44 protein-coding genes (1 of these 44 running past the window's edge) are annotated in these 57671 nt (G+C 61.9%); 14 read left to right on the forward strand and 30 right to left on the reverse strand.

What is annotated here, in order from left to right; genetic code table 11:
• Positions 1 to 331 precede the first annotated feature (331 nt).
• The 3 genes from KBX14_RS08190 to KBX14_RS08200 all read right to left on the reverse strand — a co-directional run bounded on the left by KBX14_RS08190 (position 332) and on the right by KBX14_RS08200 (position 4343).
• Positions 332 to 2731, reverse strand: a complete 2400-nt coding sequence (locus KBX14_RS08190; protein WP_256042285.1) for a hypothetical protein — start codon at positions 2729 to 2731, stop codon at positions 332 to 334.
• Positions 2732 to 2740: 9 nt separating this feature from the next.
• Positions 2741 to 3538, reverse strand: a complete 798-nt coding sequence (locus KBX14_RS08195) for a hypothetical protein (RefSeq protein WP_070478155.1) — start codon at positions 3536 to 3538, stop codon at positions 2741 to 2743.
• A gap of 106 nt (positions 3539 to 3644) precedes the next feature.
• Positions 3645 to 4343, reverse strand: coding sequence for a hypothetical protein (locus KBX14_RS08200; RefSeq protein WP_256042286.1), 699 nt, complete (start codon positions 4341 to 4343; stop codon positions 3645 to 3647).
• Positions 4344 to 4392: 49 nt separating this feature from the next.
• Between KBX14_RS08200 and KBX14_RS08205 the strand changes: the two genes are divergently transcribed.
• Entirely contained in the window at positions 4393 to 4683 is a 291-nt protein-coding gene (locus KBX14_RS08205; protein WP_256042287.1) for a rhodanese-like domain-containing protein, read from the forward strand.
• Between the two features lie 42 nt (positions 4684 to 4725).
• The gene (locus KBX14_RS08210; RefSeq protein ID WP_070478157.1) at positions 4726 to 5151 is read left to right on the forward strand and encodes a MarR family winged helix-turn-helix transcriptional regulator; all 426 of its coding nucleotides are present in this window, start codon (positions 4726 to 4728) and stop codon (positions 5149 to 5151) included.
• 175 nt (positions 5152 to 5326) lie between these two features.
• Here KBX14_RS08210 and KBX14_RS08215 read toward each other — a convergent pair whose 3' ends face one another.
• From KBX14_RS08215 to KBX14_RS08295, 17 genes are all read right to left on the reverse strand, one after another.
• Positions 5327 to 6172 (reverse strand): class C sortase, encoded by an 846-nt coding sequence (locus KBX14_RS08215; RefSeq protein WP_256042288.1) that lies wholly within the window; start codon positions 6170 to 6172, stop codon positions 5327 to 5329.
• A complete protein-coding gene (locus tag KBX14_RS08220; protein WP_145945229.1) occupies positions 6169 to 7407 on the reverse strand; it encodes an LPXTG cell wall anchor domain-containing protein in 1239 nt (412 codons plus the stop codon). Before KBX14_RS08220 ends, KBX14_RS08215 begins: the two co-directional genes overlap by 4 nt.
• An 11-nt stretch (positions 7408 to 7418) precedes the next feature.
• On the reverse strand, positions 7419 to 8948 hold the full coding sequence (locus KBX14_RS08225) for a SpaH/EbpB family LPXTG-anchored major pilin (RefSeq protein ID WP_070361879.1): 1530 nt from the start codon (positions 8946 to 8948) through the stop codon (positions 7419 to 7421).
• A gap of 5 nt (positions 8949 to 8953) precedes the next feature.
• Positions 8954 to 14701: a CshA/CshB family fibrillar adhesin-related protein gene (locus tag KBX14_RS08230; RefSeq protein WP_256042289.1), complete on the reverse strand. Its 5748-nt coding sequence runs from the start codon at positions 14699 to 14701 to the stop codon at positions 8954 to 8956.
• 594 nt (positions 14702 to 15295) lie between these two features.
• Entirely contained in the window at positions 15296 to 16195 is a 900-nt protein-coding gene (gene ppk2, locus KBX14_RS08235) for a polyphosphate kinase 2 (protein WP_070361875.1), read from the reverse strand.
• A gap of 138 nt (positions 16196 to 16333) precedes the next feature.
• A complete protein-coding gene (locus KBX14_RS08240) occupies positions 16334 to 16462 on the reverse strand; it encodes a hypothetical protein (protein ID WP_255366114.1) in 129 nt (42 codons plus the stop codon).
• A gap of 53 nt (positions 16463 to 16515) precedes the next feature.
• Complete coding sequence (locus tag KBX14_RS08245; protein ID WP_168156160.1) at positions 16516 to 16656, reverse strand: hypothetical protein; 141 nt, start codon at positions 16654 to 16656, stop codon at positions 16516 to 16518.
• Between the two features lie 1621 nt (positions 16657 to 18277).
• On the reverse strand, positions 18278 to 18472 hold the full coding sequence (locus KBX14_RS08250) for a hypothetical protein (RefSeq protein ID WP_070361874.1): 195 nt from the start codon (positions 18470 to 18472) through the stop codon (positions 18278 to 18280).
• Complete coding sequence (locus tag KBX14_RS08255) at positions 18469 to 19137, reverse strand: hypothetical protein (RefSeq protein ID WP_143000799.1); 669 nt, start codon at positions 19135 to 19137, stop codon at positions 18469 to 18471. The genes KBX14_RS08250 and KBX14_RS08255 overlap by 4 nt, the downstream gene beginning before the upstream one ends.
• 309 nt (positions 19138 to 19446) lie before the next feature.
• Positions 19447 to 19956, reverse strand: coding sequence for a GNAT family N-acetyltransferase (locus tag KBX14_RS08260; protein WP_070361872.1), 510 nt, complete (start codon positions 19954 to 19956; stop codon positions 19447 to 19449).
• Positions 19946 to 20230, reverse strand: a complete 285-nt coding sequence (locus KBX14_RS08265; RefSeq protein ID WP_070361871.1) for a DUF1778 domain-containing protein — start codon at positions 20228 to 20230, stop codon at positions 19946 to 19948. The genes KBX14_RS08260 and KBX14_RS08265 overlap by 11 nt, the downstream gene beginning before the upstream one ends.
• Before the next feature lie 567 nt (positions 20231 to 20797).
• Complete coding sequence (locus KBX14_RS08270) at positions 20798 to 24439, reverse strand: LPXTG cell wall anchor domain-containing protein (protein ID WP_256042290.1); 3642 nt, start codon at positions 24437 to 24439, stop codon at positions 20798 to 20800.
• A gap of 23 nt (positions 24440 to 24462) precedes the next feature.
• Positions 24463 to 25395: a SpaA isopeptide-forming pilin-related protein gene (locus KBX14_RS08275; protein ID WP_256042291.1), complete on the reverse strand. Its 933-nt coding sequence runs from the start codon at positions 25393 to 25395 to the stop codon at positions 24463 to 24465.
• Positions 25395 to 26303 carry a class C sortase gene (locus tag KBX14_RS08280; protein WP_256042292.1) on the reverse strand — a complete coding sequence of 303 codons (909 nt, stop codon included), beginning with the start codon at positions 26301 to 26303 and terminating at the stop codon, positions 25395 to 25397. The genes KBX14_RS08275 and KBX14_RS08280 overlap by 1 nt, the downstream gene beginning before the upstream one ends.
• A 141-nt stretch (positions 26304 to 26444) precedes the next feature.
• On the reverse strand, positions 26445 to 28157 hold the full coding sequence (locus KBX14_RS08285) for a SpaH/EbpB family LPXTG-anchored major pilin (RefSeq protein ID WP_256042293.1): 1713 nt from the start codon (positions 28155 to 28157) through the stop codon (positions 26445 to 26447).
• A 687-nt stretch (positions 28158 to 28844) separates the two neighbouring features.
• Positions 28845 to 30485 carry a chaperonin GroEL gene (gene groL / locus KBX14_RS08290; RefSeq protein ID WP_256042294.1) on the reverse strand — a complete coding sequence of 547 codons (1641 nt, stop codon included), beginning with the start codon at positions 30483 to 30485 and terminating at the stop codon, positions 28845 to 28847.
• 102 nt (positions 30486 to 30587) lie between these two features.
• The gene (locus KBX14_RS08295; protein ID WP_071573100.1) at positions 30588 to 32588 is read right to left on the reverse strand and encodes an OPT family oligopeptide transporter; all 2001 of its coding nucleotides are present in this window, start codon (positions 32586 to 32588) and stop codon (positions 30588 to 30590) included.
• A gap of 78 nt (positions 32589 to 32666) precedes the next feature.
• Here KBX14_RS08295 and KBX14_RS08300 point away from each other — a divergent pair, with 78 nt between their 5' ends.
• Positions 32667 to 34010 (forward strand): dipeptidase, encoded by a 1344-nt coding sequence (locus KBX14_RS08300; protein ID WP_256042295.1) that lies wholly within the window; start codon positions 32667 to 32669, stop codon positions 34008 to 34010.
• Between the two features lie 198 nt (positions 34011 to 34208).
• Here the strand turns inward: KBX14_RS08300 and KBX14_RS08305 are convergent, their stop codons facing one another.
• Genes KBX14_RS08305 through KBX14_RS08315 form a run of 3 tightly spaced genes read right to left on the reverse strand, consistent with a single transcriptional unit; the run spans position 34209 to position 35849 of the window.
• On the reverse strand, positions 34209 to 34481 hold the full coding sequence (locus KBX14_RS08305) for a type II toxin-antitoxin system Phd/YefM family antitoxin (protein WP_070361863.1): 273 nt from the start codon (positions 34479 to 34481) through the stop codon (positions 34209 to 34211).
• A gap of 10 nt (positions 34482 to 34491) precedes the next feature.
• The gene (locus KBX14_RS08310; protein ID WP_256042296.1) at positions 34492 to 35319 is read right to left on the reverse strand and encodes a nucleotidyl transferase AbiEii/AbiGii toxin family protein; all 828 of its coding nucleotides are present in this window, start codon (positions 35317 to 35319) and stop codon (positions 34492 to 34494) included.
• Positions 35316 to 35849 carry a type IV toxin-antitoxin system AbiEi family antitoxin domain-containing protein gene (locus tag KBX14_RS08315; RefSeq protein ID WP_256042297.1) on the reverse strand — a complete coding sequence of 178 codons (534 nt, stop codon included), beginning with the start codon at positions 35847 to 35849 and terminating at the stop codon, positions 35316 to 35318. Before KBX14_RS08315 ends, KBX14_RS08310 begins: the two co-directional genes overlap by 4 nt.
• A 592-nt stretch (positions 35850 to 36441) precedes the next feature.
• Here KBX14_RS08315 and KBX14_RS08320 point away from each other — a divergent pair.
• Genes KBX14_RS08320 through KBX14_RS08345 form a run of 6 tightly spaced genes read left to right on the forward strand, consistent with a single transcriptional unit; the run spans position 36442 to position 42972 of the window.
• Positions 36442 to 39471: a Na+/H+ antiporter subunit A gene (locus KBX14_RS08320; RefSeq protein ID WP_256042312.1), complete on the forward strand. Its 3030-nt coding sequence runs from the start codon at positions 36442 to 36444 to the stop codon at positions 39469 to 39471.
• Complete coding sequence (locus tag KBX14_RS08325; protein ID WP_070361859.1) at positions 39471 to 39965, forward strand: Na(+)/H(+) antiporter subunit C; 495 nt, start codon at positions 39471 to 39473, stop codon at positions 39963 to 39965. Before KBX14_RS08320 ends, KBX14_RS08325 begins: the two co-directional genes overlap by 1 nt.
• Positions 39955 to 41739 carry a Na+/H+ antiporter subunit D gene (locus KBX14_RS08330; RefSeq protein WP_256042298.1) on the forward strand — a complete coding sequence of 595 codons (1785 nt, stop codon included), beginning with the start codon at positions 39955 to 39957 and terminating at the stop codon, positions 41737 to 41739. The genes KBX14_RS08325 and KBX14_RS08330 overlap by 11 nt, the downstream gene beginning before the upstream one ends.
• Entirely contained in the window at positions 41736 to 42257 is a 522-nt protein-coding gene (locus tag KBX14_RS08335; protein ID WP_070361857.1) for a Na+/H+ antiporter subunit E, read from the forward strand. The genes KBX14_RS08330 and KBX14_RS08335 overlap by 4 nt, the downstream gene beginning before the upstream one ends.
• Positions 42258 to 42260: 3 nt before the next feature.
• Positions 42261 to 42536 carry a monovalent cation/H+ antiporter complex subunit F gene (locus tag KBX14_RS08340; RefSeq protein WP_070361856.1) on the forward strand — a complete coding sequence of 92 codons (276 nt, stop codon included), beginning with the start codon at positions 42261 to 42263 and terminating at the stop codon, positions 42534 to 42536.
• A gap of 13 nt (positions 42537 to 42549) precedes the next feature.
• On the forward strand, positions 42550 to 42972 hold the full coding sequence (locus KBX14_RS08345) for a monovalent cation/H(+) antiporter subunit G (RefSeq protein WP_256008461.1): 423 nt from the start codon (positions 42550 to 42552) through the stop codon (positions 42970 to 42972).
• Between the two features lie 645 nt (positions 42973 to 43617).
• Here the strand turns inward: KBX14_RS08345 and KBX14_RS08350 are convergent.
• From KBX14_RS08350 to KBX14_RS08365, 4 genes are all read right to left on the reverse strand, one after another.
• On the reverse strand, positions 43618 to 44070 hold the full coding sequence (locus KBX14_RS08350) for a Panacea domain-containing protein (RefSeq protein WP_070361854.1): 453 nt from the start codon (positions 44068 to 44070) through the stop codon (positions 43618 to 43620).
• A gap of 253 nt (positions 44071 to 44323) precedes the next feature.
• On the reverse strand, positions 44324 to 45457 hold the full coding sequence (locus KBX14_RS08355; protein WP_070361853.1) for a glutamate--cysteine ligase: 1134 nt from the start codon (positions 45455 to 45457) through the stop codon (positions 44324 to 44326).
• 42 nt (positions 45458 to 45499) lie between these two features.
• Complete coding sequence (locus KBX14_RS08360; protein WP_256008459.1) at positions 45500 to 46237, reverse strand: LytR C-terminal domain-containing protein; 738 nt, start codon at positions 46235 to 46237, stop codon at positions 45500 to 45502.
• Positions 46238 to 46516: 279 nt separating this feature from the next.
• Positions 46517 to 46732: a DUF3263 domain-containing protein gene (locus KBX14_RS08365; RefSeq protein ID WP_070361851.1), complete on the reverse strand. Its 216-nt coding sequence runs from the start codon at positions 46730 to 46732 to the stop codon at positions 46517 to 46519.
• A 16-nt stretch (positions 46733 to 46748) separates the two neighbouring features.
• On the opposite strand from KBX14_RS08365, the gene KBX14_RS08370 reads away from it, so the two are divergent.
• Genes KBX14_RS08370 through cls form a run of 4 tightly spaced genes read left to right on the forward strand, consistent with a single transcriptional unit; the run spans position 46749 to position 50137 of the window.
• A complete protein-coding gene (locus KBX14_RS08370; protein ID WP_256008458.1) occupies positions 46749 to 47321 on the forward strand; it encodes a peptide deformylase in 573 nt (190 codons plus the stop codon).
• A gap of 36 nt (positions 47322 to 47357) precedes the next feature.
• The gene (locus KBX14_RS08375; RefSeq protein ID WP_256042299.1) at positions 47358 to 47849 is read left to right on the forward strand and encodes a hypothetical protein; all 492 of its coding nucleotides are present in this window, start codon (positions 47358 to 47360) and stop codon (positions 47847 to 47849) included.
• A 9-nt stretch (positions 47850 to 47858) separates the two neighbouring features.
• A complete protein-coding gene (locus KBX14_RS08380; RefSeq protein WP_256005564.1) occupies positions 47859 to 48650 on the forward strand; it encodes an exodeoxyribonuclease III in 792 nt (263 codons plus the stop codon).
• A 5-nt stretch (positions 48651 to 48655) separates the two neighbouring features.
• On the forward strand, positions 48656 to 50137 hold the full coding sequence (cls, locus tag KBX14_RS08385; RefSeq protein WP_370687092.1) for a cardiolipin synthase: 1482 nt from the start codon (positions 48656 to 48658) through the stop codon (positions 50135 to 50137).
• A 200-nt stretch (positions 50138 to 50337) separates the two neighbouring features.
• Here cls and KBX14_RS08390 read toward each other — a convergent pair whose 3' ends face one another.
• Together KBX14_RS08390 and KBX14_RS11335 are read right to left on the reverse strand one after the other, a co-directional pair.
• Positions 50338 to 52797, reverse strand: coding sequence for a hypothetical protein (locus KBX14_RS08390; protein WP_256042301.1), 2460 nt, complete (start codon positions 52795 to 52797; stop codon positions 50338 to 50340).
• A gap of 4 nt (positions 52798 to 52801) precedes the next feature.
• On the reverse strand, positions 52802 to 56191 hold the full coding sequence (locus tag KBX14_RS11335) for a Rib/alpha-like domain-containing protein (protein ID WP_256042302.1): 3390 nt from the start codon (positions 56189 to 56191) through the stop codon (positions 52802 to 52804).
• Between the two features lie 298 nt (positions 56192 to 56489).
• Between KBX14_RS11335 and KBX14_RS08400 the strand changes: the two genes are divergently transcribed.
• On the forward strand, positions 56490 to 57296 hold the full coding sequence (locus KBX14_RS08400; RefSeq protein ID WP_256042303.1) for an endonuclease domain-containing protein: 807 nt from the start codon (positions 56490 to 56492) through the stop codon (positions 57294 to 57296).
• A 101-nt stretch (positions 57297 to 57397) separates the two neighbouring features.
• Here the strand turns inward: KBX14_RS08400 and KBX14_RS08405 are convergent, their stop codons facing one another.
• On the reverse strand, positions 57398 to 57671 hold the 3' portion of the coding sequence (locus tag KBX14_RS08405) for an ABC transporter permease (RefSeq protein ID WP_070361845.1). The gene runs 455 nt beyond the window's last position; 274 of the gene's 729 nt are visible here — the last part of the coding sequence; its start codon lies off the right edge, out of view — the gene reads right to left on this strand; it ends in the stop codon at positions 57398 to 57400.

A 57671-nucleotide genomic window follows, 5' to 3' on the forward strand; every position in this document is an offset into this window, starting at 1 on the left:
CGGGTGCAAGGGTGACAGTCGGCAACGCCAGCACATCGCGTGCAGATGGCAGGCTTGCACGCCGACGTTTACGAGTCCTGCCGGGGTCGGGGTCGGTGTTGTAATCTGCCCAATCCTTCTCTGGTGGCTTGGGGATCAGCGGGGGAATATCGTGCGGGGACATGGGTGCGGACCTCCTTCGGGTTTTGGCCCACAACCAGCCTGCCACCTAGGGTGAGTGCGGGATTTTGGTGCGTCCCCAGCCACCCTCAGTGCCAAAGGACGCAATTCCATCTCGCTGAGGCAGCAAAACCCCAGGTCACGAAAAAGCGGGTGCGTCCTTTGGCACTGGCTAGAACTTGAGGTGGTCCTTCGCCCAGAACGCCGCGGCGCCAAGCAGCGCCAGCAGTGGCACCACGATCGCCGCGATGATGCCGGCCTTCGAGCTGCCCTCGCAGTTCTCGGAGGATCCACTTGAGGAGCCATCCTTCGCGCAGGTAGCAGGCGCCCCAACGCTTGGCTCGGGTGTGAGCTCACTTGTCGACGTCTCCACCTCCGGCTCCGAAGTCTGCTCAGTTGTCCGCGCGGCGGACTCGGTCGTGGACTGGGTGGTCGTAGTGGCCTCGGTGGTGGTTGCTTCGACGCTCACCGAGGTAGAAGGTTCCGTCGAGATAGTCGTCGGAGCGACCGATGTCGTTTCGGTTGTCCGCGGCGCGGACGGCTCCGGCTCCGGTGCCTCCGAGGTCGAAGGCTCCGCGGACGGCTCCGACGTGGTCGACGTAGTCGTCGGCGTGGTTACTTCGACGCTAACCGAGGTAGAAGGCTCAACCGAAGTGGTCGACGGAGCAACCGAAGTCGTTTCGGGTGTCCGCGTGGTGGACTCCACCGAAGGCTCCACTGAAACCGAAGCAGAAGCCGAGGCCGAGGCCGAAGGCTCCTCCGAGGTGGAGGTTGGCGTCTCCGAGGTGGTTGGGGTGGTGGACGAAGGGGACGTCGTCAAGCTGGTTGAGGAGCTCGGCGTCGGCTCCTTCGCCAGCAGCTCGTCGAGGTTCTCCTGCGCCTCGTTGACACGGAAGAAGGTGCGGTCGAGGTCGGCTTGCGCGTCGTTGATGAGCGGCGGGTAGTTCGTGCGTCGCATGATGTTCATGCGGGTCTCGGCGACCTTGTGGTCGAGTTTCGCGGCGTCGAGCGCGAGGCGCGCGGCCTGAACGCTGCGCGGCTTCACGGCGGGCTCGTACAGCGGCGCGTCGCATTGCGGCGGGGTGGCACCGCAGTTCGGGCAGCAGCGAGGCGACGACGTGGAGGTCTCCGCACTTGTCGACGTCGCCACCGTCGGCGTTGTCCGCGTCGCGGAAGTCGTCGACGTGGTTGGGGTTGCGGACACGGTCGGGGTTACCGAAGTGGTTGTCCGCGGCGCGGACGTGGTAGAAACCGGCGTGGTCGACGTGGTGGTGGTTACCGGCGCGGTTGTACTCGTCGTGCTTGAAGACGGCGAGCTGGACGTGGTCGATGTCTGCGTAGTCGAAGCCTTCGTGGTTGGCGTGGCAGACGTGGTTGGCGTCGTCGCCGACGTCTCTGGCTTCAGCTGTTCGCGCAGCTTATCGAGGTTGTCCTGCGCCTCCTTGAGTGCCCGCTCGGCGTTCTTGTAGCGGTTCTCCGCAAGGATCTTCGCCACCGTGTCGGAGGCGTTCTGCAGCTCGACACCCGCAGCGTTGAACTCGGCTGCGGCCTGGTCAACGATGTGCTGCCCTTCCGCCTCAGTGGAAGGCTTCGGCGGCGCAACGTATGACGGCAAGACGATACGGGTGGTAGTCGGAGCCTGGGATGACTTCGACGAAGGCTTCGTCGAAGGCTTTTCCGAGGAAGACGTGGCAGACGAGGAGGTCGACGAGGAAGTAGATGTCGTGGTCTCCGGCGTGATCGTCACCGTGATGGTGGGCGCCTCGGAGGTCGTCGGGGTCGGTACCGGCTGGGCGCTCGGGATGGTCGGCATGGGCAGTGGTGGCAGGTCCGGGAAGGATGGCTGGCTCGAAGACGAAGAAGACGAGGACGTAGTCGGCGTCGGCTTCGGACGCTCGGACGTCGTCGAAGTCGTCGTGGTCACCAGCGGGGGAACAGGCGACGGCGACGGGGTCGGCGTCGGCTTCTGGCGCAGGTTGTTGCGCAGGATGAGGATTTCGGCGTCGAGAGGCTGCGGGGTAAGTCCCGGCTTACGCGAGCGACCAGAGACCATGAGCAGGTCGTCGCAGCTGTGCGCGAGTGCCATCGCGTGGCCCATTTCGTGCGCGATGGTCATGATTCGGCTGGTCGCGCCAACTGTGGACGCGAACATTTGCGGGCTAATCCGCACGGTGAGCGACGGCCCACCACCGGTCACGCGGCCGAGCACCGGCAGGCTTGGATCAACGAGCACGCTGACGGCCTCGGGCGTCTTGTGGTCGATGAACTTGATATCCAGGTACCCGCCTCGGTCGCGCACGGCCTTGACCCACAGGTCGGCGGCGCGCTGGATGTCGGCGCGGTGGCCGGTCGTGTCGTACAGGTAGAGAGTGTTGTTGTGGATTCCTGTTTCGCCGGCGCCGGGGAACGTAAACCGCGAAATGTCCAGTTGCTGCCCCCGCTTGAACTGCGACTTCAACGCTTTGCATTCGCTGCCATTCGGCTGAACATCAACGTGCGCGTACGCAGGCGCTGTACCCCCTAGTACCAGGGAGAAAGTACAGACTGCAGCAAGGACATTTCGAGTTTTCACAAAGGTTTACTATATGAGGAATCGGCGTCCGTATGCAAAGACGGCTGCACCAATTATCGACGCCACCACCAACGCAAACAGCGCCCGCACCAGGGTGTTCGACCCGGTCTCAGCCGCGATACCGCGCTGCTCTGCCACCGGGGACTGTGCCGAGGCAGCCTGTGCCGGGGCAGCCTGCTGCTGCGCCTCAACAGGCGCCTGACCTGCAGCCTTGGAGGTTGCCAGGCCCTGGCGTGCCACCTCAGCAGCGTTTTCTGCCAGCAGCGCGTTGGAGTCCTTCACCTCGGCGTCGGTTGGAGGCTCGTTGATGCGGGCCAGGTCGGTGACGTAGGTCTTGCCGTCAGCGTTGAGGTAGTACGTCAGACCACCAATCGCGAGCACTGCCGGAAGCGCGATCAGGCCAGCTGCAGCCGGTGCCGGGTTGTTCGGGTCAACGTCTTCGGCGGTGAATGGGACGTCCTGGTGGTCGCCGGTCGGAGCTGGCTGCTCGACGGGGGTCGTCGCTTCGGTTGCGGGAGCTGCAGGGGCTGCGGTTTCGGCCGCAGGGGCGTCGATAAGCCCGGCGACAGCCGCCTTCGCCACGTCCACTGCGCGCTCGCGGTCAGCCGCCGAGAGCTGGTCAAACGCGATGTTGACCAGGTTGCGGTCCGGCACGTAGTGGGTGCCGTCCTGGGTGAGGAAGTACTCGGCACCGTTGATGTCGTGGGTCACGGCCGGCAGCGGAATGTCCTGCGCCTGGGCCATGGGAACGATGGCGGTTGCGAGCGCGCCGGTCATGACGGCGGCCAGTACGGTGTTGCGCTTCATTAGGGGCTCCTTTGCTCAACATGAAGTCTCAAGTCTTACTTCATGGTTTAGCCCCACTGTAGACGCACTTCACCCCAGTCACAAGTGTTTACACAAAAAACTTCAGTTACTTTGCGCCCGTATCGGTCGGCGGCGCATCCAGCACAGACGCGAATTGCCACCCAATCACCGCGTTGCGAACCGAGTCCGCCAAAATATTGCGCGGCTGAATACAGGAGATCGTGAGCAGGCGCCCCGGGCGTGGCCCATCACCCCAAATATCAACATCGCTGGCCATGACCTCTTTCACCGGGTCGTGCAGGTCAGTCGCGCGGTACGACAACCACTTCCCACCAGCTGCCTCGGAGTCGGCGGTGCGCAGGTACAGCATGTCCCCAACGCGGATGGTGTGGTGGTCGGAGGAGCCGTCGAAAAGCTGGTCAAAGACCCCGTGCACCCCTGCACCCGTGTGACCCGCGACGACCACCAGGTCCTCAGCATCCGGCCCCGGCAGCGAGTACGGCCTATCCGACGCGGTATAGACGCACGCCTTATCTAATGTGGCGGGGTCCAGCGCGTCGGCGCGCACGCGGCACGGGCCGTCCTCGAACTGCGCGCGGAGCCCCACCGAGGGGATAAACATCTCGAGCGGCTGCGACTGACCAAGCGCTGCAGGATCCTCTGCTGGAGGCTCGGGCGCAGGCGCAGGCTCCTCCTTGCCACACCTTGCTGGCAGCGAGACGAGCACCACGAGCAGCACTAACGCCACTATTCGGCGCAGCCAAAACACCCACTGAGGCGGTCGAGTTCGAGAAGGCGTGCGCATAGTGGAAATCGTAGCCGACGCACCCGACACTTCCGCTACAATCGCGCACATGCAATCCATCAACGTCAACAAAGTCCCCGAAAACGCCCAGCTTATCGACGTCCGCGAACCCGAAGAGTACGCCGAAGTCCACGCAGTAGGCGCCACCAACCTGCCACTGAGCGAACTGACCACCCTTACCGACAAAATCGACCCCGACCAGGACATCTACGTTATCTGCCGCTCCGGAGGACGCTCGTCGCGCGCATGCGACTACCTCGAGCAGGTGCACGGCTGGGAACCCATCAACGTGGAGGGCGGCACCATGGAGTGGATCGCCAACGGACTACCCACCGAGTAGCACGGTTTCATTCCTGGCCAGCAGCCCGATACTCTGGGACTTATGGCCACGATTGAACTCCCAGAGGCGCTGACTACTTCGCCATCGTTCCAGATCGAACGCGTGCGCAGGCACACCAAAGACGAGGTGGAGCGCACACTGGCGAAGCACGACTCCTCCATGCGCGAGTTCTGGGTACTCAGCTGCGTATCCGAGCAAGCACGCTCCCAATCACAGCTTTCCGAACTCCTCGCCATCGACGCCTCCGACATGGTCCGCCTCATCGACTGCCTGGAGAAGCACGCGTGGGTCAAACGCGAACGCGACCCGAAGGACCGCCGCCGCCAAATCGTGACTGCCACCAAGAAGGGCGGCAAGGCCCTGACCAAACTCGCTGAAGAAGTGGCCGCCGCCGAGGAACGCGCCCTCGACGCCGCCAACCACAAGCAGCTCAAGAACCTCCGGAAGCTGTCGCAGGCGATTTTGTAGTTTTTGCCTGGCCTGCTCGGGGTCACCTTCGGACCGCAGTGCCAAAAGACGCACCCCCCTAGGTGGCAGGCTCGAATGCTACTGCACCAAATTCCCGACTCCCAACGCACACCCGGGGCGTTTCCCCAGGTCACCAGCCCGTCGCCGCGGATCGTGGTGCCCAGCTAACTCCCAGCTACTCCTCGGCAGCGTCCCGCCGACGCTTCCACCGCCTGTACAGAATCAGTAGCAACACCACCAGCACGATCAGTGCTACGAGGATCATCCACCAGCTGATGCCCAGGCCGGTGACGCGTGGTTCGGGGGCGTCGGGGTCGAGGGGTACGCGAATAGCGTGGACGAGCAGCCTGTCGGTGTTGAGCCCGTAGGGGGTGCACGTGATCAGGGTGAGGCGGTCCTCCCCTGGTTGATAGCGTACGGCCTGGTACTGGTCCGGTTTCACGACTTCGCGGTCGACCATTTGGTAGCGCAGCCGTTGCCCCATCACATCAATGTAGATGTCTTGACCGGTTTTGAGGGTTGGGAGGGCGTCGAACATGGCGGCGTTGACCATGCCGGTGTGGGCAGTGATGACGGCGTTGGTGCCGTCGCCGCCGACGGGGAGGGTGGAGCCAAACATGTGGCCTGCGCCGTCGTAGAGGACGTGGGGTGCGGTGGTGTGGTAGACGGGCAGATCGACGCCGATGTCGGGGATGCGGATGCGCGCCATGATGCCCCCGGAGCCTGGCAGGTTGAGTTGTGCCATGTAGTCGGGCATGTCGGGGTCGTTTGGGGCGGGTGGGCGTGCGTGCGTGCCTGTAGCGAGGAGGCGTTGGTTGTAGTCGCGGGCGCGGGCGAGTTGGGCGTCGCGTTCTTCGGCGCTGAGGTTGGTGGTGTGTTCGCTGTAGGCGTCGGCTTGGCGGCGGAGTTGTTCGTTGGTGGCGAGTGTGGCCACGATTGGGTAGAGCAGCAGGAGCGCGCCGAGGATCAGCCCGATGAGCGAGATGAGGTTCCCGGCGCGTTTGCGGTTGGGTTGGCTCACTGTTCGTTCTCGTCTTCTTTTCGACGCGCCAGCAACCATCCCGCAACGATCAAGGCGAGGGCGAGCAGTGCGAGCCAGATGACGTTGGCGCCTGTGTAGGCGAGGACTTGGTCGACGCGGCCGCGCGGCCCGTCCTGCGAGGGCTGCCCCTCAGTTGTTGGTGTTGGTGTCTTCGGCGAGGTCCCCTGCGGGCCCGCAGGCGACGGTCCAGCCGGGCCCGATGAGCCTGCTTGCTCTGGCAACCCTGGCAGCAGCGGTATCAGCGGCAACAGGCCAAGCAGGCCCCACAGCCAGCGGCGATCCCCCTTAGAGGAGCCTTGCTGCGCGGGTGCCTCGATGAGCACGTAGGCGTGGGTGGCCTCCACGGTGACGTGGTTGCGTTCGGGGTCCATGCCGTTGGTGGTCAGGGTGGCGTCGGCACCTGCGGTGCCTGCCGCGGTGGCGCGTGCGTGTTGCTCCAGCGTGACGGTGGTACTGGCGTCAGTGGCTCGGGCGCGCGCGAGTTTTGCCAGGCCAGACTTGGTCAGGACTGCGCGCAGGCGGTTGCCTTCGCGATGGAAGGTGACATCGCCCGGGCCGAGCGCCACCCCGTTGATGCGCACCGTAGGCTCCCCAGAGAACTCCAGGTTTCCGGCGAGCGTGAGGATGAGCTCGTAGTGGCCGATGGTGCCGTCGTCAGATGGGTTGGGCGCCACCCCGCGGACGGTAAAGGTGACGTCCTCGCCTGGGTGGACGCGCTGGCGGTTGGCCTCGAGCGCCACACTGAGGTGCTGGGCTTTCGGCTCCACGGTGCGTGCGGACCCCTCCGTCACGGGTACCACGAAGGGCGCGAAGAAGACGTGTGACGCCGCCTTCGCCTCACTGTCGCCCAGCGTGAACAGGTACGCGCCGGGTTGCAGGCCATCGAGGGTGACGCGGCCGCCGCTGGTGCGCGCGGTGGCCACTTCGACGAACGTGTCGGGCTGCGTGCGCAGCAGCCGGGGCACGTCGAGAGAGGTCAGCGCCTCACGCCCCGCCTGGGTGCTCATATCCACGGTGGTGATGCGGGAGACGGTGACGGTGCGCTCCCCGATGGTGTCCAGGCCGTCGACACCTGCGGCGGCGCGCAGGTCCACCGTGACGCTGCCCGGTGCCGCAGCCACCGCAGCGGGTGGGCCGAAAACGGGCATGCCGACGCCGGCAACGCCGACCGTTACGGCCAGCGCCACCGCCATCGCAGCCCCTGGGTTGCTCACTGCTGTCCTACTTATGCCTTGCGGGAGCGCAGCTGGTAGACAGCGCCGCCGCCGAAGAGCACCACGCCGAGCGCCAGGATGATGAGCATGGTGCGCTCACCGGTTGCTGGCAGGCGGCCGAACAGGTTGTCCTTCACGTTGTTCACGCTGCCGGTGAGCGTCTTCGTGGCTTCGTCGTAGGTTAGCGGCTGTGGCTCCGGGTTGTTCAGGTAGCCGGACACGCCCTTGGTTTCTACTGCGCAGTAGTCGGCGAACTTGTTGTCCTTCTTGGTCAGGTTCAGGCCCTTGGCCTTCGCCTGGGCGGCACCGGCGTGCTTCTTGCCGTCGGCGACGGTCTGATCGGCGGTCAGGGTCGTTCCGGGCTTGCCGTCAATGACGACGCGCTGCGCGGCGGTGCCTTGTTCGACCTTCCAGGAGCCGTCGTTCTGCTTGGTGCAGGTAAAGATCTGGAACTGGGCGCCGGCGCCGTTCTTTTCGCCTTCCTTGGCCTGCTTGTTCAGCAGCTTGGTCACCTCAACATTGGCGAAGTTCAGTGTCGTGGCGCCACCGTCCGGGTCGTCGGTTGGGGTGGTGTTGTGCGGCTTGTCGTCGTTGGAGTAGTACACCTGCGCGGTGTTGTCGATCGTGCCGTTCTCGGGCAGGTCGACCAGCGTCGCGTCGAACTCGGTGCGCACGATCAGGCCCGGGTTCGCGGCGCGCAGCTCGCGCAGCTTCTGCAGGCCGTCCTTGGTGAACGTCACGTTGATGGTGTTGCCGCCCGCTTCGGGCACGGTGTAGTGCGTATCGACGGCAAGCGTCTCCGGCTCCTTATCGTCGGCGGACTTCAGCACCTGCACCAGCACGGGGTGCTCGGCCTGGGTCCACTTGAGGTTCGCCGACAGCGTATCGACGACCCTCAGTTGATCGCCTTCCGGGTTCGGGCCGAATGCTGGGATGGGGGCGTCGATACGGTAGCGGGCCTTGTCACCAAGGGTGGTGTTTTCGCTGATGAGCGACTTCTTCGGCTCGAGGATCTGGTTCTTCGGGCTGATGGTGCGCTCGTACTTCGCCTCGCCGTTCTCGAATGCTGGGAGGGTGAGCAGAAACGGGGTTGCCACGGAGTGCTTCGCGCCCTCGGCGCGCAGCTCGGTGACGCGGAAGAGGCCCACGCCGAGGTCCGTGAACACGGCCTCGCCGTCAGCGTTCGTGGCGACTTCCTTCGCTGTGAAGTTCGGGTCCGCCTGCACATCGGAAACCTTCTTCTCGCCTTCTGCGGCGACGTCTTCCCAACCCTTCGCGGTGTTCAGCGGCGCGGTGGCGATACGCTCCACCTTGAAGGTGACGTCCTTGATCGTCTTCAGGTCGTCGAGTTTGCCGTTTTCGCCGATCGGCTCGCCCTTGTACTTCTTGATGGTCAGCTTGGTGGCGTGGTTGACGTCGACCTGCGCCTGGGCGACGGCGGCTGGCATCGTCGCAACGATGGAAGCGCCCACCGGGCCGACAAACGCGACGGCCGCCGCGGTGGAAATTGCGAGTGCGGAACGGGAAATGATGTGTTTCATGGTGTCTAACTTTCTGTTGTTGGAGTTGTTGAGGTTGAAGTCTGTGTCAGGAAGCGTCGGGCGCTGAAACCGAAGATCAGCAGGCCAAGGAGCAGAATCCACACGAGTGTAGTGCTGCCGGTATCGGGCAACAACCAACCGATGGTCGACGGCAACCGCAGGGCCCCGTATGTGGATTCGGCGCTGACCATCCCGAGGGTGCCTGTGGCCGCCTGCAGCGTTGCGGTGCCGCGGTGACGGAACGTGCCGTCCGCGGGGATGTCCACCGTGATGGTGCACGTCGCGGTCTGGCCCGGGGCCAGCGCGGCGCGTGTTGCCTCACACGCGGCGGCAGGGATGGTGCCCTGCTCCCCGATGGTCTGCGGGCCCGCGGGGGTGTGCACCGTCATGCCTGCCAGGGCTGGGTCGCGAAGCACCATGTTGGACAGGTCGAACTGGCCGGTGTTGGTCAGCTCGTAGGTGATGTCCATGGTGGTCGCGTTGTCGGGCAGCAGGGCGGTGTCGGCAACGCTGGTGACGCTGGACAGCGGGGTGCCCGCGATGTGCTTGCTCAGGGCCACGCTGGCGAACTTGTTCAGCGCGGTGGCGGCCCAGGCGTCACCGGCACGGCTGGTGTCGGTGGCCTCGGGAGCGAGCACCTTGAATCCGACCGATGGCCTTCCCAGCTCGGTGAGGTAGCCCTCCCCCAGCTTGGCGCCCTGGGAGGTCAACGCGAACGTGTATGTGCCTTCCGCCTGTTGTTCCTCCACGGTGCACTCGCTGTTGACGGGCACCCCACGCAGCAGGTGGGTCTGACCGCTTCGGAGCTCGAAGGGGTCGCGCTGGCCGTCGCCGCAGTTCGCGGTGAACGTATAGACGCCGTCAGTCTCCGGGGCGCCCGCGGCCCGCTTGGTGAAGGCAACGTCCACCGTGGCGCGCGGGTGGTGTGCTTGCACGCCAACCACCACCGCCGGGTCCACCGCCGCGTTGGCATCCGGCGCGTCCGCGGGAACGGCCACGGAGTACTCGTACTCCTTGGAACGCACGTCCTGCGGCGCAACCTCGTCGACTGTTGTCGCAGGGCCCTTGTATGCGCCACGCTCCCAGGCAGCAAAGCCCAGGTATGGGCGCCGGTCACCAGCGGCAACCTCCACCTCGCCGCGGGCGCTCAAGGCTCCTGCGGAATCCATGTTCAGGCTGCAGGAGGTGCCCGCAGGCACCTCGAAGGTGCGAAGCCCGGTGACCGGGACGGCATCCTCGCGCGGCAGCGACCGCTCGGGCACGTCCGCCAGGCCGAACTGCACACGCGCGGTGGACAAGGTGGCGTCGCCGTCCTTGCACACCAGCTGGCCGGTGTAACCGGCGGGGTCCGCGCCGTCGAGGTACCCGGTTTGGCGCATCGCCACCTGCAGGTTGGTGGTCCGGCGGCTCACCTCGTTCACCAGGTGCAGCTGTGCGCCGTTCGCCGTGACGTCCGCTTCGGCGCTGGGCTGCGCGGTGGTCACGCGCAGTTGCGCGGGCACGTTCTCCATCGCGATTTCGCGCAGGCTGCAGTGCGCGCCGACAGGCACCGCAGCGCCCGCGCCCCCGTCAGAGATGTACCGCAGCCCGCCGTCCACGGCGGTGAAGTCGCCCGGAGTCAGCTGCAGGGGCACGCCGGGGACGTCGGTGAGTTCGGTGCCGAGTGCCCGGCACTGCAGCGCGAAGCGCATCGTATTCGCCCCGCTGAGCAGCCGCATGTCCGCGGACGTGCCCTCGATGTCTTTGCGCAGCGTCAGTGGCGCGGTCTGGTAGGCGTATCGGCTCGTCGCACGCACCGCGTTCTGCGCGGCGTCTTCCTCCACCACAAATGCTGGCGAGAGCGCCATGGCGTTGGACTGCTCGAGTGGCTTGCCGGTGGCGAGCGTCGCGTCACCCCTGCTCACTGACCAGTCCACCGACTCCGGCACCACCGTCGCCTGCAGCGGACCGTCCTGCGTGTCCGCCTGCAGATGCAGCGGCGCATACCCGCCGAGCTCCACTGTGCAGGCCGCACCCACGGGCACGCCGTGAACGGTAACCGTGCCCTCTCCGTCCACGGTGGCGCTGCGCCGTAGCAGCTCGGCGTCGCCATCGCGGCACACCACCGTCACCGGGTGCGCTTGCAGTGCCGCGTCGAGCGTGTTGCCCGCGGCCTCGTACGCCGCACGCGCCTGGCCCGGCAATTCGACCTCCGTCCGCACCGTGGCATCAGTGACGTGGCGGGAGAAGGTGTTCACGAACTCCACCTTGTTGCCCGCTTTCGCCACGGTAAACGTGTTGCCCGCCTTGCCATCGACGGTGGTGGTGGCCGCCATGTGGATGCCCGGCTCCGGGGTCAGCGGGTTCTCGGCGACAGTACAGCTACTGCCAACCACCAGGTCATCCTGGGTAATCACCACGCCGTTGCGCACCATCGCCTGCAAGGAAGCGCCCGGGGTACCGTCCGGCAGCACACAGCGTAGCGACGCCGGATACTCCCTCTGCAGCCACGCCTCCTGCTTCGCGGGCGCGATGAGGTGCTTCGTCGCCGGATCGAACTGGACGTTCTTCACGCCGGTGATGGTGGCTCGCTGGTAGGCGAACTCGTCCTCCACCGCCAGGGTGGCGCGCTCCCCGACCGTGAATGCCACGCCCGGCGCCAGCTCGGTGGCCTGCTCGCCACCCGGCGCGTAGTGGCCCACGGTGGTGTGCGTGATCGGGTAGCGCACGCCCTGGCTGTTGGTGCGCTCAGTGTCCAGCGGGGTGCGTCGTTCCAGAGTGCACTGGGTGCCCGCCGGGATTTCAGCGGCGGTGAAGGAGCGCTGAGCGCCGTCGACAGGCTGGAAGGCTGCCTGGAACGCACCGCACGTCAATTGATAATCGACGCCCACCTTCGGATAAAGCGCCTGCTCCCCGGTGTAGCGCTGCGTGATCGTCAGCCCGTTGCCGGTCGGGGTGAACGTGTTGTTCACCGTAGCCGTGTTGGTCGGGGCGGTGATGGTCAGCGTCGCGTTGTCCACGTCGGTGTCCCAGTTCACGCCGCCGGGCAGCTGTGGGCGATCCTCAGTGAAGGTACAGGTGTTGCCGTAGGGGACGCGCATGGTGCCGCCGGGGCCGTCGTCGACACGCGGGTCCCCGACCTTCAGCGTGACCGGCGCGCCGGGGGCGACCGTTGCGGCGCCCTCGAGCTTGACCGCTGTGACCTGCCCATTGGCGACGACGTTTCGGCTCCCGCACGCGAAGTTGAACGTGTAATTCCCCGGCAGGCCGCGCACGCCGTTCGCGGTGACCGCCTTAGCGAGCTGCGCGGTGCCGTACTTGTAGTCGTAGGCGCGGTTGATGGTGAACGCCTCCGCCTTGCCGTCACCGACGGTCAGCGTCTGCGGTTCCACGGACGTGTTCTGCAGCTCATAGGTCTGATTCGGGCCGTCCTGCGGTGCGGGCGTCGGCACCTGCGGGGTCAGCGTGCAGGTAGATCCCACCGGGATATCCCGGATCAGGGCGTGCCCGTCCTGCAGAGTGAGGGTGCCTTCGCGCTTAGTGGCGTCGGGCGCCGTGCAGGCGTAGGTGGCGGTGAAGCCCTGCCGCGTCACGGCCGGGAGCGTCGCCGCGGGGCCAGTGAGCACCTGGTGCACCTCTACTTGTTCGGTGCGGTAGTCGTAGGTGCTGCGGATCTCCACGGGAACCGGCTGCTGCGTACCATCGGCTGGCAGTCGGAGCGCCAGGCCGTCCTGCTGCTGGGTCGCGCCGGTGGCGTCCCTGCTGGTCAGAGTGAGGTACTTCTGCTGCTCAGCCGTCAGCCCCTCGACGGGGCGCAGCACACAGTCCTGCCCGCGTGGCACGTTATCCAGGGTTGCCGGGGCGTCGCCACGCACGGTGACCCGGCGCGCCGGCGCGTTCGTGGCCGGGCAGCTGAGCTCAAACGTAAACGCTTGGTTCTGCAGCGCGGCCGTCGCCGCCGGGCCCTGCACCAGGTGGCGCAGCTGCAGTGTCGCGGTCCGCGCGGTGTACTGGTTGTCCGCCTCAACAGGCAGCTTGTCAGCCAGCGTCACCTTCTTCTCGACGCCCCCTTGATTCGGCACACCGTGCTGCACACCATCCCACTGCAGGTCCAGGTCAGCGCCCGACACCGCCGGAGGCGCGGTTTCCTTCAGGGTGCACGTGGCGCCGACTGGCAGGCCGTCGACAAGCTGGGGGCTGCCGGGGGTGACCTCGCGGGACCCGCTAAGCTTCACGTCCGGGTACGCGGCTTGGAACCCTGCCGGGGCCGCGCACGAGTACGCGATGGTGAACTTCTTGCCGCTGAGCTCCGCGTAGTTGCTCGCCGTGCCGGTGACGCGCTTGTTCAGCTCCAGCGATGCCGGCGCGAAACGAGACTTCCAGTGCACGTTGCAGTTAATTTCGCGGTTCTGCTTGTTCGCGAACTGCACCTCCGCGCTGCCCTCGGCATGATTCTCCTTAAACCAGATGCCCAGGCTCTCCGCCTCAGCCCGGCTCAGCGGCGCACCGTCGTGGGTCAGGCGCGTCGGCGCGTCCCCGGCCTTGGCACCGGGCTCGTAGATGAAGGTGTCCGTATCGCCGTCGGCGGAAATCGCGCTGCAGGTCCACTCCGGGGAGTAGCGACGAAACGCCAGCTCCTTGCCACTCATCGTCGACAGCAACCCGACAGTATCTTCCGGCACACCCTCCGCGTTCAGGCGGCGCAGCACCGGCGTGGTGCTCGAGCCAGCGACGGGCTCAATCCAGTTGCGCTGCTGCCCGTCCTGGGTGAAAATCCTGGTCACAGGCTTGTCTACGTCGCCTGTGAACGCCTCCTGCGCCACCGTGTCCGCGGTGCCTAGCTCCTTGCCTGTCTGGGTGGAGATGCGGTTGAGCGCGATCGCCATCGCGAACGCCTGGTTACCGCGGGGGTCCGGGTTCCTCGCGGAACCACCCGAGTTCGACGCAATGCCGATCTCAAACGCCGTCGGCGAATCCAACCCAACAAGGAAGGTGCCGTAGGTGCCTCCGGATTCGTTATCGCAGATGAAGTCGCGCTTCTTGCCGCCCATGTTGGCCCACTGCCACTGATTCCTCTCGACGCCCGCCCCATACGTCTTACGGCACGCCTCACGACTGCCCTTCGGCGTCAGCTTAATTGGTGGGTTCACCGTGCCCGTGCCACCCGAATTGGAGATGTCTACACTGATCATCTCACCGCCAAGCACACTGCCTGTGGACTCAGCGTCCGCAACCATCATGCGAAACGACGGCAGCGGCTGCCCCCGGTACGTAAACTTCACATCCCGAAACGACAACCGAACGAAGCGGTTCTTCTCCGTCTGAAAGATGTCATTCGCAGTGGCGCCTGTCTCCGCAACAAAGAACGACTGGCCCGCAATCTGGTTACCGAACGCCGCACGGCTCCACGGCGGCTGCTGCCCGGCCGACAAACTGCCTTTATTCGACCCAGTCCCCGTATCCGAGGCCTCCACCGTGACCGTGTACGTCAGGGTGTAATCCCCGAAGTGCTTCGTCACATTGTGTGTGCCCGGCTTCGCCATATCCGACGCATCAATCCAACACATCTGGTTCGCCCACTTCTTGGCGTCCCCATCGGCTTTACGGAAGGAGCAGTCCCCAATGTTGACGCGACTGTTGGCGTCAGCTGCGCTCGCGACGTTTTGGCCTCCGAGCACCGTCACCAGCGCGAGCAGCATGAACACGATTACTGCCACTGTGGCTCGTCGCAGCCGAGGCGGTTCGCCAAGTACTGGCCAACCCGCTGTTGTCATGAAACCGCCTTTTGCTGCGGCCGATTGGCTGCCCAGCTGTTTGTAATGGATGTTGTTGGATCTTCTTGGATGAAAAACAACGCAATCATATCCCCCCACGGGCGGGACAGCAACACTTACAGGGCCTTAAGAAAGCGCAGGTCAACGAGGTAGACAATTGATCCTGCAGCAGCCGAAAGGCAGCTGTGTGTTGGCTGTGCACCAAGATCGTCGCCTTCCGGGGTTCGAGCCCACGCTTCCCGAGGTCGCGCTCCGCCCACGACGGAATTTGGTGCCAGGACAACGCGCTCACACACATCTGATGCGACTCACCAATACGCCCTTCAACCACCGACCTGCGCCTTTCGGGCATGAGCCCCAACCCCGACAATCCGTCCTCCCCCTTGTTTTCCTAGCAACGTGGCTTTGCCTACCAGACGGCCTACTCGGGGCTCGAGTCCCTGACTTGCAGCACCCCCATCTGCAAATCTGTTCACAAAATCCCGACTCCGCGCGAGACGACTACCCCTTCCCCGAAGACTGTCGGCTCACAACAGAAAAGCAGCAACGGAAAGTCCTCCCTTTCCGTTGCTGCCTCCCAGATAGGCCTACTCCCTAGTCCCCGATCTGATCACGCCCACGCTTCACAATCAGCGGATCCGGCGTCCCCACCACATCATGATCCTTGTTGGTGTATTCGAACTTGCTCAGGATGTAGCGCATCGCGTTGAGGCGGGCGCGCTTCTTGTCGTTCGACTTGATGGTGATCCACGGCGACTCGTCAGTGTCCGTGTAGCGGAACTGCTCTTCCTTCGCGTTGGTGTAGTCATCCCACTTGTCCAGGGACGCGAGGTCCATTGGCGAGAGCTTCCACTGGCGGACGGGGTCGACCTGGCGGATGGCGAAGCGGGTGCGCTGCTCTTTCTGGGTGACGGAGAACCAGAACTTGGTCAGCGAGATGCCGGAGCCAAGGATCATGTTCTCAAGCATCGGCACTTCACGGAGGAATTCGGCGTGTTGGGATTCGGTGCAGAAGCCCATGACGCGTTCGACGCCGGAGCGGTTGTACCACGAGCGGTCGAAGAACACGATTTCGCCTGCTGCCGGGAAGTGTTGGATGTAGCGCTGGAAGTACCAGGAGGTGGATTCGCGCGGGCTCGGCTTTTCCAGGGCGACGGTGCGCGCACCACGCGGGTTGAGGTGCTCGTTGAAGCGTTTGATGGTGCCGCCTTTACCCGCTGCGTCACGACCCTCAAAAATAATGATGTGGCGCTGACCAGTGTCTTTAGTCCAGTTCTGCCACTTCAGCAGCTCAATCTGGAGGGCACGCTTTTGTTCTTCGTACTCGCTCCGGCTGAGGCGTTCTTCGTAGGGGTAGTTTTCGCGCCAGGTTTCGATTGGTGTCCCGTCCGGCATGAGCAGCGCCGGGTCGTCTTCATCGGTGTCGTCGACGATCCAGCCTTCTACGGCGGCGAGGTCGATCATTGGGAGTTCGTCATCCTTGTGGTCAGCCATGTATCAAGTTTAACCCCATTGCCCCCGGATCGGCGCTGATTGTTGGTTTTTATTTATCGACGCCACCCCCGTTTTCCCACGCATTCCCAAAAGGGAAAACCCCGCCACATTTTGTGGCGGGGTTTGTATCAGGGGGTCTTAGGAAACCAGACCGATCAGCTTCACGATGGCGTCTGCGCCTTCGCCGAGCTGCTTCAGAATGGTCAGAAGTGCGCCTGCTACGTGTGCGTCAGACGAGAGGAACGCCCAGTTCTCGAGTGCCTGCATGAGTTTACTCCTTTGAGTTTAAAATCAGTGGGATGTTGAGAGTTAAGCCGTGATTATTTCGGCAGGGCAGTTGCTTTGTCGCCCAGCTTGCCGAAGTTGATAAACAGGTCCGGAATGAGGCGGAACAACTTGACGATATTGCTGGAGAAGGTGCTGAAGTCCTTCAACGCGTCGGTGATGACTGCGAGATCCATACTTACCCCTTACAGGTCTTGACATTGTGGGCGGGTGCCCGTGTGTCTACATTTCTTAAGGTTGCACACCGTGATGGTGTGTCTTAGCCGTTAATTTTGCACGTATTTTTAACTCACGTCAAGGCTTCGTGAATGATTCACCTCACATTAGGGGCACCCGGCGCGTGTACCTTACATACATGACGTGACAGCAAACGTTCAGGCGAGTTTCCCCAGCGCATCACCACAAAATATAAAATACTACTTAAGCTGCTGAAATGCGTTCATACAGGTGACCGCAAACTATTCTTCCACCGTTTCTTTGAACTTCCTGTGTAAAAGCGACATTCGAACCATTGTTGCACGGCCCCCTATTTCTGATAGTTCGCTGAGCACGGATCGTTACGGCTTTCGCTTCCACCCCACCGCCACGACGATCTCTCACCCCAGCTAAAAAGCGTTCGGCATTAGCGAACGTTCGGCAATACCGAACACCCCAAGCCATGTTGACTGGCATGCACGCTTTAGCCCAGATTTTTCGCCCGGCCGCAGATGCTAATCACTGTCGTCGATACAACCGTTCCTCGTGTTGGTTCGGTCTCGACAAACCTTTTCAATCGTGTAAAATCCGATACATAGTTTCCCCGTTCTCCTCGGAGGCGGGTTTTCTTTTTGCCTAGTTTCGCATGTGGAACTCTATCACGCTGTTATTAGTGGGTCACGTCTATGGCTCATGGCGGCAAAAGAGGATATGTTGGAGTGACGACGGGCCGGTTACCGGAGCGTTGTCGCCTGGAGGCGCCTAGGCTCCAGAGCTTTTTAAGACCTCAGAGAATCCGTTTTTAGAGCTAATGCCTAAGGATGACGTCTTTTCGTGAGATTGATGTCTCCTCACGCCTCAGTCCGAAGGCCAGCCAAAGCCCTGTCACGCAAACGTACCCCCGTTGCAACTACATAGATTTCTAAATAGTTTTTTGGGCACGGTTACTGAAGCGTCGCAGCACGGCAACACTGGAACCGTTTCGCCTGCCGAGGAACACACGCAGGTTGCCTGGTCGTATCACGGAAAACTCGTCTCCGAAGTCGTTGACGCTTGCGAGGTAGAACGATTTTCCGCGACCGAGAAACGCTTCAGGACGCAACGCTGGCGCTGGTTCGCGTCGCCAGAGACAAGGCAACCGCACGGGCCTCGACGAAGTCATCGAGCATTTAGGGTTTTCCCGGTCCGAGCTAGAGGCCGAACTTCACAGCAACAAAGCATAGCTATACAGCGCAAGTCACCCCGCGCATAAGCCCGCCTCATTGACGACGCCATCTACGACCTAGAAACCTCCAGCGCGGAGATACACAAATTGGGGTCACCTGTTAAACAAAGTGGTTGAGATCCTAAGGCCTTCATCCGCGAGTCCGCGATCGACAAACACCGCGAAGAAATGACCACACCCGAAGTCTGCGACTGGGTAGCACACTTTACCGGCCGGCACCCAGCAGCAACATCGTTAAGGAACTGGATTACTGACAGACGCAACGGCTACATCCGAGCTGCCCGGAGGGTGTTATCGGCAAAAACAGCGCGACGTTTCGTGGGGTACCCGCCATCCCCGCGGTGGCTATTTCCTCACTACGTTGTTGTTCGAAAATGCTACGCGCGCTTCTTCAGAAAATACGATTTCCAAAACCTATTTTTCGAACGATCCTCAGGGTAGCGACGTGCCATGAATTCATCTGTGCGGTGACGTGAAGTTTCGGCAGCTTCCAAAAGGGCAGCAACAATTTCAGGGTCGACTGACGAAATGTGCGCTTTGTCTTTACGTCGCTGCGGATAGCGTGTCGTCATTTGAGTTTCTCCTTCCCCTCATCTTCGTCATCGTAGTGCAAAATGAGCACCGGCAGGAGCATCGCAAAAATACAAATGAATCCAACGGAATATGGGATTATCCCAAGTGAACGAAGAGTTGTGTTTGTTCCACTCCTATTTCGTTCCGGTTCGGCAAAAGCGAGACCCCCACCTGGCGTAAGGTTTCCTGGACTACTCGACTCCTTGCGCAGTTGAGCCTCAAGAGCATTGGCGTAATCTTCAGCTGCCTGTGCGATTTCCTTTTCTTCTTCGGCGATTTTGCGCGAAGTCAAAACGCTCCTAATGAGACTCGGTGACTGCAATCGCATGAGGGCGTTGTTGGTAAGAGAGTTGTCAATTGCCCATTGCAGCTGTTTGTAGTACTCGGTGCGATCATCTGACTCTTTTTTCTGCTCAATAGTCTTGAACCCAGATATCAACGCTATAGCTGCAACTATTGGGGTCAAGCTAGGAAAAACATATTTGCATACCCTTGACAAATAAAACGGCCATGATAGGTCTGAACACCAAATATAGTATCCAGCAATTACACCGATTAATAGGAGAAATCCACAAACTAGGAGCTTGACCTTAAGCCGCTGAGAAGGCAACCGCTCTTCAGTACTTTTGGACAAAAATTTCCTATGTTGATTGAGATCGCCCATGTGCCACCCCCAGTATTAGCACTAGCACTATTACTTATTACTCCAAATAAGCAACACGTCAGGCGTAGTCGACGTGTGTTCCCCTTTGTACATTTTCCGTTTTGCGAGCACCCAGACACCACTACTTGCAGCTGGCCGAGGCAAAGCATTCGGTTCGTCCAAGACGTGGGAGTCGGCTCCCAAAACAGCGTAGTTGGTATCTGCAGTTTTTGGCTCTAGTTGTGCACAACCCGCCCGAGTGAGGGGAACACCACGTTACTAAATGCGTAGTCCTAACAGCTGGTCGGCGAAAACCTGCCTCAGCCCCCATCACGCCATGTACCGCTCAATCCCCTTCACCGACAGCAGAAGATGCAGCGGCTGCCCCGGCATCTCCTGAAAACCAGCGTGCTGCATGTAGAACTGCTTCGCCCGCTCGTCCAGCGCGTGCACAACTACCGCCGCGGCACCGACTTCAACGGCAACGGTAAAACAGCGCTCCAGCGCATCGCGCAGCAGCGCCTTGCCAACGCCTTTCCCCTGAGCATTCTGGTCAACCGCAAGCCGTGCAAGGATGATCACCGGAATAGGATCCGGCCGCCCCTTCGCAAAACGCTCCGGCGCCACCTTAGCGACGATACCCCCGGTACACACCGCATAGTAGCCAACGACCCGCTCATTCCACGTTGATACATACACCGCACAGTTGTTGGCACGCTGGTTTTGCATCGCGTAGCGGTGAAACCACGTATCAAGCGACGCCTCCCCGCACCGAAACTCAGCCCGATTATCCGACTTCTCCAACCGACGTGGCGGGTGAAGAATCCCATCAGCTTCCAAAGCTGAACTCCTTGCCAAAAGGAGTTTCCTCCGCAAAAAGCGTACCTAGCCGTGAAAAGTCGGCAGGCTGAGCAAGCAACTCCTCCACACGAGAAAAATCGTCCATCCCCAACACGAAGAGCCGCTGATCAGCAAGCACTCTGGCAGCGCGCTCAACAGCGCTCTCAAGCACAAACTGCGATACCGAGGAATTCGTCACCTCAGCCGCACGCCGCAGGCACTCCTCCTGCACTGACGATGTACGCAGATTCAGCCGTCTATCTTTCACAGCCATTTCAACCTCCCAAAACCCTTGTACTCACAATGTACACACACAAGAGGTCGAGGGCAAGGCTCGTAATTTGAGAGTCACCATCGCCACGGGTGCAGGTCTTCCTTATCGACGACGGCCCCACCAACCCAAAGAACACAATCTCCTCTGAGCGCGGCCTCCCATAAGCCTCAAAAGGGGCATGTTCAATCTCCCCCGATGCCCCCCTAAAAACAAGCACCCCGAGAGACCTTGACGCAACTAAAAGCAATCCTTTTAGAGCCGGTAGCCTCGAGGCTAACGTTTTCTACGGTACCAGATAGAAGGCTTCGCCCGTCGCTTTGCCCTTGTCCGCTCACCGAGCTGCCACAAGCCCAAAGTCGAATCCGATTCACGCGTGACCAAATCTGCTTTCTAGTCAGACGGTTCACTTTCAAACCGGGAGCGAAGACATTACACCGTAGCGCCACTTGTCGGCAATTGGTCGATTGCACTCCAAAGTCCCGAAGGGGCTTGGCCCCGATCACTGTTGATCAGCGCCAAGCCCCGTCAGCTTGTTCGTAACGTCACGCGCTCAGGACGCACTCTCCACTAAGCGACGACCCGTCGTCGTCCCACCAACGCACCAGCGGCGATGAGCGCACCGCCGAGGAGGATCGGCAGTTGCAGGCCGTTTCCGCCAGTCTTGGGCAGGTTGCCCTGGCGGACGTTGGCAACGGTCAGTACCGCATCCTGGGAGGTAAGCTGCCAGGAGCTCGGTGCCACCGCCTTATCGACCTGCGTCGCGACAATTTTGGCATCTTCATCTAGCGCGATCGTCACATTCCCGTTGTCCACCGACAACGAAAACACAATCGGCTTCACAAGAAGATTGTAAACACCCAGACTGTCTTGAGGCGACCGAGTCTCTACGAGCTGATAGTGACCCGGCTCCAATTCTTCTGACTTGAAGATTCGATTCTCCTTATCGTAAATCATTGGGATTCCATTACCGATGACTTGGCCATTTTCGTCCAGTTTTTGAAGTATAAACTCAGCACCGTCTAGACGGTTTTCTGGCTTCAATAGCTCGTGCGAAACTGCATCGGAAGAAATCTTTGCAATCACAAGCCGAGCTTTTTTCTCTACTTCTGGCGGAGGCACACAGGCCTTCGCCTCCTTGGGCCCAACTTGTACAGAGTTGAAAAGCGATTTGCCGGGTGCACATTCATCTCCAGTCTCGTTTCCTGTATAGGCATCGAGAGAGATTGTCATTTCAACATTAAATTGATGGATGCCATTACTTGTAGCACCAAATCTATTGAGCCCCTTCGGCTGTATCGTTCCACCGCCAGATAGCACAAACGGACCTTGGCCAGTTTGAAATGTCGTGGCATACGATTTCCCGAATTCATCGACCAAGGACCAAGAAGTCTTTTTCACAACAATCCCCGTCGGCATCGTTGGAGTGTCGACTACCTTACTATAGGCAGCCTCGCGATTTCCTGGGTTTGTTACATTTACCTGGTATTTTACTATATAGGTCCCGTCTTCCTGCTTCTTCGCAGACTGTCCAATCGCTTCTTTGGTGACGTCTGGAACAATTGGTTCTGGTGTCGTCGTAGGAGCCTTTGCCGATGCACCGTCAGTATTGTATGAGGACGGTGCAGTTTGAGCGCCGACTACTTCGACTTTTAGGAGATTTGGAGCCTTCGCCGTCGGGTTCCCGACCTTAATTTTGATTACTTCCGTTGTGTTCGAGTCCACGGAAGACCGGCCACCCTTTCCGAAAGCAATCGATCCGTCTTCTTCAACCCATGCTTGTCCCCAAACAGGCGCTTGGTCTGTAATGTTGAGAAACTGACCGACGGTCTGCCCATCAGGCATCTTCATATCGGTAATATCCACGCGCAGGGGGGCACCACCGCTCGTGCTAATACGTTCCAAGAAAACGCGCTGTTTGTTCCTTCCATCGCTTTGCGCCCACCCACTTTGCAGGCCCCACAGATACCCTTTCGCACCTGGGATGGCAACAAAGTCCTCTGAAACCGTACGGAATGTTTGTCCCGGGTTCCAGATAGTTTTGGCTTGCAGAGTCACGTTTTTTGCAGGCTTTAGCGTTGCAGTAATCGTGTCTAAATTCACGCTGTAAAGACGGCCACTACCCCATACAGACGCACCTGCGACCCAGTATGTGCCGTCATCATCGAAGGTACCTGCGTTGATGCCGCTACCGAGATCGTTGGATGTTGTATTGTCCGGATGATTCTCGGGAAGAAATCCATCAAGTCCTTGAAGCTTGCCCAAATCGAAAACTTCACCCGTATAAGGATTTATCTGCAGTAAGTGGCCTGCGGGGAAACAAGGGTCATCCTTGTGGCCCGTCTTCACCGAAATCCTGGGCTGACTAACAGCATAGAGGTAGTTATCGTTCTCGTTGTAGGCAAGTGCGTTATATACCCACCCGCTGGCGGGTCCGATCTTTTCTGACTGCAATGCACCTTGTCCGTCTTCTACCTGAAGATACAGCTGCGAAGAAGTTCTATTGCTAGAGGCTTGTGGGCTCGCGACGATAAATCGTCGGAAGCCATATTTTTGCTCCGCAATGGAAAGTAAGCGAGGTGGCTGTCGAGGAACAGATTTTACATCGCGAAGCTCGCATTTATCGCCGTGCGTAAGTGGCAACACGTCAGCGTCGGCTGAAGGAAGAATCGGAAGATCTTTCTCTACCGGAGCCGCGAGGGAGCCTTGCAAAGTGATGTCCTCGGGTCTGGTTGGAGCCGATCTGTAGGAAGTCCGAAGCGTCACAGTCGAGTCTGCCGAAACCGGTACCGAGTCGATTCGGCGGCCGTCCTTCGTCGGGAACCATGTAATAACCACACGATCCGAGTAGGTCTCAACTTTATTTTCGAGCCTTATACCGTCCGTTTGCTCAATTGGAATAGAGAAAAACACATCTTCTAATCGGACTGAAGGGCTCAGAGTTACTGTTGCACTTGAGAAATTAGAACGCGCTTGAACATCGAATGTTGTCTCGTACGGATTGTCGCCAATAGTCGTGTGCGAGGATACTGGAATACCATCACCTGCGACATTCACCTTGTGGTCCTGAGGCTTATTGTCCATGTCCTGGCCCCACATCTGGACCCGGTAAATACCGTTTGGAGGTGCCACGGGATTCAGGATTACCGAGTCGCCACCCTTGATATAGAGGTCGGTAATACTCGGAATTAGCTGAAACTCCGTGTCGAAGGACTTTCCCTTCGCGTTTGTTTGCCAGTACTTTGCATTCGGAAAATCCAGCGTGCGGTCAACGACGACCGCGCCCTGGCGAACGACGCGGATCCGAACTGGACCAGAAATGCCCTTCGTATTGTTATCGTTTTTGTTCTTCTTGATGGCGAACCTGGTCACTCGCCAGTTGCCAGTCTCATTGATCTTGAATTCAATTTGGGGGTTGTCCCCCAAAAAATCAGGTTTCGCATCGGTAAGGGAAAACTCTTGATCCTGCTGCCCTGGCACTCCAGGGATGCCACCTGGGGCTGCAGCACGTTCCTCATCGCTACGCTGCTCCTCCGCCGGGCGCCCCTTCCCGTACCCGGACTCGGCAAGCTCGGCCTCCGACGGCACTTCGGTGCTCTCGGCGATCGCGTACTCACCGGCATCGGTCGTGCGGATCTCGATCTCAACATCCACCGGCGGAATCGTGTGCAGGGCGTTCAGGTTGAACGCCACAAAACCGCTATCAGCGGTATTCACGAAACCGTAGTCGTAAGGCTCGAGTTTCCGCCCGTCAGCGGTGACGGACAGGACTTCTTTGATCTCGCCCTTGCCTTCACGCTGCAGCGCGAAAATGTTTTCCTTCGACGCCTTGCCGCCGAACTCCCATGCCTCGCCCTCGGGGTCGTTGACCACGATGCGGTCAATGTCGCCCTTGCGCTCGACGGTCACGGGGTTCGCGGTGGCCGGGGCCTCTGCTGGTTTCGAAGCAGATGCAGAGGCCGGATTGGAGGCCGACGCTGCGGCAGGCGCCGAAGGCGTGGCGGAGGACGACGGTGTGTCGTCGTCCATCCACGAGTAGGTGGGCAGGCCGGCGTCGTCGGTAGTGATGTCGGAGACCGCCGTGGTCTCCTCCGCCTGCACGGCTGGGTACGCGCCCAGGCCGGCGGCCAACGCTACCGAGGCAACTACGGCAGCAAGTCCACGAGCACGATGCCGAGCAGGAGAACCTGCAGGTTTGACAAAGTTTCGCATCTCTCTTTCCTAACTCCGCTTCTTTACCGTGTCTCGTCGTTCTTGCTTCGCCGCGCCAGGAACAACCCCAGCACAATCAACAGTCCGCCTAGGCCCGCGGCCCACAGCACGTTCGCGCCGGTGGACGCCAGCGACCCGCGCTCTTTCTCGGGGATGGCACGGGGGTGGGTCACCGTCGTGACCACGCCGTTGGGCTTCGTGGTCACGATTGTCGACGGCACCGTGGTGGTCACCGTTGTCGGGGTACCGTTCGGCGGGGTGGTGGTGTAGGTGGTGCGGATGGTGGTGCTCACCCGCGGAGGTGTCGACGTCGTCGTCTTCGTTGTGGTGACCGTGTTGCCGGGGTTCGTCGGCGTGGTCGGTGGCGTCGTGGTTGATGGTGGCTCCGAAGGCTCCCACGGTGGCGGGGTGCCGTAGCTCTTGTCCCACTTCATCACCAGGACGTTTTCGTACTCGTAGCGGATGCCGCGCTCGTCAGGAAGTGGGAGGATGAGCAGTTTCGGGCTGCTCAGGTGGTACTCGTACTTCGTGTCCGGGGCGGACTCCTCCACCAGGTACAGGCCCGGGGTGAGGTTGTCGAAGAGGACTTCGCCGCGCTGGTTCGTCGCCTTCGTCTCGATGACGTCGAGGCCGCGCTTGCGGGCGTCGTCAAGCGTGGTTTTCTTTGCCACGTTGCGGCCTTGCTCCGAGGTGATGTCGATGCCCCGCACCTTCGACAAGGTGAACTTCGCGCCGGCGATCGCGGGAGGCTTCTGGCCGGCCGGGACCTGGTCGTATGGGTTGGTGCCCTGCTTCTTCAGCAGCAACTGGATCGGCTTACTCTTATCGATGCTCGCCGGATTCAGGTTGGCGTCATTACCGCTGATTGGGCGCACGTCAGCCACCGCGGGCGTCAACGCACCCGCGGCGAGCATCGTGGCTGCACCACACGCTGCCAATAGTTGGGACAAGCGCATTAGGACAGAACCTCCTCGTTCACAGCGCCGGAACGGTCGCTCTTCTTCTTTTCGCGGTACACCCACCAGATCAGCGCCAGCAGGATGAGCAGGGACACCCCGCCGAGGGCCCACATCCACCACTGCAGGGTGGAGGTGGAGTCGTCGAGGACGCTGGCCTCGTCTGGGTCCATGGGTACTCGCTCCGCGTGGACGAGCAACCGGTGCGTATTGATGCCGTACGGCGTACAGGTGATCAGCGTCAGCAGGTCGCGCTCGGGGTCAGCGCGCAGGCTGTCGGTCTCATCCGGCAGGACAACTTCGATGTCGTACACCTTGTACTTCATGCGCTCGCCGAACGTGGAGACGTAGATGGCGTCGCCGACTTTGATGTCGGAAAGGTTGTCGAACAGGGTGGACGTCGTTAAGCCTGTGTGACCCGTGATGACCGAGTGGAAGCCCTTCCCACCTGTGGGAAGCGCCGACCCATACAGGTGGCCGAGACCCTTCTGCAGGGTGTCCTCCGCCGTGCCGTGGAAAACGGGCAGGCGCAGGTCAATCGCCGGAATCGCGATCTGCGACATCGCCGACACACCCTCCAGCTGACGCTCGTACTCCTTGTAATCAGCGTTGTCCTCGCTGATGCGGGCAAGCCACGGGTCGAGGATCGGCCCGTCGGTGTGCGCCTCGTTGTACGCCTTCGCGGCCTCAAATGCCGTATTTACTTCTTCGACTGGCGTTTGTTGCAGCTCTTCCTCGTAAAGCTTCGCGACCTGCTCCTGCACCCGGTTGTTCCACTGCGTCGCAATGACCGGATACATGAGCACCGCAATGCCCACCAGCACCAGGATGACGGGCAGCGCCATACGCCTGAAGAACGATTGCTGCGCCGGCTCCCGCCGATGCTTCGCCTTCACCTCTGTTGCCACCGCGTCTTCCTTTCCTCCAGAACGCCTTATCGACGTCCCCTTCTTCCAAAACTGGGGCGGGAGTTTCAAGCCGTCCCGCCGACCGGCCATCCCCTGCGAGGCTGGTTGCGGCCCCGCAGAGTCTCCTACATCGCGTACGGGTTACGCAGTGCGGGAGTTACGACGTGCCGCGTAGACACCGCCGCCAATGATCGCGAGACCCGCCAGGGCCACGATCAAAATACCCATGCCACCGGTGGACGGGAGGAATACCTTCGTGGAAGGCTTGTTGTTGGCCTCTGCGTGAATGAGCGGCGAAGCGACCTTCTGCTCGTTGGTCACGCGGTCTGCCAGTTTGAACTCGATCGGGAATGCCTGCGGGATACGCTCGTAACCTTCAGGAGCCTTGGTCTCGAGCAAGCAGTAGCCATTCTGGACGTCCGCTGGGTTGTAGCCATCGCGGATCTGGCCACCGTCTGCTGGTTGACCGTTGGCGATCTGCTGGTCAACCTTATCGGTGATGTGGAGACCATCGATGGTGAGCTGACCCTTTTCGTTGGTGGTCCACTTTGCAACGTCGCCGATCTTGATCTTGTTGTCGTCGTTGATCGGGTTGCACTTACCGGTCTTAAGGTCGCGGGTGTACAGCTCGAATTCGGCGCCCTTCAGCGGTTGATCCTTCTTACCATCCGCGTACTTCAGGAGCTGCAGCTTCGCCAGGAAAGTGACAACCTCAGGGGTATCTCCCGGTGGTGGCGGGACATCCTTAGGCTTGCGCGTGGAGCCTGACTCACCCGTCTGGGACGGCACATCGGCAGTGTTTCGAATCTCGCCGTCACCGTTGTCACCGATCGCGCTGAACTCCGCCTCCCAGTTGGTGACTACCTTCGCACCACGGTGGTTAGCGTCAAGCCACTTCAAGCCTTCTTCGTTGAACTCGACGGTCTTTCGAGCGTTGTAGTGCGCCTTGCGAGCGTCGTCAAAAGTCCAAGCTTCCTCTGGAGTTACCTCATAGTAGTTTGCTGGTACATCAACGAAGGAGCCATCAGCCTTCTCAATCTGGACCGGCTTGGTGTCGCTCAGACGCAGGTTCGAGAGCTCGTCCTTGTTGTAGTAATCAACCACGTGGAAGCTGTTGAGCTGAACATCCTTATCGGACGTAGAACCAGGGATGTTGCCCTTGATCTGGTACTTAACGGTGTCACCAACGTTAACGTTCTCGTCCTCAAGCTTCTTCGTCACCACGGTGTTGGTGTTCTTCGGGTAAGCGTGAACGTTGTAATTCCACTTCGAAGTGTCCTTAGGGTTCGTCATAGGAACGAACACCACGAATGGGTCCGACTTGTGCAGGTTCAGACGTGGCTCACCGTTGACGTTTGCCTCCGGGGACTCGAGCTCGGTCACGCGGTACGCGGCGACTTTAACGTTTGGCACCTTAATGGAGCCATCCGCACCTGTCGTAACTTTCTCCTTGAGTCCGTCTTGCTTCACCTTCGCCGTCGCCGGGTTCTTCGCAGCCTCTACAGCAGCAAAGAAGCCTTTGTTCGTCGTGATGTCGTAGTCAAGCTCTTCCACCTGGAAGTCCACTGCGGCAACATTCTCGCCGCCGGTGTACTTCTCGTCGGCAGGAGTGTCGCCTTTGATTTCATTACCAGTAGGTGCGCCGGTCTTCGAAGCGTTCAGAATCTTGTGGATCGTCAGCGAACGTGCAGCGTTCGGATCGATGGTCGAAGGGTCCGCACCCTGACCAATAGCGGAGTTCTGCTCAACGCCATCCTGCGCCATCGCGTCCTGCGCCGCGATGCCAGCGGAGCCGGCGAAGGTCAGGCCTGCTGCGATTGCGATCGCGGCGGTTTTCTTGAGGGCAATTGCCATTTGGTTTCCTTCCAAAAGAGGTCTTTGGGGCCCTCAGCGCACTTCAAGAAGTTAGGTCTCTTGCGCACACGTCAGTGGCCCAACTTTGGGAACACATTGAATCTAATCACCCCCCCCCCCGTTTTGTCCAGGCACATTTCAACCAGTCTCAAGGTTTCTCAGACAACAAACTCCGCCTATTAACCCTGGACGTTCCGGTTTTACTCACTGGCCATTGAGTTTGCCGCCAATTGTCAATTACCCCTAGACATTCATTCCTGCAATTCCCCCGAAAACTCTTAGAGATTCCTCATGCTTTGCGGGCATTTCCGGGGGAGTTTCCGGCCGGATTCCTACGTAAAGGTCTCGCTCGCATTGCTCCGCTGAGCACTCAAGTACTCACTACCATTCCGGTCGACCTCCTCCGGTCGACCAACCCTGGTCAGCGCAAAATCGGCAAAATAGCGTGAAAATGGCCAAGTCGCCGTGACCTGCGTTGGTCGACGGGAGCATGTCGACGGGAACGAAAACGACACCTAGCCGACGCAAAGCCACACGCAAATCTGTTCACAAAATCCCGAGTCAGCTTGGAGCGACACATCCCACCCCGGAACCCAACAAACCCGAACAGCCCAAAGCACAAAAATCCCGGGCCGCCCCACCGCGAAAGCGGGGCACCCGGGATACAACCAGCCGGAAGCTAGCGTTTTACATCATGCCTGCCATGGCGTCTGGGTCCATGCCGCCGGCGGCACCGGCTGGTTCAGGCTTATCGGCAACGACGGCCTCGGTGGTGAGGAACAGGGCCGCGATGGAGGCTGCGTTCTGCAGAGCGGAGCGCGTCACCTTTGCCGGGTCGTTGATGCCGGCTTCCATCATGTCCACGTACTCGCCGTTGGAGGCGTTCAGGCCCTGGCCGTCAGGCAGGTTGGCTACCTTGTCGGCGACAACGCCTGGCTCCAGGCCCGCGTTGAGGGCGATCTGCTTCAGCGGTGCGGAAAGCGCCTCGCGGACGATCTTCACACCGGTTGCTTCGTCGCCTTCGAACCCGAGGTCGTCGACAAGCTCGCGGGCGGCCTGCAGGAGGGCGACGCCACCACCGGCGACGATGCCTTCCTCGACGGCTGCCTTCGCGTTGCGGACGGCGTCCTCGATGCGCAGCTTCTGCTCCTTGAGCTCAACCTCGGTGGCTGCGCCAACCTTGATGACTGCGACGCCGCCGGCCAGTTTGGCCAGGCGTTCCTGCAGCTTCTCGCGGTCGTAGTCGGAGTCGGAGTGCTCGATTTCGGCGCGGATCTGCTTGACGCGGCCGTCGATCTGCGCCTGGTCGCCGGCGCCCTGGACGATGGTGGTCTCGTCCTTGGTGACGACAACCTTGCGTGCCTGGCCCAGAAGGCTCAACTCAGCGGTCTCCAGGGAGAGGCCGACCTCTTCGGAGATGACCTGGCCGCCGGTGAGGATGGCGAGGTCCTGCAGCATTGCCTTGCGGCGGTCGCCGAAGCCCGGGGCCTTGACGGCGACGGACTTGAAGGTGCCGCGGATCTTGTTCACAACGAGGGTGGAGAGGGCCTCGCCCTCGACGTCCTCGGCGATGATCAGCAGTGGCTTGCCGGACTGCATGACCTGCTCCAGCAGCGGAACGAGGTCCTTCACGTTGGAGATCTTGGAGGAGACCAGCAGGATGTATGGGTCTTCCAGGACGGCTTCGCCGCGCTCCATGTCGGTGGCGAAGTATGCGGAGATGAAGCCCTTGTCGAAGCGCATGCCCTCGGTGACTTCGAGGTCAACGCCGAAGGTGTTGGACTCCTCGACCGTGATCACGGACTCCTTGTTCACAGCACCGTTGCCGACGGCGTACATCGCCTCAGCGATCTTCTTGCCGATCTCCGGGTCGGAGGCCGAAATGCCAGCGGTGGAAGCGATCTCCTCTTGGGTCTCTACTTCCTTCGCGTTATCCAGCAGGTACTTGGAGACCTTCTCGGTGGCTGCCTGGATGCCGCGCTTAATGCCCATCGGGTTGGAGCCAGCTGCCACGTTGCGCAGGCCCTCGCGGACAAGCGCCTGTGCCAGGACGGTTGCGGTGGTGGTGCCGTCGCCGGCGACGTCGTCAGTCTTCTTGGCTACTTCCTTGACCAGCTCGGCGCCGATCTTCTCGTATGGGTCCTCGAGGTCAATCTCGCGGGCGATGGTGACGCCGTCGTTGGTAATGGTTGGTGCGCCCCAGGACTTCTCCAGGACGACGTTGCGTCCCTTTGGCCCAAGGGTGACCTTGACGGCGTCGGCTAGTGTGTTCAGGCCGTTTTCTAGGCTGCGGCGTGCTTCCTCGTCGAATGCGATCATCTTAGCCATGTAAGTTTTCTCCTTGTATTCGTCGTAAAGTGCAGGCGCCCGCGACGGCACGGTTAGCGCGCGGCCAACCTCACCCGCGTTAGCACTCAATTGCCCCGAGTGCTAAGACACAGTTTTAGCACTCTCGCCCGCCGAGTGCAAGGAACCATCTTCGGCAACCGAGGTGACCTTGGAGCGCGTCTTCGAGTACACGAACCACACCAGCACAACGAACAGGGCCGTACTGAACCACGGCGTCCAGGACTGCTCCGTGAACACCTCCAGCGGGCTCTCCCCCGCCGCGCCAGCGATGAGCGCCGCGTTGAGCACGCCGAACAGGGACTCGCCCACGATCATGCCCGTGGCCACCAGGGTGCCCATCCGGCGCGCGAAGTCCGGGTGGCGCTGCACCTGCGCCCAACGGTTATAGATGTATCCGATCAGCCCGCCGATCGGCACGATGACCGTCACCGCCACCGGCAGGTACATGCCCATGCCCACAGCCAGCGGCGGCAAGCTGTACTTGCCCGTGGTGCGGGTGAGGGTCTCGTCGATAATGATGAGCGCAACGCCGATGCCCGCGCCGAGCAGAATCAAGCCCCAGTCCAGCGAGCTGTTGAAAATGCCGTTCGCCACCGAGGACATCAGCGCCGCCTGCGGTGCCGCGAGCGCGTCCGGGCCTGCGCCCTCCATGCCCTGGAAGCCGAAACCGGTGAGCATCACCTGCAAGATCGGCGGGATGACCACCGAGCCGAACAGCACACCAATAATCAGCGCCACCTGCTGCTTCCACGGCGTCGCCCCCACCAGCTGGCCCGTCTTGAGGTCCTGCAGGTTATCGTTCGAAATCGTGGCGATGCCAAACACGATCGCCGCCGTAAACAGCGTGTACGCCACCAGCGAGCTCGCATTCGCGTCCGTGCCCGCCATAAACGCACCGATCAGCAGCGCGCACGAGAGCACCGCAATAATGCCAATCGAGGAAATCGGGGAGTTCGACGCCCCAATCAACCCCGCCATATATCCACACACCGACGCCACAATCAGGCCAATAACCAGGATGAACAGTACCGAAATCATGGTGAGCGACAGCGCGTGCTCATGAATGTCGGTGCCGCGCACGAAGTTCCACAGCAGCAGGCCAATCGGCAACATCGACGCCACAATCACACCCGCCACGATCGGGAACGGGATGTCACGCTCCGTCACGTCGACGGCCACGCCCTCGTGCCTCTTTTTCGACGCCGCCAACGACGAAGCAATACCCGTCGCAATCGGCTTCGCGATCTTGATCAGCGTCCACAGCGCCGCCACCGCCATCGTGCCCACGCCGATAAAGCGGATCTCGTCCGCGAACGTCGTGGAGACAACCTCGGCAAGCTCCAGGCCGTCGCCCATATGGGCCGCCGACTTCATCGGCAGCAGGACTGCAAAGGAAATCACGACGCCGACCAGCATCGCAATACCCACCGGCAAGCCCACCAAGTGGCCCACGCCCAGCAGCGCCAAGGACAAGGAGCCACCCATCATCGTGCCGCCGCCACCAACACGGAAGAACCCGGCAACCTCGCTGGCCGCCGCCTTCATGGCCGTCAATAAGGAATAGAACGCCGACGCAACCGCACCAAGAATAATCACGCGCAGGCCCTCAGAGTTCTCCGCGTGATCGCGCTCCGAACCACCATTATCCCCGTCGCCAACGCGCAGCACCTCCGCCGCCGCGACACCCTCCGGGTACGGCAGGTCAGACCCGGTCACCAGCGCGCGACGCAACGGAATCGAATACATCACGCCCAACGTGCCACCCAGGGCACACACCAGGGCTGTCGTCCAAAAGGGGAAACCCTGCCAGTAGCCGACCATCACCAAGCCCGGAAGGACGAAAATAATCGCCGAAAGCGTACCCGCCGCCGACGCAATCGTCTGCACAATGTTGTTCTCACGCACATTGTGCCCAGCAAACTTCCGCAGCACCGCCATGGAAATCACCGCCGCCGGAATGGACGTGGCAAAAGTCAACCCGACCTTCAACCCCAAATACACATTCGCAGCAGTAAACACCAAGGTGATCAAACCACCAATGATGATCCCGCGCAGCGTCAACTCACGCATCGTCGAGGCCATTGCAAGACCTTTCAATATATAGGCATAAAAACGAACGGAAAGGATTGTACTCCTCCGGTTGGTGGTACTTTCGACCACATGACACAAACAGCTTTTACCCCAAACCGCGACCGAATTTTCGACGACCTCTCCGCCCTCGTAGGCTTCAACTCCCCACACTCCACGCCTGAGCTCGCCGACCAGCACGAAGCCGCCTGCGCCTGGACGGTTTCCGCACTCGAGGCCCTCGGGCTGGACGTGACCCGCCACGCGACCGTCGATAATGCTGACACCATCATCGCTACCAAAGCCCCAGTCGGCGACGCCCCCACCGTGCTGCTCTACTCCCACTACGACGTCGTGCCTGCCAACAACCCCGACGCCTGGACCAGCGACCCCTTCACCCTCACCGAGCGCGACGGTCGCTGGTACGGCCGCGGCGCCGCCGACTGCAAAGGCAACCTCGCCATGCACCTCGAAGCACTGCGCCTCATCCAGGCCAACGGCGGCACCGACCTCGGCATCAAGGTCGTCGTCGAGGGCTCCGAGGAGCTCGGCGGCGGCGACGGCCTCGGCAAACTTATCGACGCCCACCCCGACCTCTTCCGCGCCGACGCCATCATGATCGCCGACTCGGGCAACGCCGCCGTCGGCGTCCCAACGCTCACCACCTCCCTGCGCGGCGGCGCCCAGATCAACGTGACCGTCGAAACGCTGCAGGGCGCCATCCACTCCGGCTCCTTCGGCGGCGCAGCCCCCGACGCCGCCCACGCCCTGGTCCGCATCACCGACTCCCTCTTCGACGAAACCGGCCGCACCAGCATCGACGGCGTCGACTGCACCGCCACCTGGAACGGCCAGCCCTACCCCGCCGACACCTTCGCCACCGACGCCGGCGTCCTCGACGGCGTCGCCCTCAACGGCACCCCCGACGACAACCCCGCCGACATGGTCTGGGCCCGCCCCGCCATCACCATGATCGGCTTCACTTCCACCCCCGTCGCCGACGCCGTCAACGCCGTCAACCACCGAGCCGAAGCCCAATACAACCTGCGTGTCCCCGCCGGCACCGACGCCGCCGCCATCGCCAACGCCGTCAAGGAACACATCCACGCCCACACCCCCAACGGCGCCCACGTCACCGTGGAAATCTCCGGCGTCAACGAACCATTCGCCACCGACCCCAACCACCCGGCCATCGCCCTGTTCGGCGACTGCCTCCAAACCGCCTACGACGGCGCCGACCTCGCCCTCATCGGCTCCGGCGGCTCCATCCCACTCACCATCACGCTGCAGAACCACTTCCCCGACGCCGCCATCGCCCTCTACGGCGTCGAGGAACCGCAGTGCGGCATCCACGGCGTCGACGAATCCGTCGACCCCACCGAAATCGAACGCATCGCCGTCGCCGAAGCGCTCTTCCTGCAGCAGTACGGGAAGTAGCCAGTTTCGGCCAGGTTTCGGCTGCGTTTCGGCTTGTTTTTGCTGGCTGTGGCGCTGCCGAAACCCAAACTGTAGTAACAGGATGGTAGTAATCCCCATTTCGCACAACTTTTCGAGGATTACTACAATCCACCTACTACACTTTGCAGATTTGGCTGGTTCAAATGGGGCGGAGAGCGCGTCGAAAAGCTGGTGAATCTAAAGCTCCGACGGGTCGATGCCAAACTCAGCCAGGACATCCTGGAGGCTGATGCGCTTGCCACTGTCGGTCAGCATTCGCGTGAGCGCGAGTGCCAGGTCCAGGGCGTCCTGCCGCTCAGCCTCAAGCCGCTCAAACTCACCCGCCGACATGATGACGGCCACCGGCCCGCCACCGTCAATGATCACCTTGCGCTCATACAGGCCCAAACCAAACACATGGTGTGAGGCGTTTGCCGCAAGATCCGCGAGATCCACGTTGGAAGCAATCAATTCGGTACCCCTAACTGAAATCTATCCTTTTGACCAGGTCATTACTCCAGCGGATGGCGTCCTCTAGACCTAATATTTCGACTCCAGGAAGCGTCATATTCTCCACCGCGGCCCTATAAACATCGTCCCAGCCCTCGCCCCTAACAAATTCAGGCGGCCATGAGTGATCGCCTCTGTACTTGAACGTTTGCTCGCACAGCTCTTTCGCCTTGCTATAGTCAATATCTTCATTAGCCACGAGTATCTGCAAATCTACGAGATCATGCGCTCGCTGACTATCAGGAAATGTAGCCGCATGTATTTTCTGTGCAATTTGGTGTTCAGGCTTCATAACCGGTACAGGGCCCGGCGCATCAAACCCCAGGTCCATGAACAACGATGAGAGTTCATCCGAAATCTGCCTGTCCACAGAGTCCGCAACATGTAGCTCGTTATGCGCCACCTCAAACCTCACGGTCTTCCAGTCCTTCCCTTCGTACTGGAGCTTGATATCAAAAGGAGTCATTACATACTGCGGCGGAACCCCTGCAGGGCTGGGCTTCTTCACCTGCTTCACTCTTCCAGTAAAGCCTTGCCATCCCGCTTCAAGTTTGTCCTCCAGTTCATCCAAGAAGTGGTCTTCGTCCTGCTGTCGCGCGGCATCGAGATCCTTTGTGGCACGAGCTCCACTGCCGTAGCGAACAGCCATCGCACTTCCGCCTTTGACCACTCCCTGTGGAAGCATCTGCGCAACTACAACAAGCGCCATTACGTTCTCTCGCTGTGTCTCACGCGCCTGATCGTTTTCTATGTTTCTGATCTTCTGTCGTAAGGACACAATGTTTACCGGCCGGCTCATCCCACCAGCCCCTTCAGCTCCCGATACTGCTTGCCTCGAATAAACCCTTCCTGGTAGGCGTCTTCCACCATCGCCTCCCAACGGTCGGCCATAACTGCCGGGCGAACCTCCACGAGCGCCTCCGCGACGGGCTGCGACGGAATACCGTGATATTTCTTCACCTGAGCGTCCGGTGGAGCGGACCTAATCCGCCATGTTCCAGGCACCTTCCGGCGGTGTCGACGAGGCGAAGCTAGATAGACATTCTTGGGATTGAGCTCACCGATCCCGGTAACCTGCAATGTGGTTTCCCCACACGCATGCACGCCGGCACCTAGCGTGAGAATAATTTCACGGAGAAAATCAAACTCGTCGGCGGCAGGATAGTACGGATCCCGATAAACGCCACGCTCCCGTTTCTCGACGGCCCCTCGCGCCGCAAGCTTCCGCAACTCAACATCAGGCACGCCCCGCACACGGGCGAGGGCCGGAGTGACATACCCGTCGTTTTCCAAAGCGATTTGTCGCAGCATTTCCCTATACGTAACCATGGACAAACCGTACCGTTTTTGGTGCGGTTTGTCCATAGTCTTGCTCGCCTGGATCTTCGCCGCCCCAGCTCCGAGAGTTCATAGCGTGCGCTTAGAAGCGTGCGATGCAGGTCGCGCATTTCCACCGGCCAGAGACGGTTTCCGGCGACCAGCGTCGCACTCCTTTAACACCTCGACACGAACAAGATCACGTGAAAGCCACGGCGCGCGAACCCGTCACCTCGGAAAAGTTCCCCGGCCCAGCGTGAACCCGGGACCTTTCTTTGTGGACAGCCGTCGCGACCTGCAGAAACGCAACCGTTGGTCGACCGGAACCAGTCCGAAACGCAAAATGGTTCCCGGACGCGGGAACTTTTTCAAAGAGGGCACAGGCGCGGGGCGCAGGCGCACCAGGGGGGCCAGACAGGCAGGCCAGCCAGGGCGAAAGCCGTTCGCAAAATGTCGGAGCTGTGAGTACAGTGAGATTTTGTTGGTCGCGCCACTGATCATGACGCGCCTTGTTTCTAGTTTCGACGGTGCATGGTGGGCAGCTGCGTTGCTGTGGCGCGCCGAAGCTGAAGAACTGAAGAAGCTGAACAAGGAGGCCCGGGTTGTGTTGACGCTACTTGTCGCGCTGTTCGTCGCGACGTCGGCGGCGCCGTTGTTGATCCGTACGATCGGTAGATCGGCGTTTGCGCTGGTGGCGTTGGTGCCGCTGGGCGGGTTCGCGTGGATGGTGTACCTGTTCGCAAAGGGTGTCTTTGTGGATGGCGGGGAGATCGTTTCGCGGATTCCGTGGATGCCGTCGGCGGAGTTGAACCTGGATTTCAGGTTGGACGCCCTGGCGGGCTTGTTCAGTTTGATTATTTTGGGCGTCGGCTCCTTGGTGTTGCTGTACTGCTGGGGGTATTTCGATTCGAATCCGCGCAGGTTGGCCAAGTTTGGCGGGGAGCTGACCATGTTCGCCTCCGTGATGTACGGGTTGGTGATTTCGGACAGTTTCTTGCTGATGTACGTGTTTTGGGAGTTGACGTCGATACTCTCGTACATGCTGGTCAGCTACTACGGTGAACGGGCGTCGTCGCGCAGGGCGGCGATTCAGGCGCTGATGATTACGACGTTCGGCGGGCTGGCGATGCTCGTCGGTATTAATTTGCTGGGCTACAAGACGGGGATTTGGCGCCTCAGCGAGGTGTCGCAGTTTGCGAATATTGAGAATACGCCTGCGATTTCGACGGCGATTGTGCTGATTATGTTGGGGGCGATGACGAAGTCGGCGCAGGCCCCGTGGCATATTTGGTTGCCGGGGGCGATGGCGGCGCCGACGCCGGTGTCGGCGTATTTGCACTCGGCAGCGATGGTGAAGGCCGGCATTTACCTGGTGGCGCGCCTGGCGCCGGATATGGCGGTGGTAAGCACGTGGCACCTGGTGGTGCTGTCGACGGGCGTGTTCACCATGATTCTGGGTGGTTGGTTGGCGCTGAAGCAGCGTGACCTGAAGCTGATCCTGGCGTACGGCACGGTGTCTCAGCTGGGCTTTATCACGACGGTGATCGGCATTGGGTCGCGTGAGGCGACGATGGCTGGCCTGGCAATTACGTTCGGGCACTCGATGTTCAAGGCGACGCTGTTCATGATCGTGGGCGCGATTGACCACTCGACGGGCACCCGCGACATCCACGAGCTGTCGGGGTTGGCGAAGCGGGAGCCGTTTGTGGCGTTTTTGGCGGCGGTGTCGGCGGCGTCGATGGCGGGCATTCCGCCGTTCTTCGGCTTTGTGGCGAAGGAGTCCGCGCTGGAGGCGATCCTGCACGAGGAGATGCTGCACGGCATGCCGGGATACATGACGCTGGTGGCGATCGTCGCGGGGTCCATCCTGACGATGGCCTACTCGCTGTACTTCTGGTGGTCCGCCTTTGCGACGAAGCCAGCACACAACAACGGCGAGTCGAAGGCGGTGCGCGAGATGCACCCGATCGGCCCGACCTTGTGGATTTCGCCGGCGGTGCTGACCACGTTGACGGTGGTGTGCGGAATCTTCCCGGTGCTGCTGTCGACGGCGTTCAACGAGTACCTGGATGTGCGCTTCCCCGGCGGCGAGCAGGAGGAGTTGGCGCTGTGGCACGGGATTACGATCCCGCTGGTGCTGACGGCCGTGATTGTGCTGGGTGGCGTCGTCATGTTCTGGCAGCGTGCGTTGCTGAAACCGCTGCAGACGGGCAAGCCTGCGCTCGGCAATGGTGACGCGTTGTGGGACGCGCTGCTCGCGCAGCTGCGGACTGCGTCGCTGCGGTTGACGGCGTCGACGCAGCGCGGTTCCCTGGTGATCAACCTGGGCGTGATTTTCGCGGTGTTGGCCGTGGTGCCGCTGGCGGCGCTGGTGCTGGGCCGCTCGAACGATATTCGGATGATGTTGTGGGATTCGCCGTGGCAGGGCCTGGTGGTGTTCATCATGGTCTGCATGGCTGTCTTTGCGACGGTCCAACGCAACCGCCTATCCGCCGTGGTGATGGTGGGGCTGACCGGCTACGGCATGGCGACGATCTTTGCCCTGCACGGCGCGCCGGATCTGGCGCTGACGCAGGCGCTCGTGGAGACGATCGTGATGGTGGTGTTCATGCTGATCCTTCGCAAGATGCCGACGGAGGTCGAGCCCCGCAGCGACGACAACCGGGCCCGTGCCTGGCTGTCGATCCTGACTGGCGTGTCGGTTGTGGTGATCGCCATGTTTGCGATGAGCGCGCGCACCGCCGACCCGATCTCGGTGTTCATGCCGGAGCTGGCGCACGACATCGGCCACGGCCGCAACACGGTGAACGTGCTGCTCGTGGACCTGCGCGCCGCCGATACATTCGGCGAGATCACTGTGCTGGTGATCGCGGCGACGGGCGTGGCCAGCCTGATCTTCGGCACCGGCAAGTTTGGGCGCTCCTCGAGGCGCCCGACGCTGTCCACCACCAAGCCGCGCTGGCTGGCCAGCGGCGTGGATTCGGAGACGGCGCAGAACCGTTCGCTGATGGTGGACGTGGCAACACGGATCCTGTTCCCGTCGATGATTCTGCTGTCCCTGTACTTCTTCTTCGGCGGCCACAACGCGCCCGGCGGCGGCTTCGCCGGCGGCCTGGTGGCGGCGCTGGCGTTCACGCTGCGCTACCTCGCGGGCGGGCGCCAGGAAATCGAGGAGGCCCTGCCTGTGGACCCGGCGAAGCTGCTGGGCACCGGCATGCTGTTCTCCTTCGCCGCGGCGGTGACCCCGATGTTCTTCGGCAACCCGCCGCTCACGTCCGGCTACACCACGGTCACGCTGCCGCTTATCGGCTCGTTTGACGTCACCTCGGCGCTCGTGTTCGACGCCGGTGTGTACCTCATCGTGGTCGGCCTGACCCTGCACATCCTGACCTCCATGGGCGGCTACCTCGACCAAGAGGAAGACAACCGCAAGCAGTACGCTCGCCAGCGCGCTCGTGAGCTGCAGGAGAAGAATAAACGACGCCGCGAAGCGCAGGCAACGAAGCGGTTGGCGCGAAAGAGGCGTCGAGAAGCGGTCACTGGTGACGGTGACGCGACGGCAGGGCGGGGCCGGGCGTCGACAATTGGGGCGCCGGTGCACACCACCGCGCGTGGCCGCGAAAGGAGCGAGTAATGGAAGCGAACCTGTTCCTGCTCATCGGGTCGGGTGTGCTCGTGGCCACCGGCGTGTACCTGATGCTCGATAGGGCACTGACCCGCATGATCATGGGCGTGCTGCTGCTCGGCAACGGCGCGAACCTGCTGCTGCTGCAATCCGGCGGGCAGGCCGGCTCCCCGCCGATCATTGGGCGCATGTCTACCTTGTTCGGCGAGCGCACCGCCGACCCGCTCGCGCAGGCGATGATCCTCACCGCGATTGTCATTTCGATGGCGATGGTCGCGTTCATGCTGGCCCTGGCCTACCGCCAGTACCGCTACCGCACCGACGACATCATCGAGCGCGACGAGGAAGACCGCGCGATCGCCGCCCGTCCGAAGACCCCGGCGGCGGCCCCCGACCACGACGCCTCCGACGACCCAGAGACCGGACGCATGAGCTCCGAGGGCGACGCCTTCGGCCCACGCTCCTTTGAAGACCCCGTCAAGGAGGCCGACGATGACGAATAACCTGTTCGAGTTCGCCCACTGGGCGCTGCCCGCCATGCCGATCCTCACCGTCATGCCGCTGCTGCTGCCAGCGCTGGCAGCGGCGCTGATCCTGGTCACCGGGCGCGCCGTCACCCTGCAGCGCACCATCGCGCTGACGACTCTGTTCGCGCTGGCCGTCATCTCGGGTGCGATGATCATCATCGCAGACGTCCACGGCATCCAGACCGTCCAGATGGGCGGCTGGGAAGCACCCATCGGCATCACGTTGGTGGCGGACCGCCTGTCCACCATCATGGTGTTCGTCTCCTCCATCGTGCTGTTCGCCGTCATGTGGTACGGCATCTCCCAAGGGCTTCGCGACGGCGACGAGGACGACCCAGTCGCCGTCTTCCTCCCCGTCTACATGCTGCTGTGCATGGGCGTGAACCTGTCCTTCCTCGCCGGCGACCTGTTCAACCTGTACGTCGGCTTCGAGGTCTTCCTCGTGGCCTCGTACGTGCTGCTCACTCTCGGCGCCTCGCCGGGGCGTGTGCGCGCCGGCATCGGCTACGTGATGGTCTCCATGGCGTCCTCGATGGTGTTCCTGTTCGCGCTCGCGCTGATCTACTCCTCCACCGGCACGGTGAGCATGGCGCAGGTCGGCCAGCGCATGGCCGAGGTCCCGGACGGCACGCGCGCCGCGATCTTCGCCACGCTGCTCGTCGCATTCGGCATCAAAGCCGCCGTCTTCCCGCTCGACGCCTGGCTCCCCGACTCCTACCCCACCGCCGCCTCACTGGTCACCGCGGTGTTCGCCGGGTTGCTCACCAAGGTGGGCGTCTACGCCATCATTCGCGTCCGCACCACCATATTTATCGACGGCTCCCTCGACACCCTCCTGATGTGGGTCGCACTACTGACCATGGTCATCGGAGTGATGGGAGCACTCGCGCAGAACGACATCAAGCGTCTCCTCTCCTTCACTCTGGTCAGCCACATCGGCTACATGATCTTCGGCATCGCACTCGGCACCGTCGCCGGCCTGTCGGGCGCGATCTTCTACGCCGTCCACCACATCCTGGTGCAGACCTCGCTCTTCCTGGTCGTCGGCCTGATCGAGCGCCAGGCCGGGTCCGCGCAGCTGCGCCGCCTCGGCTCCCTGCTCTACACCGCGCCGCTCATCGCTCTGCTCTACTTCATCCCGGCGCTCAACCTGGGCGGCATCCCGCCGTTCTCCGGGTTCCTCGGCAAGATCATGCTCATCCAGGCCGGCGCCGCCGAGGGCTCCTGGCTCGCCTGGGTGCTCATCGCAGGGGCCGTCGTCACCTCCTTATTGACGCTCTACGCCATGATCCTCGTCTGGTCCAAGGGCTTCCTCCGCGACCGCGCCGACGCCCCCGAATCCGTCGCCATGGCGCGACCCTCATCGCTTACCGAGCGCCACGACACCATCGCCGTCGACGACCGCGCCGACGTCGGCCGCATCCCCGTCGGCATGCTGCTGTCCACCGCGCTCCTCGTAGCGACCTCCGTGTCCATCACGTTCCTCGTCGGCCCGATCTCCGCCATCACCGACCGCGCCGCCGAATCCTCCAGCGACCAACGCATCTACCAACACGCCGTCCTCTCCGGCGACCCCACCAACCCAACCCGGGACCTCGACGCCTTCCGCCAACCCACCGACTCCGGCGGCGGCAAAGACGCGCTCGCCCGCAAATCAGCGCGCTCCGCTGACGGAGAGGACGTCGTCACGACAGAACGAGTCCCCCTCCCCGCCAGCGCAACCGCCGAACCGACAGGAGCACACCGATGAACCACCTCCTCACCGGCATCCGAAACCGCTTCCGCGGCGCCTTCGTCCTCTGGCTCGCATTCATGTGGGTCCTCATGCAAGGCGACCTCACCTGGGGCAACGTCGCCGCCGGGCTGGCGCTCGGCGTCCTGATCGTGCTCGTGCTGCCGCTGCCGAACATCCCCCGTAGCGGCAACAAAATCCACTGGGGCAAACTGCTGCTGTTCGTACTGCAGTGGTTCGCCGACCTCATCGTCGCCTCCGCCAAGGTCTCCTGGCTCGCGCTGCGGCCCGCCGCCCCGCCCAAAAATGCCATCCTCCGCGTGCCCATGCGCGTCTCCGACGACCTGGTCCTCTACCTCGCCACCTGCGCCTACAACCTGCAACCCGGCGGCAGTGTCACCGACATCGACATCGCCAACCGCGAATGGACCATCCACGTCCTCCACGCCGACAACCAAACCGACATCGACCGCGAAATCGCCAACGTAGCCAAACTCGAGCGCCAAATGATCGACATCTTCGAAAGCAGGCGATAGCCCATGAACCCCCAGGTATACAACGCATTCCTCATCGTCGCCGGCATCTTCCTCGCCATCGGCTTCCTCGTGCTGGCCTGGCGAGTCATCGTCGGCCCCGACTCCATGGACCGCGTCCTCGGCAACGACGCCATCACCGCATCACTGCAATGCGTCCTCGCCCTCTACATCTGCTGGACGCTCGACACCACCGTCGTCAACGTCATGATGGTGATCGCGCTCCTCGGCTTCATCGCCTCCCTGTCCGTCGCCCGCTTCCGCAAACGCGACAACTCCTAGGAAGGACCCACCAATGACACTCGCATTCTTCCTCGACGCCGCCTCCCTCGTCTTCATCCTCCCCGGCGCATTCATGGTGTTCTCCGCCGCCATCGGCACCGCGCGCTTCCAGTCCACTATGGCGCGCATCCACGCCATCACGAAGCCCCAAACCACGGGGCTGGTCCTCATGATCATCGGCACGATTATTCGACTCTCGAATGGGCAGGCCGGAGGGGCCACCGGCACCGGCGAGGCTGTCGGCACCCACGAACTTCACGACATCGGTGTCATCCTCATCCTGCTCATCTTCGCCCTGATGACCAACCCCGTCACCGCGCAGCGCCTCGGCCGCGTCGCCCGCCGCGAAGGCCTCTACGGCAACCCCGACTCCCTCAGCCGCAACGACCGCCCCGCCGCCTACCACCCCAAGCGCGTCGACCCCACCAAGAAGTAGGTTTTTGGCGCTCCCGCGCGAGTCGCGCGCACCACATTCCTGGATTCCGCGAACGCCCCAAGGTGTTTCCCCTGGTCGCGCGCACCCCTCGTGGGAATGTGGTGCTCAAGGTCCAGACCCACTAGGTACTTTGCTTCTCCACAGGGCAAACGGCATGGTGAGGGTCGTACCACAATACTCGGAATAGGTCACCGGATCGGAAGCCCCATAATCGGGGCTCGCCAGATAGACGGAATCGAAACACACGCTCCTCCGCAGAGGGCAGCGCTTGAATGCGCTTTTGGGCGTTGATACTCAGGGTCGAAACGTGTTGGTCATGGTTCCGGGGTCGTTTCTTCCGGCCGGACATGACGGTCTCAGCAAGGCACTCTTTCCATGTCTTTCGTGAAATGCTCTCCAAAAATGTCAAGAGCTCTTTCGTCTCTTTGGCCTCCAGCGACCATCGGCACAAGCTCTCACCAGGAGGGATGTCCAATTCAGCGACAGTCCACCGAACAGGCATTTCCCGCCAGGCACTTTGTGTCGCCTCACTGGGCACGCTTTTATCGCTTGCCACCGGCGACAAGTGTGGAACACGCTTACCCCCGAAGTTGTTTTGCTGACGCGCAAGCTTCTTCCTACTACGCTTTCCCCCACCCACGCGAACTACACCGCAGACGCCGACTGCATCGAACTGTAGAAATCCTGCATGACTTCCTGACTCACCTCATGTGTGGAAGGCGCCCCCACTGCAACGCCTTCACGGGCTTCCCGCCAGGGCCGCTCGCCATGCGCGAGGTCGCTCAACTGTTGGCCAGTGAGATGCCCGTATGCGTCGAGCACAGTGTCGATCGTCTCCCGCTCATCGTTTGTGAGCCGGTGAGCATCGCCGGGAAACATTTCGGGAGTTGCGGTGAAGTGCCCACGGTGTTGGTTGTATAGTTCACGGCACACTGGGCCGTTCGCCCAGGCCTCGAAACGGGAGTTAAACAGCGGCTTCTCGTCCCAGACCAAGCTCCAAGCCTGTGCGTAGTAAACGAGTTTTTGCAGCTTCATGGTACTCAGGCTTTCCCCCTGACGCTCCAAAATGTATCTCGCCACATCATTCACGTTTGCCATGCTGTTCCCCTCTCAACACTTATCGACGCCAACCCTACCCCATCAAGCATCAACCAGCCCCTACGCGCACCACATTCCCTCACGAGCTTCCAACCACCTGGGCTTATTCCAGCCCGCTCTGCAGAAATCCAGGATTTTGGTGTCACCCCAGCTGGCACGCACACCACATTCCTGGATTCCGCGAAGACCCCAACGCATTCCCCCAGGTCGCGCAACCTCCCCGCGGGAATGTGGTGCACTAGGCCCAAACAAGCTACTCCCAGGTCATCTCCTGCATCTCGGCGCAGGTGGCGGCGACGACGTCGTGCCAGGAGCCCGTCATCTCGTAGATGCGGCGTTGCCGCTGGTAGCCGGCGCCGCGTTGCATGATCTCCAGCACCAGGTTCAGCTCGCGCGTGCACCCAAGCTGCGCAGCCACAGGCTGCAGGGTGTCCACCAACGTAACGAGTTCGTCGCGGAGCCAGCGTTCGTCGGTGTCGCGGCTGGTGATCACCAGCGCGTCGAGGCCGTAGCGGGCCCCGCGCCACTTGTTTTCGGCGACGTGCCAGGGCTGGAGCGTGGGGAGGGCTTCGCCGGCGTCGAGAAGTTGGTCGTAGTAGACGACCAAGCAGTGAGTCAGTGCGACGACCGCGGCGAGTTCGCGCAGGTTGGATGTGGCGTCGCTGATGCGGACTTCGATGGTGCCCCACTTGGCCGCGGGGCGGACGTCGAAGTGCATGGAGCCGGTGTGGTTGATCACGCCGGAGGTGCGCTGGTCGTCCATGAATTGGACCCATTCGGCCCAGCTTTGGAACTGGTACGGCATCCCGGCGGTGGGAAGCTGCTGGTAGAGCATGGTGCGGTTGGAGGCGTACCCGGTGTCCAGCCCGTCCCAGCCGGGGCTGGATGCGGAGATGGCGAGCAGGTGCGGGTAGTGCGTCATCACCGCGTTGATGATTGGCCAGACGCGGTCTTCGTGACTGATGCCGACGTGGCAGTGAATACCCCACAGCAGCATTTGCTGACCCCAGTACTGAGTACGGTTGATCATTTCCTTGTAGGAAATTTTGGGGCTGAGGGCTTGCTCGCGGAAGTCGGAAAATGGGTGGCCGCCGCTGGCCCACAGGTCGAGGTCGCGGGCGTCAGCTTCGGCGCGCACGACGGCCAAGCTCTCCGCCAGCTTATCGACGGCCTCTTTCGTATTCTTACATACCGGCGTCACCAGCTCGACCGTGTTTTGGAGGAACTCCCGCTCGAGGTGCACGTTGGGGTTCGTGGCGGAGATGGCGTCGATAATTTCGGGGGCGCGGGGTACCAGGTCCCGCGTCTCCTTATCAACGACACAGATCTCCCACTCCACTCCCAGTGTCGGCTCGGGGGAACGGGCGAACTCGCGGTATGGATCCATAGCAAGCCAGTCTAAACGCTGCGCTGGGCCCGCGCGGGGGTTTTATTCTCCCGCAAGGACGACAGTGATCGCCTCCGGCTTCTCGACGGCCTCTCGCGGCAAACTCGTATTCGCCGGCACATCCGTCGTCGCCCGAGGCGTACCCCCGATCCGCTGCGCGAGCTCCGCGGCAACCGCGTCAGCGCCAGGGGTGTTCGGGTTGAAGAACACGAAGGTCTGCGGGAACGCGCCGTAGGTCTGCTCCGGCATGTTCATCGCGGCGGCGTCGTTGGAGCGGTTCGCCACGTTGTACTGGGCGGCGAGGTCACCGGCGGTCCGGTTGGCCAGATCCGGGATGCCGGAGTTGTTGTAGACGTACACCTGCGCCTGCTCGCGAGCCAGACCTGCGGGGGCTGGCGCCGGCTGTTCCTGCTCGGCTGGCTTTTCGGCCGGGGCTGGCTGCTGCTCGGTGGGCTGGGTTCCTTCCGGCTTGGCCTGTTCGGATGGGCTCGCCGGCGCCGAGATCGCGGTTGTTGCCTGGGTAGCTTGGGTTGCTTGGGCGGTCGTGGCTTCGGTGGTGCCCGGCGCGGCCGCGTCCTGGTTTCCGTCGCCCTTGTTCATGGCGTAAATGCCCCACAGCAACAGAAGGGCTGCGACGGCCAGCAGGATCATCGCGACGCCCCGCTTCGGGAACGCCGCCGCCGGCGCCGCTTCGTAGTTTTGGTCGTAGTCGTCCTCTTCGGGCTCTTCGGCGCGGCGGTGGGCGCCCTGGTACTCGTTCTCAGGATTCACATTAGTCACATGCGCCACTCTAAACGTTTTTGCAGACGTTTACATCTTCCCACGCGCACCACGTGCTTGGTTTCGCCAACCGCCAGTACATTCCGGTCGAGGTGTTCAAGGAGTGCGATGCTGGTCGTCGGAAATCGGCCGGGCTGGGTGAAAATGCGCGACCTGCATCGCACGCTTCTAAGCGCACGCTACGAGCAGTTTGGGGCGAGGAGCGGCCAGGTGTGCACCAAGTTCCTGTAGGGACAGACGACGCGAGCTGGGGAAACGCGAAATGGATCCCTGAACCGATCACCGGTCGCGGAGGCGCTGCAGGCGGCGCACGAGTTGGGGGAATTCGGAGAGGGCGGAGGGGTCGTCGAGAAGGAGGTTGAGTTTTTGGTAGTAGCGAACCGGTGTAAGCCCGAGCTGCGTGGTGATGGCTTCCTCTTTGGCGCCGATGGCGCGCGGGGCGTGGGCCTCGAAGGTGAGGATGGCGCGGTCCGAATCTGAAAGCTGCTCAGGCATGCCTATTATGGTAGCCATGACCATTCGACCGATCGTTATTTATGGCGACCCTGTCCTGCACAACCCGACGAAGCCGGTGGAGCAACCAGTCGAGGAGCTGCAGGAACTCATTGCGGACATGCACGAAACGATGGACGCCGCCAACGGCGTGGGCCTGGCCGCGAACCAGATTGGTGTGCCGCTGCGCCTGTTCGTGTACCACTGCCCTGACGGCGACACGATGCGCCGCGGCACCGTGATCAACCCGGTGCTGGAGACAAGCGAGATCCCGAAGACCATGCCGCGCGACGACGGCGAGGACGACGAAGGCTGCCTGTCCGTCCCGGGCGAGGGCTTCCCCACCGGCCGTGCGGACTGGGCCAAGGTCACGGGCCTGGACGAGAACGGCAACGAGATTGAAATTGAGGGCACTGGGTTCTTCGCGCGGTGTCTGCAGCATGAGGTCGGCCACCTGGATGGCTTCGTGTACACGGACGTGCTGACCGGCCGCTACAAGCGGGAGGCGAAGCGCGCGATTAAGGCGAACGGGTGGACGGAGCCGGGCAACACGTGGCTGCCGGGCACTGACGAAGACCCGTTCGGGCACTAATTGTTCCGCCAAGAAGCGCCCGCTGTCGGGGGCAGGGTGACGGTTCGCTACCGCACGGAGTCCGGGGTCAATGAGGCGATCGGGGAGGTCGTGGGGTTGGACCCGCTGCGGGTGCGCCGCCGCGATGGGCGCGAGGTGACGATCACGGAACCGGTGGCGGTGCGTTCGCTGGCGCCGAAGACGGTTCGGAATTCGGAGATTCGTCGAAAAGAGGTGGAGCTCGCGGAGGCGAACCCGGCACCAGTGCAGGAGTGGGTCGAGGGGTGGCTGGCCCGCGCGGGCGCCGCGAACCCGCAGGATAATACGGCAGTGCCGTTGGGCCCGTCGGCGGCACTCGCACCGCTGCCACTCACCGAGCTCAAAGATTTTTACGACGCCCACTCCCTCCCAGTGCGCCTGTTGGTGCCGGAGCGCATCGGCAAGGCGGCGGAGAAGCACGCGGCGCGACACCCGGAGCTGTGGGAGGTCGGCCCGGAGGAGATCGTGGGCGATGACCATCATCGGCGGCGTGTCCTGCGTCTGCGCTAGGATATTGGCATGCGCATCGCCACTTGGAACGTGAACTCTGTACGTACGCGGGCGGAGAGGATCGCCGCTTTCCTCGACCGCAACGACGTCGACGTGTTGGCCATGCAGGAAACGAAGACGAAGGACGCCACGTTCCCCTACTCAACGTTCGAGGCGGCGGGCTACGAGGTCGCACACGTGGGCTACGACCAGTGGAATGGTGTGGCCATCGCGTCGCGGGTGGGGCTGGAGAACGTGCGGACGCACTTTGAGCGCCAGCCGTCGTTCGCGAAGAAGGGAGATCCGGTTGTGGAGGCCCGGGCGGTTGGGGCGAGCTGTGGGGGCGTCGATATCTGGAGCTTGTACGTGCCGAACGGGCGCGAGATCGGCGACCCACACTACGAATACAAACTCGAGTTCCTCTACTCTCTGCGCGAGACCGTGGACCCGCAAACGTTGCAGCTGTTCACGGGCGATTTCAACATTGCGCCGCGCGACGAGGACGTGTGGGACATCGCCTGGTTTGAGGGCAAGACGCACGTCACGGAGCCGGAGCGCGCCGCGTTCCAGATGCTGCTGGAGTCCGGCTTGGAGGAGATCCGCCACGCGGACCCGTACTCGTTCTGGGATTACAAGTCCATGCGCTTCCCCAAGAACGAAGGCATGCTCATCGACTTCCACTTAGCGACGCCCCCTCTCGCCCGCCGCCTGCAACAGGCTTGGGTGGACGTGGCGGAGCGCGACGGCAAGGGCGCATCGGATCACGCGCCCGTCATCGCTGATTACGACACCGCCGACCTCGCACTCGACCAGGTGCGGTAGCCATGTTGTCTCTGTTCAGTGGCCTCTCCCTGTGGCAGCTCATCGCCATGGGCATCGACTACGCCATCAAGTTCGTCATGATTGGCGTGGTGCCGTCGAACCGCAAGCCGTCGAGCGCGAACGCTTGGCTGCTGCTCATTCTGCTGCTCCCGTTCGTGGGCCTGCCGCTGTACCTGCTGATGGGGTCCAAGTACGTCTCGCAGCGGCGCCACCGCATCCAGAAGGAAGCGAACGCCGTCCTCAACGACGTCTACTCCGACATCCCGGACATTCCCGCCGGTCAGCAGGCGAACCCGGAAGTGACCTCGATGATCACGCTGAACCGCACCCTGACCGGCTTCCCCGCCGTGCACGGTAGCGCGGTCGCCATGTGGGCGGATTACGAGAAGACGATGGTGCGGATTGCGGAGCTCGTCGATAAGGCGGAAGAGTACGTCGACATCGAGATTTACGCGGTGGCCTGGGACAACACCACCGCCATTGTGTTTGAGGCGTTGGAGCGTGCCGTGGCCCGCGGCGTCCACGTCCGCCTCCTCTTCGACCACATCGGCTCCATGAAATACCCCGGCTTCCGCGCGCTCAAACGGCGCCTGACGAAGGCCGGCATCCACTGGCACCTCATGTTGCCGCTGAGCCTGCTCAAGGGCCGCTTCCGCCGCCCGGATCTGCGCAACCACCGCAAACTCATCCTTATCGACGGCCACACCGCCATGATGGGCTCCATGAACCTCATCGACCGCACCTACCTCACCCGCCAACACCGCGCCGCCGGACGCCAATGGGTCGACGCCTTCGTGGAACTCCAAGGGCCCATCGTCACCTTCATCGAGGCGCTGTTCGCCGTGGACTGGTACTCCGAATCCGGCGAACCCATCGAGCTCACCGCCCCCTTGGACCTCGGCGCCCCCGCGGATGCCAACCTGGTCCAGCTCATCCCCTCGGGACCCGGCTACCAGGCCGAACCGAACTTGCGGATGTTTAACACCCTCATCCACCACGCCAAAGAACACCTGGTGCTGTGCTCCCCCTACTTCGTCCCCGAGGACTCACTGCTGGAGGCCATCACCACCGCCTGCTACCGCGGCGTGCGCGTGGACCTGCTCGTCGGGCAGAAGGCGGACCAGTTCATGGTGCAACACGCCCAGTCCTCCTACTACCAACAGCTCCTCGAGGTCGGCGTGCACATCTGGGAGTTCCCCGCCCCCTACGTCCTGCACACCAAGTTCCTGCTCGTCGACCCCACCTCGAAGGAGCCCGGCGCCGCCGTCGGCGTGCTCGGCTCCTCCAACATGGACATTCGCAGTTTCTCACTCAACTACGAAAGCTCACTCTTAATTAGCGACGGCCCCCTCCTCCGCAACCTCAACCACCTCGCCGACACGTACTTGTCCGTGACGCGGGAGCTCACGCTGGAGCGCTGGAACACGCGGCCGTGGTACCGCCGCTACATCGACAACGTGATGAAGCTGACCTCGGCGCTGCAGTAGCCGCACGCTGCCAGTGCCAAAGGACGCAACCACATCCGAAAAACCCGGCAAAAGCCCAGGTCACGGAAAACTGGTTGCGTCCTTTGGCACTGCCCCACAGCCAGGCACACCAAATTCCCTCACAACCGACCAGCGACCTGGGAAAACGCCGGAACCCTAGCCAAAACCAAGGAATTTGGTGCGTCGGGCGAATAAGCGACCTATTTGTTCGCCATCACGGCGGCGGCCGCGCCGCCCAGGCCCAGGATGCCGAGCAGCACGCCGACAACGATCAGGATCGTGTTGCGGGTCTTCTCGTCGACGCCGCCCTTGTCGTCGGTGGCCTTGGCGTCCTGCGTGGTTGGGTCAGCTGGCGCCGCGGTGCTCGGGGCCGCTGAAGGCGACGGCTTTGCCGACGTGGTTGGTGGCGTCGATGGCCGCTTAGGTTGCTTCAGTTCCTTGGTGTCCGCGAGGTTGCGGCGGTTGGTGTCCTGGAAGTCGCCGAGTTTACCTTGGGAGAGCAGTGCGGATGCCCGCTGGCCCAGCACGGAGTCACCGAGCTGGGTGCTGACTTGGCGCAGCTCGTCCTCGGTGTAGTCGAGGAGGCTGATGTCGAAAAGCTCGCTGAAGACGATTTCGCCGGATTCGTTTTCGATCTGGATGTAGACCGGCACGTAGGAGCCGTACAGGCGCTGCGTGTCCGGGATTGGGATCTGGATTTCCTTGCGGGACTGCGGCCCGGCTTCCTTGGCGTCGCCGATGCCCTTGACCTTGATGGTCTGGACTGGGGCGATGCGGGAAAGTTCCTTGCCGTAGAAGGCGCGCACGGTGAACTCATGGTCGTGGTAGCCGCGGTTGCCAATGGTGCCCACAACCTTGTTGTCGGTGCGCACGGTGGCGATGCTGTTCTCGTCGGCCATGTAGAAGTCGGCCTTGCCGTCGTTCTTGAGGGCAGCGGCGGCGTCGAGTTCGCGGGCGTCGCGTTCGATGCCGCGGCGCTTCTCGGCGTCCTTGTCCGACTCGGAGTCGGACTCGGCGGGCTTGACGGAGACGTCACCGATGCCGCCGGCCTTGACGTTGAGGTTCTTCCACTCGGACGGGACTGACCATTCGCCGACGTAGCAGTCGGGGGCGCCGGCGCAGCCTGGATGCGGGGCCTCCTGGTTGCCGCTCTTGTCTTCCTCCTGGTAGTCGAAGGTGACGAACTGGTAGGCGTAGTTCATGGCGGATGGGCGATCGCTGAGCCAGTCTCCGTACTTGGTCCATTCGTAGACGGATTGGCGCTTGCCGTCGACCCACAGCATGCCGTTGTGGTTCAGACCCAGGTTGTGGCCGAGCTCGTGCATGATGGTGTTGCGTACTTTGTCCTCGGCGCCCATGCGGGCGTTCTTGGACACGTAGAAGCTCGTGCCGCCGATCAGTGCGCGTCCGGTGGCGTAGTTGATGGAGCCGTTGGCGGAGGGGGCGTCCATAAGGTCGCCGATGACGCCGGAGCGGAAGATGCCTTCGCGCTCTTTGAGCAGGTCCACCGACGTGGTGATCAGCTCGGAGCCGGACGTTTCGGGCGAGTTGAAGTAGTGGTCCTTGTAGTCAAGGATCGGCCCGCCGCGGTATTCGTCGTCGCGGGCTTCGAAGTTCTTGGAGTAGCCCTTACCTGCGTCGATGTGCAGGTTGTAGCCGTGTGCGGCGAACTTCTTCACCAGCTGGTCCAGGATGAGCCCGGACGGGCGGTAGACGTTCGTGTTCATCTTCGAGCAGGCGTCGTAGCGGGCGAAGCCTTCGGGGTTGACGGCGAAGCGGGCGGCCTCCTGGCAGCCCTCAGTTTCCCATTCGGACTTCATCCAGTTCATCTGGAGGAAGATGTCTTTCTCATACGGGTTGGCGCCCCAGCGGTGCAACGGCATATCGACGCCATTTACATTCGCACCCTGCATTTCCCAGATATCTAGCAGGCCGTCGCCATCCGAGTCCAGCGCCCCCAGCTGCGTTTCGATCTTGACCGTCATCTCGGCCTTCATCGTCGCGCCAGGCTCGACGGTCTGGACCCAGGTGCCGCTGAGGACTTCACCGCGTTCCATGTTTTTGTTGTCAGAGCCCGCGTTCCACTTTGGGAGAGTCAGCGGATCCTGAGCGGTGGCAAGCGCCGTCGCACCCGGGAAGTTCGCGTCGACTCGGTAGGCGGACTTGTCCTCCCCGCGCAGGCTGTCCCCAAACTGCGCGGCGGTCATGGTGCCCTTCATTGGCTTGGCGTGGTTGTACATGCGGATCGCCAGCTCACGGGCGGTTCCGGCGTTGTTGGTGAGCTCGGTGACCACGTTGATCTCGTCGCCTTTGACGGTAAAGGTGCGCTTCATGGTGACTTCGCGCCGCCGGTCGGTGTGCTCCAGCACCGTGACGCCGTCCTCGGGGGAGCTCTCAGTCGTACTCTTCGCGATCGGCGCCACCACGCGCCCATCGGCCCAGCCGATCACACCGACCTGGTTCTCCAACTTGCCCGCAACCGACTTCGGGTTCATGTAGGTCAGGGTTGCCTCGTGGTAGCTCTTCCGGATGTGGAGCTGGGTCTGGATGGCATCATCATCTGAATTGACGGGGGACGCCGTCGCAGGCACGGCCGACACTGCGCCCATGCCGAGCGCGAGCGTCACTGCACCTGCAATCACTGTCTTGTGAAAACGCATCCTTTTACCTCCTCAAGCCCAGGTCACGCATAAGGTGTCTGAGATTCGACTGAACAACTGGGACTTCCTGCAGCGCGAGCAAACCGGCGCCTACCAGGAACCCAAGTGCACCGAGAATTACAGTAATCCACCCCGCTGCCGAACTCCCAGTCTCGGGGGCTGGGTCCGGCTCCGGCGTTGGCGCCGGGGTACTCGGGGTCGGTGTCGGCGTGGACGTGGGTGCCTCTGTCGATGGTGTCGGCGCAGCGGTCTGGCGCGGCTCACGCACGTACGCCGACACCTTCACGGTGCGCTGCGAGCCGTCCTGGTAGGTCACCACAACCGGCACCTCAACCTTCGACTTCGACTTCACCGACGCGTCCGGCAGCACCTGCAACCTGCCCGAATACTTATCGACGTGCACCTGCCACCCCTTGGCGGCGAAGCTGGCGTCGATACCGAAGGTGGTCTCAGGCGGGACGCGCTGTCCCTGCGGCGTGGAAGCCAAGTCGCCGGCGTTGACGTAGATGTCGCTCCAGCGCGGGCGCTCTTCGTCGGCGATGGCCTTCTTGCGCAGCTCGGCGTCGATAGTCTCCTCGGAGCCATCTGGGTACTTCACGCGCACGCGCACGTTGTACTTGGCGCCGCCCGGCGCGTCTTTCGGCAGCACGGCGGTGATGCGGCCCGTCTTCGTATCGACGCTCACATCCAACCCAGCGTTCTCCTCAATCGAGAACGTGGTGTTTTCCGGCACCGGGGTCAGCATCTCGTAGGACGTGCGGGTGCCGCCGGTCAGCGTTTCCGGCGCGTACCTCGGCGTAAATGCCTCCGCGTCCGGTTTGCTGTGCTTCACCCCGACGTGGAATGGCACATCGGTGGAACTGCCGTCCGGGTAGGACACCGTCACCACCGCGTCCAGCGGCCGGGCACCATTTTCCGGCGCACGCACGACCAGGTTGCCGGTGTCACGGTTCACGGACACCTTCCACCCATTGAGGTTCTTGTTGCCCTCAGCATCCTCGAAGAACACGAAGTCGGTGCCCTCCGGCACGTTGCGAACATCCGTCCTATGCAGGACGATCGGCGTCCCCGGCAGCACCTCGCGGCCCGTTTCGTAGGCGTGGTTGTAGCTGCCCGCGATCTGGCGCGGCAGGATGTTGAAGTAGACGGGGACGTGCTGGGTGGAGCCGTCGCTAAAGCTGGCCTTTACCATCACTTGCACGACGTCACCGGCCTTCAGGTCGTCGCCTGTGGCCTTGAACGTGACCATGCCTGGCTGCTCGCCGTCCTCGGCGGTGCCCTCCCGCTCAACGACGCTCGCGTCAGTTTCGCCCTCGATCGAGTAGGAGACCTGTGCCTCTTCCGGGATCGGCTGGTTGAAGAACACCTCGGCGCCCTGCGTCAGGGTCGCCAGCGGCGCGTGGCTGCGGGTCTCTTCGCCCAGGCGGACGAACACGTCCGGGTACTGCAGCTTGTAGTCTTCGGCGTACGGGGTTGGGTCGAGCACGTTGACCTTAATCACGCGCTGCTCGCCGGTGGAGAGCCGTACCCAGTACCTGCGCTCACCCTTCGATCCGCCCTCGGAGCGCGGCGGCTTCAAGAACACCTCGCCGTCCCTACCGATGGAGACCCAATCCGGCACCCCACCGGCTTTCAGCTCATCCTTCGTCGAGGCGATCTCCACGCCGCTCGCGATTTCATCCGGGCTCATCACGTTCGTCTCAAGCGTCGTCCCCGCCTTCACGTTGATCGGCGTCCAATCCTCCGAGAAATCAGACTCGACGTGAAGCGTCGCCAGCTCTTCGTACAGCGGGTCCCACACCTTGAAGGAGAACTTGTGATTCCACTTGTCACTACTGCCGACAACACGCACGTTGCCATCCGGCGTCAGCGACACCTGGTAGCCCTCCGCACCCAGGAACTTGGTATTCGGGTCCAACTTCGCCGACGGCACGAACTCGTACACCTCGCCAGGCTTTACGCTCTTCGAGGTAATCGCGAACTTCGGCTTCTCATGAGGAGTGCTGTCCGGCGAGAAGGGGTTCGTCCCCAAGCTCACTTCGTCCTCGTTGCTCACGCCATCGCCGTCGAAGTCCGCGGCTGGGATGGAGAACACACGCTCGTCCTCGCCAACAAACCCGATCAAGAAATCCTTCGCATCAGACGAGTTATCCGGGTAGTCCACCTCCACGCGCGCATGCGTGATGAAGGTGTTCATGAACCACTTCGAAACCCGCTCAAACTCCGGCTTCGAGTTCCCAAACTCCTGCTCGTAGGCCTCCGCGAACGCCTCCAGGCCTTTCGCCTTCACAACGAAACGGTTGCCGTCGGAGGCGTCGACAAGCGCGTGGTCCAGCGCCGGCGACTTCCTGCCGTTCTGCTCGCCCTTATACCGAATCGAGCGCACCTTCACCTCAGCATTGCCGAACGGCGTCCCGCTTCGGAACTCCTGGCCCGGCTTCAGCCGCACCAGCAGCTCGCCCGGGTACGGGTCGTACTGCTCAGCCATGTATGGCTTCCGCGTCGTCGTAGTCGGCTTCACACTTGTCGACGTCGGCTTCGCCTCAGTACTCGTCTGCTGCGCGCTGCTCGGCTTCGGCTGCGGCTGCGGCTGCGAGGTGCTGCTCGACGGCGACGGCTTTGGCTGCGGCTGCGGTTTTGCGCTCGTCGTAGTTGAAGTAGGCGTCGGCGTTGTCGTCTCCGGAAGCTTCGGCAACGGATTCTTCGCGACACCCCTATCCCTGGCGTCAAACGGGTTCGCGCCTTTCTTGGCCTCCTCGCCATTCGACACACCATCGCCATCAAAATCCCCATCCGGATCGTTGGCGAGGCGGCCGTCGAGACCTAAGAGCCGCAGCGGCAACACCACGTTCTCCTGCACCGAGCCATCCGTGAACCTAATGTCGAAATCCAGTTCGTTGATCTTCGACTGGTCATCCAAAAACTTCTGAGGATTCCACTTATAAATGGAGTCCTTCCCCGACAGCACTTCTTTGTGATATTCGGTGGCAAGTACCCCAATCTCCGGTGCCCACACACTCACCTGAAAGCGATGCGTCGCATCAATGCCGCTCGTGGGTGTAGGGTGCCACGCCACGTCCGAAAACTTAATTTTCTTGATAAGCCGCTCAACCCTGCCTATCGACGCCAAGTCCCCCGACTCCAGCTCACTACGCCCCAGCTTCCCGGGCCTGACCTCCAGCAGCTTATATTTGATTGGATTCGTCTCGGCCAGCGCCGGGCCCTGCACCTGCGCATTTGCCTGCGCCTGCAGCTCTGTTGGCCCTGCAACCTGCACCAACGGCGTCACTATCAACGCCGCCGCCGCAACAACCACGCCCCTCCGCAACCGGGTCCGCACACGCGAACCCGCCCGGCGAGCCTCACCTGCTGCCCGGCCGCGATTTTTCGCCACAACGAATCCTTTCTGCAGCAAAAGCCAATGACACTCCCAGAGTAGTCCCCCTTATTCGTTTTGCCTAAACCTCCGCAACTTTCTAAATGTTTTCTCATGTGGCGGGTGTGGTTTGTGGGTCAAGAAAGTTCCCCACCAAATCTGCCCAGTGCCAAGAGACGCAATTCCCAAAACAGACACCGCCATAACACCTGGTCACAAAAGTGCTAGAGCTTATTGGTTGCGTCCTTTGGCACTGTAAACAGAAATTGTGGAAGAACAAGGAAACCAGGCGCCCATCCAATGCGTCTAAACAAATATGAATTACAGACAAACACCGCAACCGGAGGCACTACAGATGATCCTCGACTACGCACAACAGTGGCCGACCCACATCGCCAGCGGCTACTCTGCTCTCACCCTTTACAGGTTGCCCTACCTTACAGACACAGCCCCCGTCACATTCATCGGCCCGACCAGTAAGACCCGCTCCCCTACCCCAACAACGCCCGGACTCAAACGCCGCGGAGCCGACGGTATCGCACTCACAACAGTGCACCACTTCGGACACACGATCTACGCAGCGGCCCCCGCGTACGCCACGATTCAGGCGATCCAGATGCTAAAAAGCGGAGAGCACTCTCCTGCCGTCATCACACCCGAGGGGCTCGACCCCCTCCAAGTACGGGCAGTGCAGCTGGTGGATTGCGTTCGCAGGCACCTCAACGTTTCAACATCTTCGCTGCGCCAAGCAGCGGACTGGCGCGTGGAGAAGCGATGGCTCAACAAGGTACTCAAGCTTTCCAGCAAGCTCGCCGACTCGCCGCGCGAAACCGAGCTGCGCCTGCTGCTCCACGCCGTAACAAAGCAACGCCGACTGAAGCTGAGTGAGCAAGTCCCTGTATATAGGGGCCGCCGCCTCGTAACGACGTTCGACTTCGCCATCGAACCGCTTAAAATCGGGATCATGTATGACGGCCAGCACCATTGGGAGTATGACCAGCGCCAGAAGGATGCCCGGATCAACTTGGATCTGGCGTTGGAGGGCTGGACCGTGGTCAGGTTCGCCGCCGCCACGTTTAGTGAGGTGGTCCCACGAATGGAAGAATTACTTGACCGAATGTGAACAGTGCCAAAAGACGCAACCTTATAGATATAGCCCTTTTATAACCAGCGGTTTTAATGGGGCACTCTTAGGAGATTGCGTCTTCTGGCACTGCTATCGAACTACGCGTCCCGCGCCTCAGTCAACAGCACGCCGATCACCCACAACGCCACGGCCCACACGGCGAAGATGCCGAGGGAGGCGCCGAGCTCCCAGTGTTGGGTGGGTTGGTTCATCATGAAGGCGATGAGGTTGTTGAAGGGGAGGAACTTGGCAACGTCTTGGCCGTATTTAGGGATGAACCCGACGATGGTCTCCAGGAGGAGCATCATGGACAGGCCGATGACGATGGCGGCGGACGTGTTGCGGACGATCCAGCCGACGCCCTGGGTGAAC

Source organism: Corynebacterium sp. CCUG 61414 (assembly GCF_024453945.1).
GTDB classification, from domain to species: domain Bacteria; phylum Actinomycetota; class Actinomycetes; order Mycobacteriales; family Mycobacteriaceae; genus Corynebacterium; species Corynebacterium pseudogenitalium.

Coding starts and splice junctions, on each gene's coding strand:
- KBX14_RS08245 (WP_168156160.1), bottom strand. CDS start 16,656: ATGGATCTCGCAGTCATCACCGACGCGTTGAAGGACTTCAGCACCTTC.
- KBX14_RS08230 (WP_256042289.1), bottom strand. CDS start 14,701: ATGACAACAGCGGGTTGGCCAGTACTTGGCGAACCGCCTCGGCTGCGA.
- KBX14_RS08340 (WP_070361856.1), top strand. CDS start 42,261: ATGAACCCCCAGGTATACAACGCATTCCTCATCGTCGCCGGCATCTTC.
- KBX14_RS08390 (WP_256042301.1), bottom strand. CDS start 52,797: ATGCGTTTTCACAAGACAGTGATTGCAGGTGCAGTGACGCTCGCGCTC.
- KBX14_RS08335 (WP_070361857.1), top strand. CDS start 41,736: ATGAACCACCTCCTCACCGGCATCCGAAACCGCTTCCGCGGCGCCTTC.
- KBX14_RS08205 (WP_256042287.1), top strand. CDS start 4,393: ATGCAATCCATCAACGTCAACAAAGTCCCCGAAAACGCCCAGCTTATC.
- KBX14_RS08285 (WP_256042293.1), bottom strand. CDS start 28,157: ATGGCAATTGCCCTCAAGAAAACCGCCGCGATCGCAATCGCAGCAGGC.
- KBX14_RS08355 (WP_070361853.1), bottom strand. CDS start 45,457: ATGGATCCATACCGCGAGTTCGCCCGTTCCCCCGAGCCGACACTGGGA.
- KBX14_RS08365 (WP_070361851.1), bottom strand. CDS start 46,732: ATGCCTGAGCAGCTTTCAGATTCGGACCGCGCCATCCTCACCTTCGAG.
- KBX14_RS08350 (WP_070361854.1), bottom strand. CDS start 44,070: ATGGCAAACGTGAATGATGTGGCGAGATACATTTTGGAGCGTCAGGGG.
- KBX14_RS08255 (WP_143000799.1), bottom strand. CDS start 19,137: ATGGGCGATCTCAATCAACATAGGAAATTTTTGTCCAAAAGTACTGAA.
- ppk2 (WP_070361875.1), bottom strand. CDS start 16,195: ATGGCTGACCACAAGGATGACGAACTCCCAATGATCGACCTCGCCGCC.
- KBX14_RS08370 (WP_256008458.1), top strand. CDS start 46,749: ATGACCATTCGACCGATCGTTATTTATGGCGACCCTGTCCTGCACAAC.
- KBX14_RS08330 (WP_256042298.1), top strand. CDS start 39,955: ATGACGAATAACCTGTTCGAGTTCGCCCACTGGGCGCTGCCCGCCATG.
- KBX14_RS08270 (WP_256042290.1), bottom strand. CDS start 24,439: ATGCGAAACTTTGTCAAACCTGCAGGTTCTCCTGCTCGGCATCGTGCT.
- KBX14_RS08325 (WP_070361859.1), top strand. CDS start 39,471: ATGGAAGCGAACCTGTTCCTGCTCATCGGGTCGGGTGTGCTCGTGGCC.
- KBX14_RS08265 (WP_070361871.1), bottom strand. CDS start 20,230: ATGGCTGTGAAAGATAGACGGCTGAATCTGCGTACATCGTCAGTGCAG.
- KBX14_RS08240 (WP_255366114.1), bottom strand. CDS start 16,462: ATGCAGGCACTCGAGAACTGGGCGTTCCTCTCGTCTGACGCACACGTA.
- KBX14_RS08250 (WP_070361874.1), bottom strand. CDS start 18,472: ATGACGACACGCTATCCGCAGCGACGTAAAGACAAAGCGCACATTTCG.
- KBX14_RS08310 (WP_256042296.1), bottom strand. CDS start 35,319: ATGAGCCGGCCGGTAAACATTGTGTCCTTACGACAGAAGATCAGAAAC.
- groL (WP_256042294.1), bottom strand. CDS start 30,485: ATGGCTAAGATGATCGCATTCGACGAGGAAGCACGCCGCAGCCTAGAA.
- KBX14_RS08200 (WP_256042286.1), bottom strand. CDS start 4,343: ATGCGCACGCCTTCTCGAACTCGACCGCCTCAGTGGGTGTTTTGGCTG.
- KBX14_RS08225 (WP_070361879.1), bottom strand. CDS start 8,948: ATGAAACACATCATTTCCCGTTCCGCACTCGCAATTTCCACCGCGGCG.
- KBX14_RS08380 (WP_256005564.1), top strand. CDS start 47,859: ATGCGCATCGCCACTTGGAACGTGAACTCTGTACGTACGCGGGCGGAG.
- KBX14_RS08275 (WP_256042291.1), bottom strand. CDS start 25,395: ATGCGCTTGTCCCAACTATTGGCAGCGTGTGGTGCAGCCACGATGCTC.
- KBX14_RS08300 (WP_256042295.1), top strand. CDS start 32,667: ATGACACAAACAGCTTTTACCCCAAACCGCGACCGAATTTTCGACGAC.
- KBX14_RS08400 (WP_256042303.1), top strand. CDS start 56,490: ATGAATTACAGACAAACACCGCAACCGGAGGCACTACAGATGATCCTC.
- KBX14_RS08295 (WP_071573100.1), bottom strand. CDS start 32,588: ATGGCCTCGACGATGCGTGAGTTGACGCTGCGCGGGATCATCATTGGT.
- KBX14_RS08345 (WP_256008461.1), top strand. CDS start 42,550: ATGACACTCGCATTCTTCCTCGACGCCGCCTCCCTCGTCTTCATCCTC.
- KBX14_RS08195 (WP_070478155.1), bottom strand. CDS start 3,538: ATGAAGCGCAACACCGTACTGGCCGCCGTCATGACCGGCGCGCTCGCA.
- KBX14_RS08315 (WP_256042297.1), bottom strand. CDS start 35,849: ATGGTTACGTATAGGGAAATGCTGCGACAAATCGCTTTGGAAAACGAC.
- KBX14_RS08210 (WP_070478157.1), top strand. CDS start 4,726: ATGGCCACGATTGAACTCCCAGAGGCGCTGACTACTTCGCCATCGTTC.